This window comes from Lysinibacillus sp. NPDC056220, assembly GCF_049315265.1.
GTDB lineage: Bacteria > Bacillota > Bacilli > Bacillales_A > Planococcaceae > Lysinibacillus > Lysinibacillus pinottii.
In genome coordinates this window covers 1-57,671 of sequence record NZ_JBMOXD010000003.1, presented here as the reverse complement: position 1 = coordinate 57,671, position 57,671 = coordinate 1, and the positions used below count along the sequence as shown (strand labels likewise).

Genomic DNA, 57,671 nt, shown 5'->3' with positions numbered 1-57,671 from the left:
GATAGTTGTGCCACTATAAACAAATAGCCCAGCTCTACTTATAGAGACTGGGCATGATGTTAGCTTGGTTTTTGTTCTTTTTTGGCCGTTAAAACATGTGAGATGGCTCCATCTGTTGCAATGTCCACTTTAAATGAACCATTAGAATGGCGATCAGCGCGCGTCAATGCATGGACATCGATAACCTCTTGTATGCCTTTTTCAGTTTCAATCACAACCTGCTCATCGTCTGTTGCTTGAATAACAGCGACAATTCGATGAGGATTTGCTTTTAATTCTGTAAGGACTTTAAGTCCACGCTTGGCACGACTTGCTATTTCTACCTCTGCGACATTCATTTTCTTTACAGCCCCTCGTTGTGTCACAATAACGACATATTGTGTTTCGTCTGGCTGTAGGACATTGACCCCAACTAAAGCTTCTCCATCTTTTAGCGTAATACCTTTAACACCGCCCGTTTTCACTCCAGTAACTGGTAGTTCTTCAATAGGGAAACGAATGGCATAGGCCGTATCAGTTGTTAAGAGCAGTTCCGCATCATCAGTTATAAACGATGCATAAATCATTGCATCGCCCGCTTTAACATTCATTGTTTTAATTGGCTTCGAATAACGCGTCACAGCATAATCTGCTAATGGCGAACGTTTAATTTGGCCATCTTTCGTAGCAGTTAAAATATACATATTTGGCTGTTCAAATGTTTCAAAGCCATAAACTGCAATAATCGACTCATCTTCACTTGTTGGCACAATACTTGAAATATGCTGTCCAAGGTCCTTCCAGCGAATATCAGGTAATTCATGAACAGGCTGGTAAATATAATTCCCTCTATTTGTAAATAACAATAGATGATGTTGTGTATTTAAGTTTGCTTCATACAATAAGTAATCGGAATCTTTCATCGCAAAATCTTGACCGTTGGAGGCGGCATGGGATCGTGTAGATGTACGTTTAATATAGCCATCTTTCGTGACAGTCACTACAACCTCTTCACTTGGAACAAGGACATCTAATGTAATTTTAATTTCTTCTATTTCTTGTTCAATTTTCGAGCGACGTGGCTCTGTGAAACGTTTTTTAATATCTAGCAATTCTTGTTTAATGACGCGTACAAGCTTGGCCTCGCTTTGTAAAATTCCTTCTAGCTTGGCAATCAATTTGTTTAAGTCATCCTGTTCTTGACGGAGTTCTGTAATATCGGTATTCGTTAAACGATATAATTGCAGGCTCACAATCGCCTCTGCCTGTACCTCAGTAAAATCGAACTTCGCCTGTAAATTGAGCTTGGCGTCCTTCTTATCGTTAGAAGAACGAATCGTAGCAATAACCTCGTCTAGAATAGATAGGGCTTTAATTAAGCCATCCACGATATGGGAGCGATCCTTTGCCTTTTGTAAATCATATATAGAACGATTTGTGACCACTTCTTTTTGGTGAGTAATATAGGAATCCAGCAATAATGGTAATGTCATCATCGTTGGACGACGATTATGAATGGCAATCATATTAAAATTGTAAGCTACTTGTAAATCTGTTGTTTTAAATAGGTACTGTAGAATCCCCTGTCCAGGAACATCCTTTTTCAGCTCGATAACGACACGTAACCCTGTACGATCTGATTCATCACGAATTTCAGCAATCCCTTCAAGGCGTTTATCTACACGTTGCTCATCAATTTTTTTCACAAGATTCGCTTTATTCACATCGTATGGTAATTCGGTAACGACAATTTGCTCTTTTCCGCCCTTGATAGGTTCGACCACAGCTTGTGCACGGACAATAATTTTACCGCGCCCTGTTTCATATGCCTTTTTAATGCCGTCTACACCTTGAATAATTCCGCCTGTAGGGAAATCAGGACCCTTGATAACTGTCATCAATTCATCCACTGTCGCAGTAGGCTTGTCTAAGCGCATCAAAACAGCATCCAGCACTTCATCTAATGCATGCGGTGGAATATCTGTTGCATAACCCGCAGATATCCCTGTAGAGCCGTTTACTAATAAATTAGGGAAACGAGCTGGTAAAACAGTTGGTTCCATATCCTGGTCATCGAAGTTTGGCACGAATTCAACCGTTTTCTTCCCAATATCTCGTAACATTTCACCAGCAATTGCAGAAAGTCTTGCCTCCGTATAACGCATGGCTGCTGGTGGATCTCCATCAACCGAACCGTTATTCCCATGCATTTCTATAAGCATATGGCGAGCTTTCCAATCCTGACTCATACGAACCATCGCCTCATAGACTGAGCTATCTCCGTGCGGATGGTAATTACCGATTACATTTCCGACTGTCTTAGCCGATTTACGAAACGGTTTTTCATGTGTATTACCTTCCGTAAACATTGCATATAAAATACGACGCTGTACTGGTTTAAGACCGTCACGTGCATCTGGCAACGCGCGGTCTTGAATAATATATTTACTATAGCGACCAAAACGGTCACCCATTACTTCTTCTAAAGGTAAATCTTGAAACTTTTCTGTACTACTCATGCTTGGCCCTCCTCTTGTTGGATGAATTCATTTTCTAAAATGTTAGCATCATCCTCCATACCGAAGTCTACATTGGCTTCGATCCATTTACGACGTGGCTCTACTTTATCGCCCATTAACGTCGTGACACGTCTCTCTGCACGTGCACCATCCTCGATAGTGACACGAATTAATGTCCGTGTGTCAGGGTTCATTGTTGTATCCCATAGCTGGTCAGCATTCATCTCTCCAAGACCTTTATAGCGCTGTAATATGTAACCCTTTCCAACTTGTTTGATGGCCTTTTGTAAATCGTTTTCTGTCCAAGCATATTCAATCACTTCTTTTTTGCCAGTTCCTTTCGAAACCTTATAAAGTGGTGGTAACGCAATAAAGACTTTTCCAGCCTCGATGAGCGGACGCATATAACGATAGAAAAACGTTAGTAGCAATACTTGAATATGCGCACCATCCGTATCAGCATCGGTCATAATGACTACCTTATTGTAGGCTGAATCCTCCACAGCAAAATCTGTACCTACACCTGCACCGATCGCATGAATAATCGTTGAAATTTCTTCGTTTTTCATAATATCTTGTAGCTTGGCTTTTTCTGTGTTAATAACTTTCCCACGCAGTGGTAATATCGCCTGGAATGTTCGATCACGACCTTGTTTTGCAGAACCACCCGCTGAATCACCCTCGACTAAATATAATTCATTTTTCGCCGCATTACGTGACTGTGCAGGCGTTAATTTCCCAGACAGAATCGTACTACCCTTTTTGTTTTTCTTACCATTTCGTGCATCCTCACGGGCTTTACGAGCCGCCTCACGCACTTGCTGCGCACGAATCGCTTTACGCACAAGAGACGCTGACAATTCAGCATTTTCCTCTAGCACATATAAAATTTGCTCAGACACCACACTATCTACCGCTGAACGAGCCTCACTCGTACCAAGCTTGCCCTTTGTTTGTCCTTCAAATTGTAATAAGTGCTCTGGAATACGAACAGATACGATAGCCGCTAAGCCCTCTCGAATATCCGTTCCTTCTAAGTTTTTGTCCTTGTCCTTTAATAAGCCAATTTTTCTTGCGTATTCATTAAAGACACGCGTCAAGGCTGCTTTTGCACCTGTTTCATGTGTACCGCCATCTCGTGTACGTACATTATTGACAAACGATAAAATCGTTTCAGAATAACCATCATTATATTGGAAGGCAAACTCTACTTCAATATCGTCTTGAATACCCTCAACATATTTCACAGGATGAAGAACATCCTTCTCTTCATTCAAATACGCAACGAAAGCTTCAATGCCGTTCTCATAAAAGAACACATCATTTTTGCCTTCCTCGCGCTCATCGATTAATTCAATTTTTAAGCCCTTTAATAAAAAAGCCGACTCACGTAAACGTTCTGCTAATGTATCATAATTAAATTTTGTGACAGAGAAGATTGTTTCATCAGGTAGGAAATGAACAAGCGTTCCTGTTTGTTTTGTTTGACCAATTTCTTCAAGTGTTGTCACTGGATGTCCACCATGCTCGAAGCGCTGGCGATATTTTTTCCCATCACGATGGATGGTTACTTCTAAAAAAGTTGATAGCGCATTCACAACAGAAGAACCTACACCGTGCAAACCGCCACTTGTTTTATAACCACCTTGTCCAAACTTACCACCTGCGTGTAGGACGGTAAAAATAATTTCAGGAGTAGGTTTACCCATCTTATGCATACCAGTTGGCATTCCACGGCCGAAATCGCGTACGCTAATACTCTGGTCTTTGTGAATCTTGACAATAATATGAGATCCAAAGCCAGCCAATGCTTCATCCACCGCATTATCTACGATTTCATACACAAGGTGATGAAGTCCACGGCCATCTGTCGAACCGATATACATGCCTGGTCGTTTGCGCACCGCTTCTAATCCTTCTAATACTTGTATAGCGTCATCATTATAGACGCTAGGTGACTGTTTATTCGTCAACAAAATTCCCCTCCAAAAAACAAACACATGTTCTATTTATGTTCTCATCCTAATAATAATAGCATTTCCTGTCAATAGTTAGCGACAGGTCCAATTAAATTTTTAAAAATTGCTCACAGTTTTAATAAACATTTCAATAGTAAACATCTTCAACAGTTGCTTAAAATTGGAATTTAAGCAAGACAGACAACCACTAGTATCCGTAAACACCTGACGCATCGTAGCTTATTTAGTTGCAAAATAGTGTTTCTGCGTCATTCCATGTAAATGAATAAAGTTAGACTTCTATTCTACCAAAGGAATGAACGATTGACAAAATTGCCATTTTGCCTAGATTTTAAGAAAGACTTTTTTCGTGCCTTCATCAATCATGTCTAAAAGCCTATCTCCAACTTACATTTAGTTTCTTTTGTATTGAATTCAAGACTCCTTAGGAATTCTCCTTCATAACATTGTAGATTAGCAAGAAAAAGTGTAAAATACTTGTTACAAACTATTAGTACCAAGTGATGGACTATGAATGAAAGGAGTCCAACTATGATCAATGGACTTATTATTTTATGTGCTTATCTAATCGGCTCTATACCTTCAGGGCTATGGATAGGTAAAATTTTTTATAATACCGATATCCGAGAACACGGAAGCGGTAATCTAGGAGCAACGAATACATTTCGAACATTAGGAAAAAAGGCCGGTATTGTTGTGACTGTGATGGATGTTCTAAAAGGGACTGCCGCTGTCTTACTAGCTGCACTTCCCATATTCTCAGACAGTTCTATTCATCCCTTAATCCTAGGTCTTGTTGCAGTGATTGGTCATATGTTTCCGATTTTCGCCAATTTCCGTGGTGGAAAAGCCGTTGCCACATCTGCAGGTGTTTTATTAGGCTACTCATGGCCATTGTTTGTCTTGCTCCTAATTGCTTTTCTTGTGACATTGAAACTCACAAAAATCGTCAGCCTAACATCTATGATAGCCGCTTTAGTAGCACTTATCTATTCAATCGTTTATTATTTTGTTACAGGTGACTTTGCATTAAGCATCTTGGTAGCCTTTTTATTTACCTTTATTATTTATCGTCACCGTGCCAATATTGCACGTATTAAAAATGGCACTGAGCCAAAGGTAAAATGGCTGTAGGAAGAGAGGAGCATTCGCTATGAAAATTGCACTGACAAATGAAGCCCTACAATGGTTCAAGCAAGAGATGGAAGTAGAACCAGGCGATACTATTCGCTTTTATGCACGCTATGGTGGCTCAAGTCCTTTTCACGAAGGCTTTTCACTAGGTATGACGCGAGAAGAGCCCATTGCTATTGGAGCTGAAGCAGTCATAGATGGCGTAACCTATTACATCGATGAAAAAGATTTATGGTTCTTTAACGATCATAACTTACATGTGGACGTGGATGCTAGTTTAGATGAATTACAATACGAGTATCGTACATAAAACAGTATTTTCCTTTCAATCTTTGAAAGGAAATACTGTTTTTTTATTTGAAAAATAGTAGCTAGAATTTCATTCCTTTTTTCGTTTATCTCCGCATAAAGTTGTCCATTCTATAAATAATGAACATTCATTTGAGGAGGAAAGCGCATGTCCATATCAAATAAGATTGATCCCTCCCCATCCCTTACAACGGACGATTTATTAAATACTTCCCTTGCCAAAAATATAAAGGTCATTCGAAACACTCTTGGTCACAGCAATGACATCATAATACGAGAAATTACAATTGGTGAAACTGAACCCCATCGGCTCGCCATTATTTCCATTGATGGCTTATCTGATAAAACCATGATTTCGGATTCTGTCATTGATAAATTAATGGCGAATATTGAGGAAGAACAAGAAATAGAAATTACTACCATAAATCAATATGTGCGAAGTTCCTACCTAACTGTTGGTGACGTGATGAATATCGAGCATTTTACCACACTTTATCATGCCATACTGAATGGTGAGACCGTTATTCTATTAGATGGCTTTGCGGAAGGCATTGTAACAAGCACTAAAAGTGCAAAAGATAGAGCTGTGACAGAGCCATCAACCGAATCCGTCATTAGGGGTCCTCGGGAGTCCTTTACTGAAACTTTACGCACTAATACTGCGCTCATTCGGCGCAAAATAAAAAGTCCAAACCTTTGGATTAAGTCCCGTGTCATTGGTGAAGTGACACAAACAGACGTCGCTGTGATGTATATACATGGTATCGCCAGTGACAAAATTGTGGCCGAGGTGTTAGCGCGGTTAGACCGCATTAATATCGATGGCATTTTAGAAAGTGGCTATATTGAGGATTTTATTCAGGATTCTAAAAACACCATGTTTCCAACCGTTTACAACTCCGAACGTCCTGATGTGATAGCTGGTGAATTATTAGATGGTAAAGTGGCGATTCTAGTAGATGGTACCCCCTTTGTCTTAGTGGTGCCTGCATTATTTACTTCCTTTTTACAATCAGCAGAAGACTATTATCAACATTGGATGATTAGTTCCCTCATTCGTATCTTACGTTTCTTTGGTATTAGTTTGGCATTGGTAGCACCCTCTCTCTATGTTGCGATTACAACGTTTCATCAGGAAATGCTACCTACGGCCATGCTCATTAGTATTGCCTCTCAACGAGAAGGCGTGCCCTTCCCTGCCGTAGTGGAGGCACTTATTATGGAGCTTGCCTTTGAGATACTACGAGAGGCAGGGCTTCGAATGCCGCGAACAATCGGTCCAGCGGTGTCTATCGTCGGTACTTTGGTAATTGGCCAGGCAGCGGTAGATGCCGGTGTGGTCTCAGCAGTTATGGTTATTATTGTAGCATTAACGGCCATTTGTAGTTTTTTATTCCCTGCTTATGGTTTGTCCAATACGATTCGTGTGCTTCGCTTTCCATTAATGATTTTAGCTGCTATGTTTGGTCTTTTTGGAGTTATGTTTGGCATTATAGTCATTATTCTTCATTTATGCAGCATTCGTTCATTTGGTGTACCATATTTAAGTCCATTTGCCCCACTCATTATACAGGACCAAAAAGATGCTTTTTTATTGCTCCCACGCAGACGTTTATTAACACGTCCACGTTTGGTGAATCAGAAAAATGTTGTCAGAGGGCATAAATATGTCTCAAGAACAGGCAGGAAATAAAACTACTGAACAAATGAGGAATGAATTATGGCAAAAGTAAAAACAATTTGCTTACTATGTATCCTCCCTTTACTGTTAAGTGGCTGCTGGAGTAAGCGTGAATTAAATGAATTAGCCATTGTCGTAGCGCTTGGAATAGATAAAGTAGAGGACGAATTTGAAATTACAGTTCAAATTGTTGATCCTAGTGAGGTTTCAATGCGACAAGCCCCCACTCAGCGCACCCCAGTTATCAGCTATCATTCAAGGGGGGAAACAATTTTTGAGGCCATTCGTAAAATGACAACTACCGCTGCACGAAAACCCTATTTTGCTCATTTACAAGTAGTTGTCTTAGGTGAAGACCTCGCCAAAGAAGGAATTAGTGATTCATTGGATTTGATTGCACGAGACCATGAGTTTAGAAAAGATTTCGATGTCATTATGTCTCATGAGGCTACAGCTAAGGAAGTGTTAAATGTTCTTACACCTATCGAAAAAGTGCCTGCTCATAAAATCTTAAATTCGCTCAAGGTTTCTGAAAAAGTTTGGGGTTCTACAATTGCGATTAATATAGACGAATTGGTCACGAGGCTCAATGAAAAGGATAATGGAGCTTTAATTTCTGCTATTGAAATTCACGGGGACAAACAATTAGGTGCTGATAAAACAAATGTCCAACGTGTTAAAACTCCTGTGATATTAAATTATGCAGGATTGGCCGTCTTTAAAGGAGATCGATACATTGGTTTACTTTCAGAGAGAGAAAGTAAAAGCATTAGTTTCCTCAGTGACAAAATACAAAGTACCATTGAAATCGTCACCTGTCCAAAACAAGGTACGCTGTCGACTGAGATTACGCAATCCTCCACAAAAGTAAAGGGGTCATTTCAAAATGGGAAACCGCAAATTGATGTCCAAATAGATGTGGAGCAAAATGTAGGTGAGGTCGAATGTGATATTAATCTCACAAAAAATAAAACCATGGATTATATCAATAAAAAAACAGCACAAGGCATCGATGAACGTATTGAAAAAACGTTAGAAAAAATTCAGCAGCAATACCAAGTGGATGTTTTAGGCTATGGGGATGCCCTTCATCGTGCAGATGCTAAACAATGGAAAAAAATCAAAAATGATTGGCCAACTATCTTTCCTGATCTTCCTGTCCATGTTCGTGTAAAAGTAACGACACAAGGCTTAGGGACAATGCAAAATTCATTATTAAAAAAGCCAAAGGAGGAATAGTAGCATGGTATTAGCGGTAGCCGTCTTCATCATTTCGATCATTATTGCATTACTATTCATCCCAAAGCTCAAAAAGCAAAAGGAAACTAAAACCATTCTTGTTTTTTCTATTCTTTTACTAATTGGGACAGCACTTAATATGGGTATTGCCCTCAAAATAAATATCCCGAGCCCTCTAGATTTCGTAACTTTTATTTTTACACCTATTAAGGATTTTATCGTTTCACTCACAAAATAGTAGACACATCGACATGTATGGGAGGACAGTTAAATGGAAAAAGAAGTCATTAGTTCAAGACAATTTACAATTATTACGTCCCTCCTTTCTATCGGTACAGCCATTTTGATTATCCCTTCAACTATTGCAAGCTCCAGTAAGCAGGATGCCTGGATTGCTGCCAGCATTGGAGTTGTCCTTAGTTTACTAGTGGTGAAATTATTTTTGACGCTAGGCAACCAAACACCCACACTGAATTTTATTGAGGCAAATGAAAAAATTTTCGGTCGCTTTTTTGGAAAAATTACAGTGATTGGTTTTCTGTCCCTTACCCTATTTTCGGGAGGAGAACTATTATACTTTATTGGCATTTTTATGAAAACAGAGGTAATGCCAGAAACACCCACACTGGCATTCGCCTTGTTGTTTAGCATTATTATTATGTATGCTGCCTATTTAGGGTTAGAGACCTTTGCTCGCTCAGCAGAAATACTTTTCCCTATGTTTATCTTAATTTTTATTTTCTTTATTGTTTGTATTACTCCACAAATTAAGTTTGAAAATATACAACCAATTATGGAAGTATCCAAAACATCCATGTTCTATAGTATTATTCGCTTTATGAGCGTCTTTTCTTTTTCCCTAGTTATGTTATTAATGATTTACCCTGCCAGTGTGAATGTCCAGCAATCCTCAAAGAAAGGATTTTACATAGGCACGATTCTCGGTGGATTTGTTTTAGTAACATTGATTACCCTTTGCATACTAGTATTAGGGGCAGCCAATACGGCTTCCCGAACTTTTCCTAGCTATGCTTTAGCACAGAGAATCTCGATCGGCAACTTTTTACAGCGTATTGAAATTATCATGGCTTTTATGTGGATTACATCTATTTTTATTCGGACCTTTATGTACTTCTATACAACGGTTGTGGGAATTGCACAAATTATGAAACTGAAGGATCACCGCCCACTTATCTTACCAATGGGTATCATTATGATTGGTCTTTCACAAATTATTCATCCTGATATTGTCCATTCCGACAATTATAATAATGAAATTTGGCCTATCTATTCATTTATTTTTACCATTTTATTACCTATCCTGCTACTTATTGTAGCCGTCATACGTAATCGAAAATCACAAGGGAATGCGGCTGCGAATGCTAATCAGGGGCAAGTAACTGATGTGGGTGGTATTACGGATGTTAATCAAGGAAATCAACCTAACCCCGCTAATACGGATTCCCAACAGGATAATCAGATGAAACCTAATAATATGGCTGCCAATCAAAATAATCCAACTAACAATGGTACTACTGATTCCAACCAAGATAACCACACTAAACCTGACAAAATGGATGCCAATCAAGATAATCCAACTAACAATGGTACTACTGATTCCAACCAGGATAATCAGATGAAACCTAATAATAGGGATGCCAATCAAGATAATCCAACTAACGATGCTACTACTGATTCCAACCAGGATAATCAGATAAAACCTAATAATAGGGATGCCAATCAAGATAATCAGACTCACCATGCTACTACTGATTCCAACCAGGATAATCAGATGAAACCTAATAATATGAATGCCAATCAAGATAATCCAACTAACGATGTTACTACTGATTCCAACCAAGATAATCACACTAAGCCTGATAAAATGGATGCCAATCAAGATAATTCAACTAACGATGCTGCTACAGATTCCAACCAGAATAATCAGATGAAACCTAATAATATGGATGCCAATCAAAATAATCCAACTAACGATGTTGCTACAGATTCCAATCAGAACCATCAGGCTAAACCAGATATTACGGTTTCTGACAAGAAGAATTTAGAATAACAAAGTCTAATTCCTTCAGCTACTTAGCGAAGAAATTAGACTTTTTCATTGTTATTTAAATATGATATTCAATTTCGTCCACAAAGTCCCATTCATATGGTGTCTCTTGGTATACATAGTAGTTCAACCAGTTGGAGAACAATAAATGTGTATGGGCACGCCATGTATTCATCGGTTCCTTTTCTGGATCATCATTTGGGAAGTAGTTTACTGGAACGTTGATATCAATGCCCTTGGCAACATCGCGACTGTATTCATCAGCCAGTGTTGTCGCATCATATTCTAAATGACCTGTAATCATAATGTTTTTATTATCTTTAGATTGCACGATAAACACACCTGCATCCTCTGAATAGGATAATAAGCGTAAGTCTGGATGATTGCGAACCTCGTCAATCGAGACAGATGTATAGCGAGAATGAGGGGCTGTAAATAAATCACTAAAGCCTCGTACTAAATCCACTGTTAAATCAGTAATCACATGAGAATAAACGCCGGAGCATTTAGCAGAAAGCTCTATTTTTCCTATTCCATAATGATGATATAACGCAGCCTGTGCCCCCCAACATATATGTAGCACGGATGTCACATTCTTTTTAGACCAATCCATAATTTCAGCAATTTCCTGCCAATAGTTAACCTCTTCAAATGGCATTTTTTCTACAGGTGCCCCAGTAATAATCATACCATCATAACGTCGGTGACGAATTTGGTTAAACGTTGTGTAAAATAATTGTAAGTGTGATTTACTGACATTTTTAGATTCATGAGTAGCCGTGTTTAAAAAAGTAATATTGACCTGTAATGGTGTATTTCCTAGTAAACGTAATAATTGTAGCTCCGTTTTTTCTTTTTCGGGCATCAAATTTAAAATTAATATGTTTAATGGACGTATTTGCTGTGTTCTCGCACGATCCTCTTCCATCACGAAGATTTTCTCCTCACGTAAATGCTCCCCAGCAGGTAAATTTTTCGGAATATTAATTGGCATCTAGCATTCCCCTCTCTTTTTTGCTCCTTTTTCTAAAAAAATTAAAAATCCTCCACATTCCATATGAGATAGAATGAGAAGGATTTTTTTCACGTTCACTCTTATCTCTCAAAGGAAAAACCTTTGCTGGAATTAGCACCTTTCTAACATTTGTTAGAGGTTGCTGAAGCGTCATCGGGCCAAATCCCTCTGCTTCTCTTGATAAGATTATTTAATTATTTTGAATTGTAACATGGACTAGTTAGAATATCAATAATTCATAGAATATTTTGTTATTCCTATGCATGTTCTACATTCATTTGATAAACACTAAGCTTGCTGTATATGGTTATTCTACATGAAATTTTATGGTAAACATGCCGCTATTATGTTACCATATATCTTTAGTAATAGAGAGGAACGTGAATACTTTGATTAATATTGAATTTCCAAAACCAGATGTAGTTATTCGCCAACGCGAACAAGATGTAAAACCAGGTGATGTCCCAATTACACCATACTTTGGTTTCATCGACTTCCACAAAATCACACGTGATAAAGGCGGCATTTTCTTATTTTATAATGAAAAGAATGAGTTATTATTTGTCGGCAAAGCACGTAAAATTCGCCAACGCATAAAAAAACATTTTGAAGACAATGTATCTCCGATGAAAAACTATCGTGACGAGGTCTTCAAAATTGAAGTCTATGAAGTAGAAGATCCTATGGAACGTGAAATTTATGAAACGTATGCGATTAATACGTTCCGCTCCAAATACAATGTAGATAAAGTATTTTATTAATATCAATAAAAACCGAAATCTCTTTTTAGGGATTTCGGTTTTTTATTACAGCATGGTAATACGATCTATCGGCATGCTTTTGCCGTTAATATACAGTTCGATAATAGTCAGCTCCGCGCTTTTGTTGATGGCATAGACATAGGGTAGAGCTTCTTTCTTTTGCTCGCTTCCTTCCTTGAAATGAATGACTAACCTATTTTCATTAGCTGCTACACTTGCTAGCACATTTCCTTTTGAAAACATGACAAGATAGTACGTCACGTCATCTTCATACAATAACTGAATTCTGTCTGTAGCTATAATATGTTGTTGGATATGGTCAGGAACGATTGTTAGCTCTTGAATCTTAGGAAAAACCGGCAGCGGTGCAGAATCACATCCACCCATCAATAATAAATAAAGTAATACTGGCAACATCCATTTTTTCAAGATGCTCCCCTTCCCTTATAACTACTCTAAGAAAAATGCTTTACGTTCTTTAGCAATCCAGTCCTCCAGTTCATTATCATCGCGTTTTACTAGTCTATTGATAAGAACATCATGCCAAATATAATCCTCTAGTAAATAAATATGCACAGGGTCATTCGTTATAAATGCGGTTTCTTGGTTGGATGGCGAGTGACCATAAATCATTTCTTGACCATCAACCGATAAAATAAACCAATGAGGTGTAGAAGTCTTTCTCGTATAGTGTGTGGCTCTGTGCATGTCTATAGATGCTAGATGTTCCTCGACATATAAAGTGATGCCATGCACCTCCACATGCTGAGATACCTCTTCAATATCCTCACGTAAGGTATCGTACATATCTTCCCACATCGATAGGATGACTTTTGTCTCTGCTTTTTTTAATAAGGTTTGACAATAATTAACGATCGTCTGCTTCCCTTTTAGCATTAATACTTTAGATTCCGCTTCCTGTTCTTTCATTTCTAGTTTTTCTAACTGATCACTAATCGATGTAAAATTCGATTGCCAGCGCTGTTGAATTTGCTGCAAAAACATCTCGACAGGAATAGAAGAATAAGTCGTTTGATCCGCCGTTTCCTCTTTCAGTACGAATCCCTTTTCAACAAGACCATTTAATATGTCATAGATTCTAGCTCTTGGAATCCCAGAGTTTTTGCTAACTTGATAGGCACTGACATGACTATTTTGTACGAGTGCTGTATAGGCCTTTGCCTCATATTCTGTCAATCCCAGTTCTTTTAATTGGGCGATTAATTCATCCATATCATCCCTCCATACTTTTATTATAGGCTACTGTTGTGAACATTTGCCAATGAAAAAGTTAGGCTTTACAGCTTCAAATAAATTAGTTACTATTTCAGTAGTAACTAATTAAAATGAGGTGTAAGACATGGTTTTTGATGTGGATGTACATATTCTAATACTTTTAATTTCGTTTGGATTTCTGGCGGCATTTATCGATTCAGTCGTTGGAGGTGGCGGTTTAATTTCCTTACCAGCTCTATTGTTTGTTGGCCTAAATCCAGCCGCCGCTGTGGCAACCAATAAGTTAGCAGGCGCAATGGGCTCACTTACTTCGTCCATTTCCTTTTACCGTTCTGGTCAGCTTGAAATTCGATCTGTGCTGAAATATTTCCCTCTCGCCTTCATTGGATCATTATGTGGTGCATGGACTGTTCATTTAATTAACCCAGCTCTACTAAAACCATTAATGCTTATCATGCTGGCAGCTGTTGGGATTTATACGATCTTTAAAAAAGATTGGGGCGCTGTCTCAACGGTAAAAAATCTGTCGAAAACCCACTTATTTTTATTTATGATGCTATTATTTGCTATTGGATTTTATGATGGGTTTCTTGGTCCAGGAACGGGCTCATTTTTAATCTTTAGCTTCTTGCTTGTTGGCTTTGATTTTTTAAAGGCGGCAGGAAATGCGAAATTTTTAAATCTAGCAAGTAATGTGGCAGGTGTTTGTATGTTTGCTTACCTAGGTCAAATCCATTATGTCTATGGTTTAGTCATGGGGGTTGCTCAAATTGGAGGGGCTATGCTTGGCTCTCGTATGGCCATTCAAAAAGGAAGCGGCTTTGTCCGGACGCTTTTTATTATTGTGACAATGACACTCCTTGCAAAAAATGCCTACGATTATATGATTCATTAATAAAAAAACAACGCCACAGTCCAAAATTTGCGGCGTTGTTTTACATTATATGACGAAGTGCTCGTCCTTAAATTTATGACTAGTAGCAAGACTTACGATTACAAAAATAATAAGGGAAGCTACAATTGGAATCGTAACGGTATGCATACCGAAGGCCGTCGGATAGAACCGGTCGATGAAAATATATAAAGCCATACCTGAAATCATGGACGCAATGGCGCCATATTTGTTTGCTTTCCTCCAGTATAATCCGAGAACTACCGTCCAAATAAAGACTGCCTCAAGCCCACCAAATGCAAATAAATTTAACCACACTAATAAATCAGGTGGATGGAGTGCAAAGACGATCACTGCTAAGCCAATCACAGTCGTTACAATAAAGCTTGCGCGTTTAATTTCGGCATCACTTGCCTGTGGCTTCATGTAATTTAGATAGATGTCTTTGACAACCGTAGAGCTTACTAGCATAAGTAATGCATTGACAGTGGACATGGTAGCGGCCATTGGCGCTGCTAAGACAATCCCTGCTAAAAATGGCGGCAGCACCTTCAATGTTAAGAGTGGCATGACTTTATCACCAATGTCGATGCCAGGTAGGACAGGTCGTGCTAACACACCAATTAGATGCATCCCAAACATAATGGTCCCAATAGCAATCGTACCAATAATAATCGCTAAGTGCATACTTTTAGAATCTTTATAACTCATCGCACGCACGGCAATTTGGGGAAGTCCCACCACACCTACACCAATTAATATCCAAAAAGTTGAAACATACAGAGGCGTTAAATCCCCTTCTGCTCCAAATGGAGATACGAAATGGGGATTTTCTGCGACCAGCGAGGACATAATTTTATCGATGCCTCCACCTGCAATAATAGTTCCGATTAATAAAATAACAGTTCCAATGACCATTATCGTACCTTGAACAGTATCTGTTAAAGCAACTGCTCGGAAGCCACCAATGATAACATACACTAATACTGATATCGCAAATATAAACAATGCTGCCGTGTAATGTAAGCCTGTTAAAGACTCGATTAAACGGGCTCCCCCTACCCACTGTGCCATCATCGCTGAAAATAAAAAGACAATGATACTAATAGCAGACAGAATGACAATGACATGGCTTTTATAGCGCTCACGTAAAAAGTCGATGAGCGTAATAGCTTGGTAACGACGAGCAATAATAGCAAATTTCTTCCCTAAAATCATCAGGACAAAATAGCCCGCAGGTAGCTGTGCCATGGCAAGTAGTACCCAGCCAAGTCCTTTCGTATAAGCTACTCCTGGCCCTCCGATAAAGCTGCTCGCACTACCATAGGTAGCTATCATGGTCATCGCTAGAATAAATCCACCCATTTCTCGACCACCAAGGAAATACTCCTGTAGAAACGAGTTAGAGGAGCGAACATGTTTATTGGCCCAGAGTCCAATTCCAAAAATAATAATTAGAAATAATAGCAATGGAAATACAACTTGCCAGTGCATTAGCGCTCCTCCTCCCCATCATCAAATGGAACCTCTTTAAAGAAGAGCTTCATAACGATCCAGACGAGCAGGATCATAAAGCCTGTCCCTGCGATACAGCTATAGAAAAACCAAGCAGGAAAACCCAAAACATACGAATAATTTGCGGGATCCCCTGCACCTAGTCCATATGCAAAGCCAAACCAAATCGCAAAGTTCACAAGGACTAGTCCAATTCCAATAAGTGCCTCTCGATGCGCAATTTTAAAGCGTTGATCTTTCACAAGACAATCCCCCTAACCTACTCTATTTTACTGATATGTTGGTCTGATGGGAAGAGATGTGGACAAATAAGCGTCCTTGACTTTACTACGCTTTAATTGACGATTTATTTACACAAGACCATTCACACGATATGTTAGTAGTAATTGTAAAAGGAGAAAAAAATGAATGAGATGGATACATGTAGTAGGAATCGTTGTTGTAACGGCGTTGTTAAGCATAGGGGGAACCTATTTAGTAATGGACAAGAATTATAAACAAGCAACCTCTAATAAAAGTACTAACAGCGAATTAGATAACCGTTCCAAAAAGGAGGTCCAGGAAGAATTTGTATCGACAGTAGATACGAACTTCGGTTGGGAAAACCCAGTATTCTCCAAAAGGATGGATGAATGGAAAAGTGGAGATGAACCATTTGTTGACAATTTAGTAGAAGAAGTACTTCAACAAATGTCGCATCAAAAAATAATGGCTGATGAGAAAGAATCATCTATTATGATTACGCCTGAAAGAATTGACACATTGCTGCAAATGGTAGAGGAAAATATGGATGATTACGAACATAGTGAACAATATTTGGATGTATTGAATCGTTGGAAAAACGGTGATTTTTCATCTGTAGACCAAGACCATAATCATATGTGGTATCTTCAAGGGTCAAAGCAAGGTGGGATCGCTTATGGAATTGCCACAAAAGAACAGGAAGTCGATTATATCTTTCGGGTTTTCGCTAAAGAGGTAGTAGATGTGTTTGGTAGTTCCACTAATAAGCGATAAGCAGCTATCTTGGCTTTTTTAACTTCTACTAATGGAGAATTTTTAAAGATATAGTCTTAAAAATACAGTAACCCCCGTCTTTACTTGATACTGAAAGACAATTTCTTGTGAGGCATATTGATGAACATCTGCCCAGTCATGTTCATTGAATTCTCGTAAAATTACTGTGTCACCTACTAGTCCTATTTCATTATTTTTATCATTGTATGTGACGCCTCCCTTTTCCACCCTTCACACAATCCAACCATTCACTTATTAGATTGGTAAACAATTTAGGTTGTTCAATTTGCAAATTATGACCAGCCATATCTAATGATGCGAAGGTTGCTTTTGGGAATTTTCCTATGATTGGAAAGGCATCCTCATAGCCAACAACGGAGCAATTAGGAGTGGCTTATCTATGTTACATAAGCAGTTGATAAACAGCTTGTACCAGCGATTGAGCTCCTCCATTTTGGAAAGCGAGATAATTGGTCCCATGTATCAAATGTCTGACCAAAATTAGGTACAATTTGCTGTATACTGAGAAAAAGATGCCTTAAAAAGGGTAAAACCGTATCAACTTCATCGGAAATACTATACCAAGAAAAACGTCGAGATTCGGGTATAGAAATTGAGTGAGGATGGTTGTCTTGCCATATCCTGCTCCACTATGAATAAGTGTGCATGTATGCTGATGACATTTTATTAATGTTCTCATAAGAGTTGCTCGATTAGTACAATAATTGGATGGATTTGGAGCTATACATTTAGATTCAATGATAATATCTGTCATGTAAACGATAACCTCCGTTTGTGTAAGGTTACAAAAATTCAGGTTATTAAATGATTGACAGTTTACCATATTTTAATAGTTTTGATGGAGATAAATAAAAAACCCGATTATCATCAAATCAATGATAATCGGGTTTTAGTTCTGTAATTATAATAATTCTTTACGTAATTCAGCCGCTGATTTTGGTGAAAGCAGACTGAATGGGATATCAAATACTGTTTTCGCCCCTTTATCACCAGCTTGGTTCAGGCGGTGTGCTGCGCGTGCATAAGCAACTAAAACACTTGATGTGAAGTTTGGATTACTTTCGAGTTTTAATGAGAATTCAAGAATTTGTTTATCGTTTGCACCACTATCACCACTTCGAATAACAAAACCACCATGTGGCATACCTGTGTGGTTTGCTTTAAACTCTTCTTCAGAGATGAAGTTGACAGTTGTATTATATTCATCGAAGTAGTTAGGCATTGTCACAATTTCTTGTTCAACTTTTGCTGCATCTGCGCCATCTTCCAGCACAACCCAGCATTCACGAGCATGTTTCTCCCGTGTTGTTAGCTCTGGATTTTCACCGTTACGTACACGATCTACTGCTTCTTTAATTGGTAAAGTGTATTGTACAGCATTTTTAACGCCCTCAATACGACGAACTGCATCAGAGTGACCTTGACTTAGACCATCTCCCCAGAACGTATACGTTGTACCAACTGGTAATACAGATTCTCCTAATAGACGATTTAATGAGAATAAACCTGGATCCCAACCAACTGAGATGACAGATACTTTACCAGATTTTTGAGCTGCTCCATCAACCGCATCGAAAAATTCAGGAATTCTCGCATGTGTATCAAAGCTATCAATTGTATTAAACCATTGAGCAAAATGTGGACCTTGCTCTGGTAAATCTGTTGCTGAGCCCCCACATAGAATCATAACATCAATGTCATTTTGGAATTTTTCAGCGTCCTCTACTACATATACGCTAGCATTGCTTGCTACGTTTACTGTTGAAGGGTCTCGACGTGTGAATACTGCTACTAGTTCCATATCTGGATTTTGTGATATAGCATATTCCACACCACGACCTAAATTTCCATAACCTACAATACCTACTCGAATTGCACTCATTAAAATTCCTCCTCACGATTACGTGACTTTGTGAAAACCTTCACGTTAAATCTAACTACAATAATACTTCGTGTTAGAAAAATTCACAATAGTTTGAGTATGAGTTTTTTTGAAAGAATATATATCAGTTTTCTATGATTTTCATCCAATGATGGTATGAATACGGTTACAAATTACTAAATATTCCATGGACCTTTAAGTTTTCGTAAAAGACTTGTAAATGACGGCTATTTTTCGTACCAGTCTTGTACAATAAATGTAACGACAAAAGGGGGCATGTTGAATGAAAAGTACTGGTTACTCATTAAGCACAACAACGGCACAAGGAGAACTACCTACATTTTCTGTAAACCAAAGCAGTGAAACGATACAAACTGTAAGGAAGCCGCTTGAAAGTTTATTACCAAACAAGCATGTAAGTATCGGTGTTCTACCTTTTGACGTTATGGAAAGCACCTTAGACAAGTCCATCCAAAAAAACAGGGTTAATGAAGTAGACTTTTATTATAGCGGCAAGGAAATTGCTCGCTGGCTCATTAAAAAAAGTGAATATAACAAATCTATCCATGACTTCTTTATTTGAAGTCTGAACGACGGTTTATATACTCCACCTATTTTTAATTCCCCAACTACTGAATCTCCTGAGCCAAATGTGCGAGACGTTTTTCATCAATAATATGGTAGCCTGTCTTGCGCTTTTCTAAAATTTTCTCCTCACAAAACTGTGCCAATACATATAATAAATGGCGATAGGAAACCCCTAAATACTCACAGATCTCTGTATGCTTTTCCTTATAAACACCTTGATCAGCCGATAATTGAATAAAGGCTGCTAAACGACTTTCAAAAGGATATGCCTGATTTTGTGTATATTTGGAGGTTATTTTTGTGGCCTTTTCCCCTAAAAACACACAAAGTCGTCGTAAAAATAAAGCGTCAGCAAGTAGCTTTTCCTTACATGATTGGGTAATGGAGTAACAAATTGTCTTAGATACCGTTTGAATGCCCTTTGTATATCTTGCCTCATTCAGCAATTCAATCTCCCCCATAAAACGTGGTGCCTCTAAATATTCGATGAGTGAAACCTTGCCATTTTTATGCGTCATATAGAGCTTCGCCTTACCCTCAATCATGTAATACAATGTCTCTGGAAAAGAGCCTTCCTGGAAAATCCATTCTCCTTTGTCAAATTCACAAACTTCTAAATAGGGATTAATGTCAAAGGAGAAGAAATCATGAATAGGGTATTTTTCGAGATAATGGGTGCGTGTTTCAGCTGTTAGAATATGCATTTTTTACTCTCTCCTCTGAAAAATATGAGATATCTCACATTATTGTAGCGATGAACGTGCTATTATTCAACATAGTTAAATGGAGGTACGGTAAATTTATGAATAATCAACGATGGCTTTCTCAAAATTTCTTTACATTTTTTATTACTTGGGGCATATTCTTACCCTACTGGACAGGCTGGCTTGTGGATGCTAAACATTTGACAGTATCACAAGCAAGCGTTGTAATGGGCTGTGGGTTACTCGCTAGAGCCACGTCTAATCTATTCTTCTTCCCCACGCTCGCTAAATATGTTAACAATAAACGTCTCATTACCATTTTAGCAGTCGGTGCACTTCTGACAGCACTGCTGTACATACCAAGTTCGGGCTTTAGTGCATTATTAGTGGTCACAATTTTGTTTAGTATTTTTTACCCAGCACTGTTACCAGCTGTTGAAAGTAGTGCTGCAACGCTTGTCCAATCTGGCAACATTCATTATGGTAAAAGCCGCTCCTATGGTTCCTTTGGCTTTGTGATTGCCGTATTAATTATAAGTATGCTAACAGGGGTATTCGGTAAAAATATTATCTTTTGGAGCATGATCCTTGGCTTAATCGGCATGCTGCTTATGCAGCTATTCGCTACACCAAAGGAATTGCTTATTGTGCCAACAAAGGAGCAACGTGCTAAATCATTGTCCATGAAAACACTATGGACTATTAAAGGTTTCCCAATTGTTTTATTCATTGTTATTTTATTGCAAGGTGCACATGCCTCCTATTATAGCTATGGTTATATTTATTTAGAAGATTTACAAGTAGATCCATTTTATATGGGCATGATTATTAATATCGCCGTTATTTGCGAAATCCTATACTTTATGAAGGCTGATACTTTATTTACGAAATGGCGTTCTTCTTCATTATTACTGTTAGCAGCTAGCGGGTCTTCTCTACGTTGGTTACTCATATTTATGTTCCCAAATGTTTGGGTATTTATTGCCTCTCAAACATTGCATGCATTCTCCTTTGCTCTGGCACATTTTGCTTTTATTCGTTATCTCACACAAACCCTACCGAAGGAGCAAATTCCAAACGCACAGGGTATATATTCAGCATTAGCGATGGGGTTAAGTACAGCCATCCTGACATTTTTGGGAGGCTATTTATACGAGCTATCGCCTGGTTTATCCTTTGCAGCCATGTTAATTTGTACCGTTCCAGCCATCGCTATAGTGCTCATGACACGACGCAAATATCAATATTAATATGAAACGCAGGTGAGAATTACTTCACCTGCGTTTTTCATTTCGGATAATAGGAAAATCCAGGATATTTCACCACTGGCCACTTTTCCTTTCTTAATGCTTGTATTAGCTCCGGACCAACCTGTAGATTGCTTTGTATCAGCTCAGTTGGTGTTAGTGCCATCCATTGATTTAACGATACATCTTGGAATCGGTCACTTTTAAACATTTCCAAAAACCATAATGGCTCCGTACCTGTATTTTCAATATAGTGACCGGTCGCAAACGGCACATAGCCGACATCTCCTGCGCGATAATCGAATGTTCGAGCAGTTCCATCCCCAGTGAATACCGTCATACGCCCTTTTCCTTGTAAATAATATTGCCATTCATCATTATTCGGATGCCAATGCAGCTCCCGCATTGCACCTGGCTCAATTTCCACTAATGCTGCCGCAATATTTTTAGAGATTGGGAAATTGGTCGAATCAACAATGCGTACACTGCCACCCGGTGTTTTCAATGGTGGCTGAGCCAACAAACGGTGTTTAAAAGTTTGTGGCACCTTACCATAGGGAGATTGAATTTTTTGCGAGTCAATCGATCCTGGTACATTGCCTTGGTAAATATACACCTGTTCACTCGGAATATCATCAAAGGCACGAATTGGAACACCAAAATTCGCTGATAGCACTTCCTTTGGCGTATGAGCAAACCAATCAGAAATGGAAAGCGTATTGAGATCAGAGAAATTCCCATCATCAAATACTAATAAAAATTCACAGCCGTCCGCTAAGCCTTGTATGGAATGCGGTATTCCTGGTGGAAAATACCACAAATCGCCAGGGCCTACATCCGCAATAAAATTACAGCCATTTTGATCGACCGCCGTAATACGTGCATGCCCCAATAACATGTAGGACCACTCTGCCTGTTGATGCCAGTGTAGCTCACGTACGCCGCCCGGTGTCAAACTCATATTAACACCAGCCAATGTGGTCGCTATTGGTAATTCACGTACCGTAATTTCGCGAGACCAGCCCCCTTGATTTAAGGTCATATGTGTGTCTGAAAATGAAAATCGTAGGTTCGGAATCAAACCTGCATCTGTTGTTGGGGGCACCAGCATATCGGGATTTTCTAAATCTCTCATTATATCGCGTGGTCCTTTATCTATGCCTCCTGCCCCATCACTACGTATGGGTTGGGGCACCTGAAAATAACCTGACGACAAATTTTCCAATCATTCACCTCTTTATGTTAGAAATCGAACTGAAATGCTATGATTCTCTAAAATGTATGGGTATACAGCTCGGATTATGCCCTTTACATTCACAAGTAATTATGCAATCAATCGTTTCTGTTCAACAATTTCAGAGTGTCCCCTTCTTACTTCTTACTCACTTTGCTACCGTTACCAATATCCGTAGCTTCCACTACATAATCATATAAAATTTGTAAACCCTCCTGCATTTCCTCATAGGTTGCATAGGCGTAGGATAAACGAATATGATGCTGATCTTGAGGATCATAAATATAGCCTGGGTTAATTAAGACACGATGCTGTAATAGCTTGACAAAGAAGTCCTTATCGACAACAGGATAATGGAACTTGAGCCAAATGTAAAAGCCTCCCTTTGGCTTATTCCAATCAGCTAACTCTCTAAACTTTTCCTGTAATATTTGTTCTGTAAAATCAGCACGATCCTGTAATTGCTGTCGTAAACGTATAAGATGTTTTTCATATTTCCCTGATTGTAGCCAATGTAGCACAAGTTCTTGTGAAATAGCACTTGAGCCGTAGTCCGTTTGCATTTTAATATCTGCCAATCGTTCGATAACAGTCGTTGGACCGATTAGCCAGCCAATGCGTAACCCAGGACTTAAGGTTTTGGAGACACTCCCAATATATAGAACTTGTCCACTACTATCCATTGCCTTAATGGGTGGTGACGGGTCATCAAAAAGCAATTCATGATAAACATCATCTTCAATTATAGGAATGCGTGCTGCTTGGCAGACCTCATATAGCTGTTTTTTTTCCAAAGATGCCCATACATGGTTAGTTGGATTATGCAATGTAGGAATGGCATAAAACACGGCTTGTTTTTTTCGTTTCCTTTGAGATAGTGTTTGAGCAAGCTGTTCATCTCGCTGTATCCCAATCATTTGCATACCAACCGATTGAAATGGATGAACAGAATTCAAATAGGAGGTTGATTCCTGAAAAACGATGGACCCTTGCTCTAGTAAACCAACGGCAATTAGCTGTAAAGCTTGTAATGCACCAGAGACAATACAAACGTTCTGAGGCTCCGCTTCGATGCCTCGTTTTTGTACATAATCGCAGATAGCTGCCCGGAGTTGATCATTGCCCTGTGGTGATGAGTAGCCTAATGTTTTGGGCTGCAAGGATAGCTCCCTTAGTGAAGCTTCAATTTCCTCTGTTGGTAACAGACTTGGTGCTAGTTCTCCTGTCCCTAATCGAATCACATCATCACGCTGCTCATATTCGTTAATTAATTGGATTGTATGGTAATTTGGTTTATGCAGGCTCGTTTCGATATATTTTTGCCAATTTGGCTGTGTTTGTTGAAGTAATGCATGCCAGGAATTGCGAGTGACATAAACTCCTGATCCTACCTTTGCTTCAAGAATACCGATCGCTTTTAATTCATCTAAAGCCTGTTGAACTGTACTGCGATTTACACCGAATTGCATAGCCAGTTGTCTTTGAGTAGGCAGTTTAGTCCCTGCTGCCCAATCTCCTCGTTCGACTTGGGCAGTTACCCACTGAACAATTTGTTGCTGTAATGTATGGCCACTTTTTCTACTTGGTTGCCAGCCCATGGTTATCGCCTCCATTTAAAATTGGGTGGATAAAAAACCATCCAATTGGTCGTTTTCTTTTAGTTATACCATAGCTAAAATGATGAAGGAAAGGAGGGATTAATCATTGGAAGCATTTCTTCACGGCATCATTTTAGCATTTGGTCTCATTTTGCCATTAGGCGTACAAAATGTTTTTGTTTTCTCTCAAGGTGCTACACAACCAACTATATGGCGAGCGCTGCCAGCTAGTTTGACAGCTGCCATTTGCGATACATTGCTAATATTACTGGCGGTATTTGGTCTGTCAATAATCGTCTTACAATTTGAATGGTTACGCATTACTTTAATGTCGGTTGGTATATTGTTCTTACTTTATATGGGCTATACGATTTGGCGTTCAAGTCCAGCAACTGCCAATAAGAGTGAGGCACTTCCCGTAAAAAAACAAATTCTCTTTGCACTTTCTGTATCACTTCTAAATCCACATGCCATTTTAGATACTATTGGGGTGATTGGTACGAGTGCCTTAAAATATAGTGGTACAGAGCAATTCATCTTCACTACAGCATGTGTCCTTATTTCTTGGCTATGGTTTTTTGGCCTTACTGTAACTGGATCCTCTTTCCAAAAGCTTGATAGCTCCGGAAATGTGATGAGAATTTTTAATAGATGCTCAGCGATTTTCATTTGGGCGACAGCTTGTTATCTAGCATTTGGCTTACTGTAACCTACAGAGAAAATGCTCAGGATGAATCCTGAGCATTTCTTTTATAAGGAGATACAAACAGTGAGCTTTTCATCAAATAGCTCTGTTTCTGCCGATCTCACTTCTGTCCATTCTTCGCCATAATGTATGGATTTGACTAGTACATTGGCTTGTAATAACGCTTCATGCTGTTGAATGACGGAAAGTACCTCTTCACTACCGCAAAAGGCGATGGATATATATTGTTCAACAGGCAGCTGCCACTTTTTACGAGAATCTTGGATGAACCGAATTAATTCTCGTATTTGTCCCTCTTGTAGCAAACTCTCGGTTAATTGAACATTCATCAATACACGGCATTTGCTATCTTCAGCTAAAATATAGTCGTCTTTCACAATCGCTTCAGCTATGACATGACTTGATAATAATGTTAGCTGTTGCTCTTCCACTACGATAGGCACTTCCCCATTTTGCTGTAGCTGTTCTTTCTCTTCATCCGTTAACGTCATCATATACGATTTTACTTGATTGACCTGTGAACCAAAAGCAGTACCAGCTGTGTTAAAATTAAGCCTATATTGGACACTTTCATAAGCTGAAAAATCATGCGTCCATATGCAAGCCTTAATGTTTAATTCCTCTTGTATTAACTGGCTATAAGCTTGATAGCCAGTCAGCTCTCCAGACACCTCAACAATAAGCTCACTTAAAGGCTGTTTGACCTTCATTCCTTGACTATTACGTATACTCCTACCCAGCTCTACAACCGTTAAAACCGTAGACATTTCTTGTTCCAACTGAGGATTCACAAGCTTTTCTTCGTAGATTGGGTAGTCTTCTACATGAACACTCTTGCCTATTAATTGTCGGTAAATATCTTCGGTGATAAAGGGCGTAAATGGTGCAAGTAATCGGCAAATGTTCGTTAAAACCTCATAAAGGGTACTAAATGCACCTCGTTTATCCGCTGTCAGCCCATGTGCCCAAAATCTTGCACGTGATCGACGAATGTACCAATTGCTTAGTTCTTCCATTAATTGTGCGATTTCTCTTGTAGCATGCGTAAATTGAAATTCATCCATAGCTGCCGTCACAAGCTGAATTGTGTGATGCAATCGTGACAATATCCACTGATCTAAAGGTGTTCGTGTACCAGTATTTGTAGCATCATACGTAAATCCATCAATGTTGGCATAGAGCTGATAAAATTTAAATGTATTATCCAATGTATCCACTAGCTTTGATTTGGCATCCACCACAATCTTTTTGGAAAAACGCTTTGGATTCCAAGGAGAGCTATCAACTAAAAATGCCCAACGTAATGCATCTGCCCCATATTGGTCCATTAACTCTACAGGCTCTAATGCATTGCCTTTACTTTTTGACATCTTTTGTCCATGTTCATCCAACACATGCCCTAACGATAACACCTGTTTATAAGCAGGCTTTCCAGTAAATAACGTCGAAACCGCTAATAAGCTATAGAAAAAACCACGTGTTTGGTCGATTCCCTCAATCACAACATCTGCTGGAAACTGATTGTGAAAAGCCTTGACATCTTCAAATGGATAATGTTGCTGTGCAAATGGCATTGAGCCGCTGTCAAACCATACATCCATTACCTCTGGTGTCCGCGTCATATCTCCTTGACATGTAGGACAAGTACATACAATTTCATCAATAAACGGTTTATGAAGCTCTATTTGCTGATCGACAGCTCCCTTGGCTAATTTTTCTAACGCTGTGATACTATGAGGAGCCTCCTCATGACCGCAATTCTGACAAATCCAGACATTCAACGGCGTACCCCAATAGCGGTTGCGGCTTATATTCCAATCCACTATATTTTCGAGGAAGTTGCCAAATCGCCCATCCTTAATATGACTAGGATACCAAGTCACTTGCTGATTGTTTTGTAATAATTGCTCTTTTAAAGCGGTCATTTTGATAAACCAGCTATCCGTTGCATAGTACAATAATGGAGAATCACAGCGCCAGCAATGCGGGTAGCTATGCTCATATTTTTCTTTACTAAATAAGAGCTCCTTTTTCGCAAGCATTTTTATAATGTCCACATCACAATCTTTTACAAATCGTCCGACAAGCTCCGGCACCTCTTCTGTGTAACAGCCTTTCAGATCCACTACATTGACAAAGGACAAGCCATGCTGTTGAACCGTTTTATAATCGTCCTCCCCATACGCTGGAGCAATATGCACAATCCCTGTACCGCTATTCTCCGTGACATAATCAGCCATCACGACAACATGACCTTGATGAACCGTTACATATGAAAATGGTGGCTGATAAGACACACCAGCAAATTCCTGCCCAGTATGCTCACTTAAAATTTCCACAGCTTCAGTGAAAACCTTAGAAACCAAAGATTTGGCTAAAATAAATACCTGATCCCCTTGCTTTACCCGTACATATTGTAAAGATGGGTTCATCGCCAACGCTACATTGGCGGGTAATGTCCATGGTGTTGTGGTCCAGCCTAAGAAATATTCATCACAATCAGCAAGCTTAAACATAGCTGTGACAGATAAATCTTTCACATCCTTATAGCCCTGAGCTACCTCATGTGAGCTTAAGGATGTTTGACAACTCGGGCAATATGGTGAAACACGATGCCCTTTATATAAAAGCTGTTCCTTATGAACATGACTTAAAATATGCCACACCGATTCTATATAATCATTGCTTAATGTGAGATAGGGATCATCCATATCAAGCCAATAGCCAAGCTGTTCTGTAAAGGAACGCCATTTCTGTTCATAGGTAAAAACACTATTTTTACACGCTTGAATAAAGCGCTCCACTCCATACTTCTCAATCTCCTGCTTCCCTGAGATACCTAAGGCTTTTTCTACTCCTAGTTCTACAGGTAAACCATGTGTATCCCAGCCTGCTTTTCGTTCAACAAAAAAACCTTGCATTGTTTTATAGCGGGCCACTACATCTTTAATCGTTCTTCCAAAGGCATGCCCAACATGTGGTAAACCATTTGCTGTCGGTGGTCCCTCATAAAATACAAAGGGCTGCTGTCCAGCTCGATTTGTGACAGAGGCTAAAAATGTTCCCTCTTGCTCCCACAATGTCCGTATCCGTGTTTCTCGTTCAAGCGTCGTTTCTTTCTTTTGTTCTGTTTGCATTTAATTCCTCCTATACAATTCTATTTTGTATAAAAGGCATACAAAAAACCCCGTCCCAAGAAAGGGACGGGGTTAACCGCGAATACCACCCTAATTCTATTGACGCCAGTCAATAGCACTCAGCAACGTACTATCATACGTGTTCTTTTTAACGGTAGACACCCGGGTTAGCTTACTGTTTTCAGCCAACCTTCTCAGAGAGGATTTTCATGTAACACCTGCACACCGACTTCCACCAAATGTCGGCTCTCTGTAGAACAAAATGAAACATTACTTTTTCTCATCAACGAATTTGTATGCTTTTATTGTCACTCATCTTATCAGATTTACCAATTGTCTGTCAACGGTGGACAATCTTAATTAATCTCATTTAGACAAGTGATAATGCTTTGATGCAAGGTTGCATACTGAGCTTGGTGATTCGTTTGAATAAAAAAGCTCTTTAGCAATGTTTTACTATTAAACCTTACATGATAAAAATACTCTTCGTCCACTTAATCTTTTAATGTGGATAGGATTGATGGAATTTACTGGAATGATCAGACTACCTCATTTTGTGCTAAGCCTCGCTCCAACATCGCAAAAATGGGTACTAACAGCCTTTCATCCTCATCATGAATAAAGATATATTGAGGCTGTAAATAAATGGACCCTAATGCATGTAACATATCAACATATGCAGTTTTCTTTATTTTAGGATTTTTCACAAGTTCATCGATCGCACCTGATACATGTGCTACACTATGCGCCCATCCCTTGCCAGGTACAAAGCCCTTCCATCCATTTCTTCTTTTACAAAAGCCAGTAATTTTGTTTGACCTTCGTCTATCCTGTCCTGCGTTAAAAAATCATCCTCTAAATCTCTTGCTAAAATAAATGCAACCAATAAAGTTGTAAAGGAACGAGTAAAGACCCCATCTGATGCCACTTCCTCAATATCTTTCCATAATAAATGGTTCAAGCAGTAATGCCAGAGGTCTGTCCTATAACGATATCTAACAAATTTTTTTCGAGTATCCATTCATAGAAGCCACTATAAATATAGGTATCTCTTAGCTCACTATCGGTCGAGCCGATATGGGCTAGCATGGACTGTAATAGCTGTTCTTGATTCACTTGTTCCCATGTTGTTTGACGCTGTTTTATTGTGCTTAGCTTATCTTTTAAATCACCTGCCATCAATATATCCTGTATCAATTGTCAAACTCCCCTTTATTCCTTATGGTTATGTTCTCCCGGTAGAGCCCCTCTAACTTCCAACCATTATTAAAACGGACATATGTAAATTCCTTTTGCCAATCATCCGTGTGCACAATTACCCTGCTACGCCAGGGTAAGGTGGAAGCATATATTTGCCCTCTACGAACCTCAGCTATATCATCGGTTACACCAAGAAGTGTAGAAGGTGCAATTGTATGATACATTAAATATTCTTGACGATCCGGATTAGACTCAATTTCTTCCATTACCTGCCGGTGAAAAACAATTACCTGCTCATTTGCCTGAAATAGTGAATAAACTAGAGTACCACCGAATAGAACCATGAAGGACGCTACAAGAAGTACATGCTTCTTCTTCAAACCTATGTAAAATGCCAAATTCTTTTCTTTGTTGAATAAATGGATATACATAGCAATACTTATAGGCCACAAAAATAGTAACTGCCAACATAGGACTACCCAAAACACATCTCCAAACGAGACAAAATATCGAATGCCTAAGTAATTAACAATCCATAATGACATCGACCAGCGCCAAGTGGACTCATCCCGGGACCTACTTTTTAAATAAATGAGTAGGAGTGGCAGGCTTAGGAAAAAAGCAGTCCCATTATCCAATAGAGCGAATATCAACTGACCACCTCTTTAATTAGAAAAATATTACAACTATTGTAACTGAAACCAGAAAAGATTAAAAGGTTGGATACAAACAAAAAAAGCCTGCCATTTGAAACAGACTTAGTTATTGAACATGTTGGTCGATGTGCACATTCATACTGATTTGCCATTCGTCTCGTAATATGGCACTTCCACTCCATCACCATTTTTAAGACATTACTAAAGGGAAGCTTTGCAGAAGTCGCCTGAGCCTACATATTATCGTTAAGATCCGTAAAAGGTGTAATCACCATTTTTTCGTTTGCAGATAACACGATATTAGTAGAGGGTGTACCATAGGGCATGGTCGCATCAATAAATTGCTCTAATGTTTCTACAGAATAGGTTGCTAGTTTGACAATATAGCTAATCTCCCCTGCTACGCGATAACATTCGAGTACATCCGGGTGGCTATTACAAAAAGCAGATAGACTTTTACAATCGATGGATTTAAATAAAATAATCGCTTGAATCGTACGGTCCATTTTTTTGATGTTTACTTTAGTGTGATACCCTTCAATCACACCTTGTTCCTCGAGCTTTTTGACGCGTTCTATTACAGCGGGAGAAGATAAATGAACAGTAGCGGCTAATTCTTTCATCGAAATTTTAGCATTCTGCTGTAACTGCTGTAAAATGTGAATATCAATTTGATCCACCATTAATCACCTTTCTTAATTAACTTTTATTTATATAATTCCTGTTTTAATAAGGAGATTTATCTAAATTACATTATATAGCTTCTGTTAACGATTAGCTTCTTTAATTACAATAAAAGCATAAAGGAGGCAGAACAAATGAAAAAAATAATGTTACTTTTAGCAAATGGCTTCGAGGCTGTGGAAGCAAGTGTTTTTACAGATGTACTAGGTTGGAATAAATGGGAGGGTGATGGAACAACAGAGGTTGTCACGGTAGGATTACATACACAGCTTCAATGCACATGGAATTTTAAGGTCACTCCTGAAAAATTGCTGCATGAAATTGATTTAGCCGACTTTGATGCCTTGGCTATTCCAGGTGGCTTTGAGGAAGCGGGATTTTATGAGGATGCCTTTAGCGAGGAATTTCAAAGGGTTGTTCGACATTTTGACGATCAGCAAAAACCAATAGCAACGATTTGTGTGGCTTCCTTAATATTAGGACATAGCGGTATTCTCCACAATCGTCAGGCGACAACCTACAATCATCCAACTAGTAAACGATTAGCGCAGCTAGCAAGCTTTGGGGCGACAGTTGTCAACGAGCGAATTGTACAAACAGACCATATTATTACTTCCTCCAATCCAGGAACAGCCTTTGATGTAGCCTTTCGTTTACTGGAAACACTGACATCTACCTCAAATACAGCAAGAGTAAAAGACTTAATGGGCTTTCGTTAATTGATAAAAAAGTAGGCTACACCATATATTTGGCGTAACCTACTTTTTGATTCACGTTTATTTGCTTACTGGTGGTACTGTTTCAGTTGTGCTTAAATCTATTTCCTTCGCATTGTCTAACACATCTTTTGGAATGGTAATAGTCGTCACAGCATTGAAATCATGATATTTGATCGTCATTTGCTGTTTTGTTTTAATGGAATTGCCTTCTACTTTCATACCTAATGTCATATCCATAGCAATTTCTTCTACATCAAATGTTTTTTTATTAATCACCAATTTGTATGTGAGGCTATCAAAAGACATATTGCCTAATTGGCTATCTAAATCAGCATCCATACCTAAATCCATGGCACCAATTTGCTGCTTCACCAACTCTGTAAATTTATCACCAGCACCTTTCAAGGTTAATTCATAACGATTCGCTGTTTCCTTTAAAGTGAAATCCTCAGCAAAGGATTGAAGCATCTCTAATTGCTCCGCTGCATCTGGCTGCATGCCTGTTTGACTTAGAACGTCGTCAAATAATTGTTTCGGGAATTTTACCCAAGCCTTCTGGTCTGCCTCATACATATACATACCATCTTTAGCTGTCATATACATTTTAATGGGTAAATTAATCGCTTCACCACTAGTTGGATCTGTTAGTGACATGGTACCATCTGCAAAGAATTGCATCGGCTCTGTAACAATCTCCATCTTCATATTGCCTTTAGAATCCATTTTCATGGTTTCCTTACCATCGTTTGCTTCTACAGACTGTGAAATCGTCATAGAAGCCTTCATGCTTTTTACCTCTTTTTGCTTAGCTAAAGCCTTAGTAAACACTTCTTCTAGCAATGCTTGATCGTTTACTTCAGGCTTTTCTTCCGTTACCGGCTCCTTATCTTCCCCAGTTGAAGGCTGTTCTAAGCCTAAGGCGTTAACAATAAATGTTGCTAACTGACCACGCGTTACATTTTTATCCACCCCGAATTCTGTTGCCGTCACGCCCTTCGCAATTCCTGCTTCATGCAATGCCGTTACAGCATCTGCAAATGGACTAGTTTGAGGTACATCCGTAAATGGACTTTTTCCTTCTGCTGTTAAGCCTGTTGCCTGTGCCACCATAACCGCCATCTGTCCACGCGTAATCGTCTCATCAGGTCTGAAAGTTTCATCCTCATAGCCATTTACAATACCTAAATTAACCAATGTAACAATCGCCTTATAGTATGGACTAGTTGAATCGACATCCTTGAAATTCGGATTTTCAACATCCGTTGTTGTAAGATCGAAAGCCCCTGCAATCATCTTCACTGCTTGTCCGCGTGTTACGTCCAATGTTGGCTTAAAGGTTCCATCAGGAAATCCATTAATTATATCTGCTGCATGTAATGTAGATATACTTTTAAAATGTGCATAATCTTCGCTCACATCTGAAAATGGACTAGCTGCCGATGCAGGTACAACTGCTACAGCCGTCAAGGCCACTGCCGTAGTTGCCGCCGTAAAAAACTTTTTATTTTTCTTTGTCATGATAAATCTTCCCCCATTTATGTAAAAATTTAAAGGCTTACCCTTTAATTTTATATAAACATTTGGGAAAATGCTATGTATTTGGAAATATTCGAGCTTCTTGATTTTTCCTCTTTGTCACATTAGGGCTTTATCCGTCACTTCTGCCTCGCTATCCGTCACTTTCTCGTTTTATCCATCACTTTGGCTGTTCTCTCATTTTCTCTCCATGACTTCATAAGGATTTCATGAGCAAACAAAAAAGCCGACCTCCTAAGAGATCGGCTTTCTAATGTCATGATTACTCAGCAGCTTTTGCGCGTAGAACCATTTGTAGGATACCACCATGACGGTAGTAGTCTACTTCTACTTCTGAGTCGAAACGAGCTAAAGCTTGGAAAGTTTTAACTGTGCCGTCTTCAGATTTAGCAGTTACTGTTAAGATTTCACGTGGTTTCACGTTATCAGTAATGTTTACAGAGATTTCTTCCTTACCAGTTAAGCCTAATGTTTCAGCAGATTCACCTGGCATGAATTGAAGTGGAAGAACACCCATCATTACTAAGTTAGAACGGTGGATACGCTCGTAAGATTGTGCGATAACAGTTTTCACGCCAAGTAGGAATGTACCTTTCGCAGCCCAGTCACGAGAAGAACCCATACCGTAGTCGTTACCAGCAAGTACGACTAAGCCAGTACCTTGCTCTTGGTATTTCATACATGCGTCATAGATGTACTCTACTTCACCTGTTGGCCAGTAAGTAGTGAAACCACCTTCTGTACCTGGAGCAACTTGGTTACGGATACGGATGTTTGCAAATGTACCACGCATCATTACTTCGTGGTTACCACGACGAGAACCATAAGAGTTGAAGTCACGGATAGCAACACCGTTTTCAATTAAATATTTACCTGCAGGTGTATCTTTACCGATTGCACCAGCTGGAGAAATATGGTCAGTTGTGATTGAGTCACCGAACTTCGCCATAATGCGTAAACCGTCTAAGCCTTTAATAGCTTCTGGTTCTTTCGCAAGACCTTGGAAGAATGGTGGGTTTTGAATGTAAGTTGATTTATCATCAAATGTGTATAGAGACTCAGTTGATGTTTCAATTGCATTCCATTTTTCGTTTGCTGTGAATACAGTTTCGTATTCTTTTTGGAATAGCTCACGGTTAACAACAGTACCTAATACTGCGTTTACTTCTTCAGTTGAAGGCCAGATATCAGCGAAGAATACTTCGTTACCATCTTTGTCTTTACCAAATGAATCTTTTTGTAGATCGATATCCACTGTACCAGCAAGTGCATAAGCAACAACAAGTGGTGGAGAAGCTAAGTAGTTAGCTTTTACAAGTGGGTGTACACGACCTTCGAAGTTACGGTTACCAGAAAGAACAGATGTTACGAATAAGTCTTTTGCTTTAATAGCATCTTCGATTTCTGGTAATAATGGACCTGAGTTACCGATACATGTTGTACAGCCGTAACCTACAGTGTTGAAGCCGATTTGGTCAAGGTATGTTTGTAAACCTGAATCTTCAAGGTAACCAGTTACAACTTTAGAACCTGGTGCTAAAGAAGTTTTTACCCATTTAGGTACTGTAAGACCTTTTTCTACAGCTTTTTTCGCAACTAATCCAGCAGCAATTAATACGTATGGGTTAGATGTATTTGTACAAGAAGTGATCGCAGCAATTGCAACAGCACCTGTTGGAATTTCTACATCGCCTTCAGCAAATTTAGCTACAGAAGTTTTTGCGAATTCGTCTTCAGTTAAACCGAAACCTTGTGTACCTTGTGGTGCCACTACTGCTTCTTTGTAACGAGAACGCATTTGAGATAGTGGAATTAAGTCTTGTGGACGTTTAGGACCAGAAAGGTTTGGTTCGATATCAGCTAAGTTTACTTCTAACACGTCAGTGTAAACTGGCTCTAAAGATGGATCGAAGAACATGTGGTTTGCTTTTAAGTAAGCTTCAACAACCGCGATGTGCTCTTCGTCACGACCTGTTAAACGCATGTAGTTTAATGATTCTTCGTCAATTGCGAAGTAACCACATGTAGCACCATATTCAGGAGCCATGTTTGAGATTGTCGCACGGTCAGCTAGTGGTAATTTAGATACGCCAGGTCCGAAGAACTCAACGAATTTACCAACTACGCCACGTTGACGTAATACTTGTGTTACTTTTAATGCTAAGTCAGTAGCAGTAGTTCCGTTAGGAAGATCGCCCACTAATTTAACACCGATAACTTCTGGGATTGGGAAGTATGAAGGCTGACCAAGCATACCTGCTTCAGCTTCGATACCGCCTACGCCCCATCCAAGAACGCCGATACCGTTAATCATTGTTGTATGAGAGTCAGTACCTACTACTGAATCTGGGAATGTTTCGAATGTGCCATCAGCATTTTCGTTTACGTGTACAACTGGAGCTAAGTACTCTAAGTTTACTTGGTGAACGATACCTGTTGCTGGTGGTACAGCACGGAAGTTATTGTAAGCAGTTTGAGCCCATTTTAAGAAGTTATAACGCTCAGCATTACGTTCAAATTCTAGGTCCATATTTGCTTGTAATGCAGATGCATTACCATATTTGTCAACTTGTACTGAGTGGTCAATTACAAGGTCAACTGGAATAGCAGGGTTGATTTTGCTTGGGTCGCCGCCCATTTCCTTCATTGCTGAACGAAGAGATGCAAGGTCAACAACTACTGGTACACCAGTAAAGTCTTGTAATACAACGCGAGAAGGTTTGAATGGTACTTCTGCTTCTGGATCAGCACCATTGCCCCATTTTGCTAATTCGTTTACGTGCTCTTCTTTAATTACATATGCATCATATTGACGTAAAACAGATTCTAATAATACTTTAATTGAGTAAGGAAGGTTTGAAACTTTTGCAACGCCAGCTTTTTCAATCGCAGCTAAGTCATAGTAATTGTAAGTTTTACCATTCACTTCGAATGATGCACGGCTGTTGTGTAAATTACCTTGTGCCATTTGCGGATCCCCCTAAATATATCTTTTTGAAAAGGCTTTATAAAAGTGTAGCATCTTTTCTCCAATACCCATGATAACGTATTTATATTCATAAGTAAATTACATTAATATTATCTTTTTTGATAAGCATTACTTATGACCTTGGTTTCTACCCTGATGCTTTTATTTTTGATGTACATAATAAAAAGGGTTTGTATTTATGAGGGATTCTATACTATCTAAATAAGTGTATTTAAATGTATTTAATTGGGTACTTTGTGGGGCACTTGCTGGGTTTTTTTAAAAAAAGGTACCCCCATTAGTAAAATGAAAATGTAAAAAAGTTTAGACTGTACTATTTTATATAATATAGAAGAAAAAATTTAAAGTGCTTAAAGTTAATATTATTTCTTTGCCACATCCTGTGGCACTTTTTATGTACTGATAACATCCCACAATATCGATACAATTTTATTATCTTCACCTGCTATAGCAACCTATTTGACTGAACCAAATGGAAGTGGACGATTTTCACGTGATAACCACTTTTATGTTGATTATAACGAAGCTGTCAATTGATACATTGATATCTATACCGCAAATAAAAATAACCCAATCAGTAACCAACCATAAACTGCAGGCGCTCTTGAATCTTTAACACATGAAACTCGTTTTCAAACAGGACAATGGCGTTCAAGACCTCTAGGTTTTGCTGACTATTAGTTTCAATTAGCTCATTATTAGAAGTAAGACGGCTACCTCTTTATTAACTTCTATTAGTTCTCTATTCACTTTAAAAGTTTTTATTGGCATCAACATCACTTCAATTTTTTTGAATACTCCGGCCTAATTTTTTAAAAAGCCTGGTTTTTAACTTTATTGATAGCTTGTTTTTAAATACCTAGTTTTTTTGCAATTTCTTCTGTTAGATTATTTAAAAAAAACTGCTGATTAAATAAGCAGGTTTTTTTGTACATATTATTTGTTATATGAAGTAGCCGTTGCAGAATCAATGACTGTCAAAACAGTACGTCCTGTTGCATGATTGTATACTTCTGTGTAAATAACCTTAACTGTAACAGATTTATAACCACCAGCTCGATCAGCTGTTGCAAAGTTTTGTCGTACACTTGTCTCTGGCCAAATATGCACTGCGATACGATTTGCAACAGTTGTATTACTTGAAGAGCCAAAAACAACTTCTAAAGCTCCTGCCATTTCAATACGAGACAAACCATTTGCCATAGTGGACTCTGCTGTTTTGGTTTCTAAATACTGTACAGCTAGAGCCATTACATAATCCAATTGCAATATACCTGCATGTGGATTCATGAAGTACCTTTTCGAGTACCAAGAATAAATGAAGCTATAATGTAATTCCTCCTAAATAGATATTTTTTATTTGTTATGATTGTCTAACCATCTAACTCTCTATAAAGGTAATTTCATTTCAGTTTAACAGCCTTTTTTTCAAAAAAAGTTTAAAAAAATTATTCACGTTCATGCATTTCCACTTTACATAACATTAGAAAAAAGCAGTAACGACAAGATAAACTCTTATCATTACTACCTTTTTAGTTAAATCATAAGTTATTGTATATGCAGCATTTTATACAACGTTGGTTTAACAGCTTTTCGGGGCTTTTTTGTGACGCTACAACACATGTATAAAAATTTGCGTTTAAAACTCTAAATTTTCTATATAACTATTGGATTTTACCAATTTAATGTAGAAGCAAAATCGGCTGTATCTATTGTTTTTCCAACAGAAACACCGAATACTCCTTTAGAAACACTAAATGAAGGATTGAAAATTGTTCTTGCGTGTGCATATTCAAATTTAAGATTTGTTGAACCAGTACTATTTGTCATATAAACATTTTGACTAATATATCCTGAATGACCAGATCCACCTTGTACAATATCATATAGAGCAGCAACGCCATTACCTGGAGCCCAATCATCTGGATAAACACTATGTTCTCTAAGATTTTTTATTCCTCTTTCATATGTAGCGTATTCATGAGAATGCTCAGATATTTTACCTCCACTTGTAGGCAGAAGTATACCAAGTCCAGATTCAAAACCAATTGACATACCATCAACATAGGTATTAATAGGAGCAGTTATCCATTTCCAAGTCCCATATAAATTATATCTTTTTTGACCACTGCTATTATTAGATAATTTCACTGCTTTACCAGTGATTTTAAGTTTACTTTCACTAATACTTCCAAATGTAATAATTCTCCCTTCTTCAAAAGTAGGGATTTCATTAAAAGTTACTATTTCAGACTCTTCTAATACAACTTCTGCACCTTCTGCTATAAACATTCTAAGTTGTTCCAAAGGTAATATTTCTAAATCTTCATTTTCTAACCCTACTTCATTTAATAGAATTTCTTCTTCTTGTGTTAAACCTTCTGACGCAAAAGCATTACTTGTACCGAGAGTAACAAATAAAAATAATCCGAAAAGTTAAATGCAAATTTTTTAATTTATGCCATTATTCTTCCATATTTAGAATTAATATCAAATTACGGTATAATGAAAACGTAAAGTATATAGACAAAAATACCTAAATGAGGTGGTTAAATTGAAAAAAATAATTTTGTTTTTAGTATTAATTGTCGTAGTATTGATTTCATATTTATTAATTAATAATGATGACCAAGAAAAAAAATTACATTTAATTGGAGAACTCAAACTTGAATCTGAAAATACTCCAATAAATAAATTTAATTTTTCAGTTACATCTGCTGAAACAGAACCAATTACAATTATATTTAGTAAAATAAATGATATAAGTCTCTCGTTACAAAGAACAGAAGGAAGCATGGAATATATCCTGCCTGAATCATTGATATATGATATTCCTAAACGAAAAATAGGCGATAAAATAATATTAAAGCCTAATGAAGCACTAGAGTATCCTATAGCAGTAGATACAAAAAAACTAACTCCAGGAAAATATGAATTAGTTGTCAAATTCTCTGCTGAAAATGTTGAAATAATTAAACAAACTATTGATATAGTCATTGAGTAAGAGTTTTTTCATTGGGAAGAAGTGAATAAGTATTTACATCAAAAGAGGGACGGTTAACTGTCCCTTTTTTTGATGTAAATACTCCCTAACTTCAAAAATCGGAATTTTATGTCTATTAAGCAGGGCAATAGTATGGCTACCCATGTAACAGGATTTTTATCTTTTTTTAGCGATATCCCTATTATTTCGTTCTCCATATAGTTCTACTTTGTCATATATACCATGTATACCGTTCCAACCCAAGTGCGAAGTGCTTTTCGAGTGTATGGAAGTACACTCTTAATCCTCGTTGTAATTGGCTCTTTTCACGCAGCTAAGATGACCCTTAGTAATTCTGATTCAAAAAAGTAAACTAGTTTAAACTAATTTACTTTTCCTAATAAATTGCATGGATTTATCATATCTCCCGCAAACATGGGGTTCCATCAGATTTATATGGATTTACAACGTTAAGAAATATACACAATTTTATGCAAAGTGAAGAACAAACCAAACAAGTAAAAATACTGTTACACCCATTTTTACGTTACCTGTATAAAAAGGTGCAAGTGCTTGCCTATTCGCCGTTTGCCACTACTTTCTATGTTGAAATATTCAGTATTTATATTATGCACTACATGAATAAATCTACATTTTCAAACATTACCCAATTATGTTATCCTTTATAAGTTAATGACCCAAATATTAGGAGTATATATGCAATGAAAACACAGTATTCTATAATTAAACATATCATATTTATTTTAGCTGCCCTCTTAATTTCAAGTGGAATGGGAAGATTAACAGGTTCCCTCGATTACAATTCACTTATTCCAAATAAATATGTTGCGATACTATTCTTTTTTATAGGACTTTCTGTTATGTCCTTTTCGTACCTTAGAAAACCCCGAAAGGAAAAATAATCAACGTTTCCCTTTGCCTGCTCAATCAGGCAGAAGGACCTTGTGGGATACAATGGTTCAATCATTATTTTCTCTTAAGCAAGACATCTATAACATCATATGTCCTCTGAAACTTCTGCATGTATCATTTCATCAGCCTCAACAACCCTCTGCAGCTCAACCAACTTAGAGCATATTTTAGAATTTCTTTTAGAATAGTTTTTTAGCCATACTGATTTTCTAAGGGATTGTCCAAAAAACTTATGTTTTAGTAAGGATAAAACATCCAATATAAAAGGTAGGCATGTCTTTGATTAATCTTTTCATTAAATTCTGGCTATAAAAGAGAAAAAATGCCAAAAGTCATCGAGAATGGACGTCTCAACGACTTTTGGCAACAGCGTTCCTATATACCTATGTAGGTTTTCTTTTTATTACTTCTTCTTATTTATATCATCTGGATAAACAATGGTATTAAATACTTCTCCGCTAGATGCATCTTTATAAATTACTGTGACTTTATAATCTTCAACGTCTGCACCATTAAATAATTGATAGTACATACCTGTTAAAGCAAGTCCAACTGAGGCCATTGTATCAAGACTACCGTCGAACTCTTTCTTGTTTACAGAAAGTGTGAATTCTGAAAAGGATTTATTATAAGTAATATCTTTAACAGATTTGTAATCTTGACTAGCTTTAATTTCATCTACACTTGCTAAAATACCTTCTTTTAAGCCTTTCATCATTTCTTCGTGCTCAGGTTTAGACATTTTATACGTTAAAGAACCATCATCATTCTTAATGACTTCCTTAATTCCACTATTTTTCGCCTTTGAAATAACAGAATCAATATCCTGTCCCTCGAAAAATAAAGCTGGAATGGTTACTTCTACTTCCCCACCCTTATTGCTCTCTTTTTCTTGATCCTGACTACACGCAACCATCAGAACACTTACTAATAAAAGTAATGGTAACATCCATTTTCTTGCCATTAAATCTCCTCCTCCTACACAAATATACAGAATGTGAAGGGATTTCACTATAACTATTTTAAAAAAAATATTTATTAATATAGTAAATACTTTTTATCAATTGCTAGTAAGTGTGTATGGAAGTGAATAAATCATTCTACTTTTCGTTCTATAGAATTATATTGTCACGATTGAAAATAACAATGTATATGGTTCAACGTATGCTTCTGTAGTAAAAGCAACTCTTAGTAATATTTCTATTTATAATTTTTCACTCTACCTTCCTTATAGTCCAAAGAATCTTATTCCATACGAATAACCTATTTATAGGAATGGAGGTGAAAATAAAATGGCATCATTTGAAATTGGAGCAAGAAGTCTTTTCAACTTTCGGAACGAGCGCTTTTTTCTAATAGTTGAAGATGAAATTACAGTTCCAGATAAAGGTGTGGAGATTGACCCAGTAAATATCTATGAGATTGACCGACAAACTTTCAGATTTATTAGAGAAGAAGGAGATACACCTGTAGTTGTACCCGTTTTAAAGCTTCCACCTGTACCACCTGGGTTTGACTTAGAACGAAAATGTATTTTTTCGGTGGATAATTCCTACTTCGTCATCTATGATTTAGAAAATGGCACTGATAACCATGTTCTATTAAGAATCAGTGCAGCCCTATTTAACTCGTTAAGAAATTCTGGTGTTCGTGAATGTATTCCTCAAAATTTCATTCATTAAGCAAAAGGAATCAGTTAATGATTACAAGTCCAAGTTAAAACTGATGCTTTTTAAATAGAAAAACTTAGTAAATTTCACACATCAAATGTATATACATTAAAAGGATAGAAGAGCTTAAATAAAATTCGCTCTATCTATCCTCTTTTTACTACAAATGACCCTATTTATTACAACAATAAAATGAATCTAATGTTTTCTTACTCCACAATCGGTCGTTGGAGTAAATATTGTATAGCATTATGCAATTTAAACATTACTATTAGTAAATGAATTTATTTAAAGCTCTTTCTAGATTTATTACTTTTTATTTTACTAGTGCGCAAATAAAAGTAATTATGCAATTGGCCCTAAAGCCGAAGCAACCTCTGAAAAAATAATTTCACTTCCCAAAATTGGAGATTCCTGTTCCGTGTTATTTGACCCTGCATGGGTTTCTTTAAAAGCAGCGCCATTTTTGCAGCAAAACCTAATTTCGTTTTAATTCTGTTTGTTACAATGATCATTGATTAGTCCTCCTAAATTTTCTATAAACATTTCTATCCTTTAGTAGAGGTAATTTTCAAGTTTTTAAAAGATTCATCATGTTTAAGTTTGCCATCTTCCATTCGATACACTTTATCGCAGTATTCAAGCATTCGTTCGTCATGGGTAACCATAATTGCTGCTTTGTTTCTTGTTTTTGCTTGTATAGCTATGAGTTGAACCACTTCATGAGCTCTTTTTGAATCCAGACTAGCTGTTGGCTCATCTGCCAGAATAATAGACGGGCTGTTTATAAATGCGCGGGCAATTGCCGTACGTTGGCGTTCTCCTCCAGATAACTGTTCTGGCAACTTATTCAGTTGTTCTGTTAAACCCAGACTTTGCAATAACTCCTTTGCATACTCCTTATCCTGTTTTAAAAGTTTCCCTGACATTCTTTTTACTACAAGTAATTGTTCAAGAACAGTTAAATAAGGCACAAGATTGCTAGTTTGTAGGATAAATCCTATTTCATCCAGCCGCAATTGAGCTAAGTTCTTTTGGTTTAACTGATTAAGGCTTTTGCCGTTAAGAATAACTTCACCTTCAGATGATTGGAGTAAGGCGCCTGCAATGGCAAGAAAGGTACTTTTACCCGAACCTGATGGACCAATAACAGCTATAAACTCACCTTGTTCCACAGTTAGGGATATATTATCAAGGGCAAGAACTTGATTTCCCCCCTGTTGATACAGTTTGGAGACATTTTTTAATTGTATACCTGACATTTATTCCATCCTCCCAATCGCTTGAAGTGGGTCTATTTTTGTAATTTTCCTAACTGAAACTAATGAACTTAAAATAGAAATGACAAGTAAGAACAGGGCATAAAGGACAACTAACTTAAGGTCAAGTGAAAATGGCATTTCATCAGGAAGAATAAGGGCTGTCCCATAGGTTAACAAGATTCCTGCTGCAATACTAATGAATGATAATAGAAATACTTGGGATACAATAGCTTTCCCGAGGAAACGATTGCTGGCGCCGATGGCCTTCAATATGCCAAACTGATTTGATTTTTGCAAGGTAAGTACGTAGAAGAATACCCCCAGTACAAATGCCGAAATGGCCAAAAGGAAAGCAAGCATCATCATAATTGTGCCATTCTCTTCTTTATAACCGGGCATTCCCTGTATGGCTTTGGCCTTAGTTACTGTTTCAGTATTTTTGAAGACCTGATTTAGTTTCTCGGAGTCAATTTCCTCCCCTTGCAGCATAATTGCGTTTACAGGTTTTTCAATCCCTTTATCAGAACCAGGTGCTGCAAATTGAATGGAGCGCCATTTATCTAAGGTAGTAAAAATTGCAGGTAAATGATTGTATGTTTCATTTTTTACAAACCCGACAATTTTCAACTCTTCTAATGATCCTTCTATTTTCAACGTATCACCAATTTTAAATCCCTTTTTCTTTAAAGTATCATTCGCGATTACTTCCAAAGACTGATTTGCATCGAGGGGCTTTCCTTCTTCTACAGTAGGTTCCAGAAAACTACCTGGATTGATTCCTAGAATGGCAATATCTACTTTTTCATTTTTATTCGAACTCGAATTATTTGTTACTGTTCCCATAGTGGCACCCATTGCTGATACCGCTGAAACATGAGGTTGGATTTCTAGTTTCCCTGTTAATGTTTCACTTAATAACGATCGGCTCATAGAGGCTCTTGATCCCTCTTCAAAGGTTACATAATCGGTATCCATATTTTTAAAGGTTGCTGCACTAAGAGTAGACAGGCCGTTACCTAATCCTGATAGTATGAATACTAGCCAAGCAATTAGAATAGTTATAACGCCAATCATCAGAAAGCGTAATTTACCATACTTTAATTCTTTCATAGCAAGAAACAATGTACGACACTCCTTTATCATTAATATATAGTCACGTTTGACTAATTGAATTCTAATAGTTTCTTGTTGATTAGTCAAGCGTGACTATATAATTTTATTTTTGACTCAAATAAAAAAAGGAACCCTCTTTGGTTCCTTTTTTTGTGGATATACTATTTAATCCGAATGATTAAAATTTTGAATAGTTTTTTCAAGAAAGACTATTTCTGCTTCTAGCATAATAATTTTATGTTCGACCGCTAGATTAACACCGGTACGTATCCCATGTGCCGGCGTTTCCTTAAATACATCTATGCGTTTTTTGTTTTTCTTTAATCGTTCTTGCAAGGCCGGGATTGCTTGATCCATAGGAAGGAAATCAATAAACATTAACCCAATATCTCCTTGATAATTAACACTTTCTGCAGAGGATAGATTATCCAATAATAATTGATAAAAATACGTTCGGCCGCTTTCATTTATAGAGTACACTTTTCGGGTAGGTCTATTTCCTTCTTGCACTAATTGAATATCTATATAACCCTTTTGATTTAGTCTATCCAGAGTAGCATAAGCGGTTGGCTTTTTCATATCTGTAACTGTACTTAAGTTTCTTTCGATAAATTCATTAATTTGATATCCATGTTGACTTTGTCCCATTAATAACCCAAGCAGAATTAGTGAGCGATGTTCCACAGAAATCCTCCTTTCTTTCAGCATTCTTTATATATTCTCTCTTAAATTCTATCTGTAGTCAATTGAGTGTTAATTTCGTGCTTGATCCGTTAATGGTGCTATAAAGAAAGGGAACTTTTATTATCTAGAAAAATAACATCTATATTTGGTGCCATTCGTAGATAGCAAACTATAAAAAATGAGATGTTAAAATGAAATTGTTACTTTGGATATCAGTTGGTTTAATCGTAGCTGGACTTTTTGTCCTTATGTCAATGAAAAAAAGCATAGAGGAAAGAAGGAAAAGAGACATCCACTAAATCCGTTGTTTGGTGGATAATAGGGGCCGAGGTGTGGGATTAATAAGTATGTTATTAACTTGTGGTGTTTTTCTGTTTATGTAAAAATGGATGCATTGTAGATAGGTCGAGAATAAATAATTCATTTTGGTGACAGTCCCTAATTAAGACAACGAGCCCGATTGTTTAATAAACGTCGCTGTTCTTCTTCAATTAGCGAGGTGCTTTCGTAGAGGAAGAGACAGTAAACGTTGTCTCCTTTTACTACTTAAATGCTATTTTGATATACTTGCTAGTGCATGAAAAAATATGTATACTATCAACCGCTGATTTTCTACAAATGCAGCTCCTAAATCTTTAGGATGCCTTTTACACCTGTTACAATGGCAATGGTATATCCCTTTTCTTGCTACAAAGGCTAGGCATTTGAATATGAGCGCTCGAAGCACACATCTCCTTATTCATTTATGGTACGCAAACATTTTATTTTGTATTTCAATATAGAATTGCTGTATATCAAATTGATGCTGCTTTATAACATCCTCGGCTACTTGTCGAACTTCCTTTTGAATTACATCATCCTTCTCTTCTGTTAAATTGATGATGATGTGGACATGTTCTGATGTCATCGTGTGGTCGATACTGAAGACACCAACATGTTGTGCAGTCATCGTTTCAAATAAATGAGCCATAACATCATTATAGCTAAGCCTGGTCGAGTCAGTGGCTACAGGATCATAAAGATTTTTAATTGTTATTTGAAACGATATCGGGTTTAAATCATTTTTTTGAATACAATCAAGTATCGTTTCCTCTATTTTTTGTTTGGACAGCTGATTGATTGTTTCAGGTATAGACACAAGGAGCTCCATTTTCCCATTTGGCAGGACAGCATAGTCTAATTGAAAGCTATAAGATTCTTTTTGCAGGGCTATGACAATATCACTAATAAGAAATAGATAATGTTGCATATAACCTAATAGTTCATCGTTGCTAGGTTGCGATAGAGACGCATTTGATTTCTCAGCATTTTGAATAGGCGTATGGGAAAAAAAGAAAAAGACGACACTAACAATGATGGAAATAAGAAACCATAAGGTAAATAGTTTTTGGATAAACATCTATAGCCCCCTTATTGGGGACTATATGCAAGGTCATTCAAGGAAATTACGATAGAATTTTATAAAATAACACACGGTCTTGATTTTCGCCGCTATAATCACTATGGATAGACATATTATCCATCACCTTGTCACCCTTCTCCATTCTAAATCCCAAATTTTTGTGAAAGGCAATGGATACTTCATTTATAGGGGATGTAACACACTTAACGATATTACGGTGATACTGTTTCACCACATGAAAGAATACATCATATAACCTTTTTGCAATATTCTGTTTTCTATAATCAGGGTGAACCCCTACAAAATGAATGAACGCTTCATTTGTGTTGGATTGTGATAAAAAACCGACAAGAAAACCAATGATCTCGCCATCCTTTTCCATGATGAGGCTTGTGTTCGTAAAGTGATCGAAAAATAATTTAGGCAGTTTATCTGACATATTCCTTCCGCCCCACCACTCATTAATTACTGGCAATAAAGTATAATAATCTGCACTCTGTAAGCTACGAATGTTCATGGTATCCTTCCTCCCTTTCAACTTCACCTTTTAACTGGACATCGTTATGTAGGTCAAGCTACCGATGCATATGACTTTAATTTGTCCTTCGGATATCTCAGATGACTAACAACACTATACCCTCCATCTAAGATGTTTAATCATACTGTTATTTTAACCTACCAGTTATTTCAATTTCAATCTCTCCTTCAAATCTTTGCCATAACCAATGATTTTAATGTATCGCTTAAAGTCTGAATACGATTTGTCGTATCCGTCATCTTCACTAAGAGCTTATTTTCGTCCTCCACTGAATGCACTATATCACCTGTTGATGATGCATTTTGCTCTGTCATTTTATTCAGCTTTTCAATTTGAGATTGGATTGCCTCAAATTGTAAGATGGCACTGCTTAATTCGTGCATCCCCCTTGTCAAGTCTGTATTCGTTTGCGTAAATGATTCCTTTAAACTATTAAAGAAATAACTGACATCCTGTAAAAGCTGTTCCCCGTGCTGTAATGCTTTTTCACCATCATCAGAACGTTGATGAGCCTCCGTCGCTTTCTCAAACAACGTTTTCGTCACATTCGTAATACTGACCGTAATGGCAGCACTTTCCTCCGCTAGCTTTCGTACCTCTTCCGCTACAATAGCAAATCCCTTACCATGTTCCCCCGCCCTAGCAGCTTCAATGGCTGCATTTAGTGCTAATAAATTTGTCTGCTGCGCAATATGTGTGATCCCCTGTAGCAAGCTATCCACCGTTTGCAAACTGAATTGAAGCTCGTTGACGGTTTCTCCGGTTGAGCTCATGGCATGACTCATCACGCTCATTTGAGCCATCGCGTCCTGCATTTTAGCCCATCCTGCCAAAACCTCTTGCTGAAGTTCAGTAGATTTCTCCACTGTGTCCTTTGAAATCGTCAACGTTTCATTTACAAAATGAACAGAATCACTCATAGTGACATGAATCATTTGCAAACTAGAAGCCTCTTGCTGAATACTGGCAGAAATATCCTCAGTGGCTAATAATATTTGTTTACTAGAGCCAGAAATACTTTGCATGGTTTGCTGGAATTGCGTCACATGTTCGTCCAAAGCCTGACTGCTTTTCTCGATTTCCTGAAATGTATTTTGTAATTGATTGAAAGAAGCTTGGACTTCATTTTGCTGAATTTCAGCATGTTTAATAAGCTCATTCCCCCATTTAGCAAGTAAATAAAAAGCAATAATGACACCGTTCATAATCGCTAGAAGCGTGATGAAAACAATGATGTCATCAAAGGGCCCTAATAAAGATGAAGAATTGACCAAATATAAAATGATAAAGCTAATGTTAGTTAGCAACCCAAAAAACACAATTAATTCCTTTTTAAAATAAAGCGCGATAATGGCAATGGTGCACAGCAAAATATAATGTTTATTCAATGAAAAACTATCTAGCAAAAATAATGTAAACACTATACTTGATGGAATAAGACCAAAGATAAACCCTTTTACATAAGCTTTTATCGGCAAAAAATAATTGCATATAGCTAAGGCGATAACGGCTAGTCCGACAAATAAAAATAGTATTCCTTTTGATATAATCATAGGTCCACAAATTAGAATGGCTAAAATCGATATTATTGCCAAATTAACTCGGTGCACTTTCCTTGTATCATAACGAATTTTGTTCTCCATAATGATCCCCCTAAAAAATGAATGGACATTCAGTTTGATTTTCTATTATTATATAGTATAACTACTACTTTTTGTAGCTAAAAATTGACTTTTAGAGCATATACTTCACATTATTGAAATTAAAGGGGGAATTCTTTTGAGCAGAGTCCAACAAATCGCCGCAAATTTTTATTGTATTGATACGCATGATCTAAATAGAGAGCAACGAACAAGCTCCTATCTATTAATTGATGAAAAAATAACCTTAATTGAAACGTCTGCTAGTCCATCCGTTCCATACATTATGGAAGGATTAAAGGAATTAAATATCGCTTTAGAGGATATTCACTACGTCATTGTGACACATATTCATTTAGACCATGCCGGTGGTGCAGGCTTATTTTTACAGAGCTGCCCTCATGCTAAATTAGTTGTTCATCCTAGAGGGTCGGCCCATATGATCGATCCGGGCAGACTCATTTCCAGCGCTAAAGGCGTTTATGGGACCGAATTTGACCGCCTTTTTCATCCGATTGTGCCGATCGATGCAGCCCGAATTATAGAAGTAAGTCATGAACAACAACTCCATTTAGGACAACATCATTTAACGTTTTATCATACAGAGGGCCATGCAAAACATCATGTTTCTATGCTTTATTCCGCTACTAACGGTCTTTTTGTTGGGGATACAACAGGTGTACGTTACCCAGAAATGGACGGTGAAGCAATTGATCTAATCATACCTTCCACTTCCCCAAATCAATACAATCCTGAAACGATGGAGCATTCCATTCAATTGTACGAAAAGCTACAGGCAAGCGAATTATATTTTGGCCATTATGGAGCTTATAAAAACCCAGCAGAGGCCTATCGTCAAGTACGTTATTGGACACCTCTTTTTTTAGAAGAAGGCCGTAAAGCACAAGGAGCATCCAGCCAGCTCCAGGAACAAATTCGCGATTTAGATGCTCGATTAAAGGAGCTGTTATTTAGCTACTTACAAGCAAATGGTCTATCACCCGACCACCCTGTCTATCAAACCATTCCATTCGATACGATTGTGTCAGCGATGGGAATATTGGATTATTTAGAAAAAGTGAAAGCACAGGTTACACTTTAATCATAAAAAGGGTCAAGAAGTAGCTTACAATACTTCTTGACCTGATGAGCATTATTCATTTATACGATCTAAAACTGCTTGAAAGTCCTGTTGTTCCCCTACTTCTCGAAAGTATTTAAAGGGATTGCTTATTTTCTTCATTCGCTCCATAACAGCAGGAATCGAAAAATAATAGGGCTTTAAATCGTCATTAACCTCTTCCCAATGGAGTGGCGTTGCGACTAAGCCTAATTCATTTCCACGAGTGGAATAAGGGGCAATTATCGTCTTACCTTCAGCATGCTGCACATAATCTAAATATAATTTATTATGGCGATTTTTTTTTAATCGCTCGATTGTATATAAATGTGGCTTTTGTTGGCATAAAAAACGACAAGCAAATTCAGTAAAAACGCGAACCTCCTCATAGGTAAATTTATTTGCTGGTAACGGGATATAGAGCTGTAACCCTTTCCCGCCTGAAGTTTTGACAAATGATTGTAGCTGAAAATAATCAATAATTCCTTTTAAATCTAGTGCCCCTGCAATCGCCAAAGAAAAATGGTCCGTTGAAGGGGGATCTAAATCGAAGACAATCTCTGTCGGATTCATAGTTTGTCGTGTTTGAAATGGAATATGCCACTCTAATGCTAATTGATTGCCCAGCCATAACAATGTTTCAAGATTATTACAGACCATATAATCAATCTCATCCATCATCGCTGTGCCTACAAAATCAGGTAATTTATCTGGTCTACTTTTTTGATAAAAGCTTTCCCCAGGAACACCATGTGGATAGCGTATTAAAGTTAATGGGCGATCTTGAAGAAATGGCAATAAATAGGACGAAACACTTTGTAAGTACGATAAATAATGATCCTTTGTTACACCTATTTCTGGCCATACAGGTTTATCAGGATGTGTTATAGGAACTGTTTCAGGAATAGGAAACAGCTGTCGCTGCATATGCTGCCATTGGCAAATATCTGGTGTTAATTCCAATCGAAAGGCATGAAATTTTGGTTCTCGGAGCTTACTACCATCAAAATCTATGCAGGCAATATCAACACAAATAGAAGGCTCTAACTCCCACAATTCTTTCTTACGTTGCCCCTGAGCCTGAAAAAAGGCAACGAGTGTTTGATGCTCTTCCTCCTTCATGCCATGTTTAAATGTAACAACCTCTCGTAAATTTCCTCCGTCATAAATGGAACCTTGGAAATAGCCATTACTATGATCATATTGCGTCACAATGACTGTCACATAACGCCAGTTTTTAATTTTCAACCAATGGCTTGAGCGTGTGTTATCCAGCCATTTACTAGTTTTCTTCTTGGCAACCATGCCCTCCCCATTGTAGACCTTAATCGCCTGCCATAAAATATTACTTTCCTCCTTAGCCTGCACAATTTGTATGGCCTTTCCATCTTGATCATCTACATTGGGAAGCTTTACCTTTGCTGCTAGCTTTGCCAATTGCTCTTTACGAGTTTTTAAATAACGGTTGCTAAACGATTCCCCTTTGATCATTAACATATCAAACACGAGAAGCCTCATGGGGAAGGCTTGAGCATGCTTTGCAATGACATCTTGATTTTGCATTCTCCCTCTTTGCTGGACAACAGAAAATTCACTTTTATATGGATTGCTTAAATACACAAGCTCCCCATCAAAAATGAGTGGTAAAAATGCTTTCACTGAAGCATGTATTTGGTGACAATAATCTATAATTTCAGGAAACGAATGATTTAAATTGCGCCCGTTCCTACTAATAAGTATCGGTTGCTCATCCCATATTAAGAGGCATCGAAAGCCATCATATTTCGTTTCATAAAGCCAGTCATCCCCTATTGGAATTTCATTTGCTTCCGTTAAAAGCATTGGTTTCATGTCACAATACCTACCTTGCTTTTTATCTACAGTGTTTGATGATTTCGATTTACAATACATAAAATACTGCAAAAAATATCATAGTAAGAAAAAGAGGTGACATTTGTATGCATACAGTATGGAAAGGAAGCATTTCCTTTGGACTTGTCAATATCCCAGTAAAGCTTCATGCCGCTACGGAAAATAAAGATATTAAACTGCGACAGCTTCATAAGGAATGCCATACACCGATTAGCTATAAAAAGGTTTGCGAGGGGTGCAATCAAGAAGTAAAAGATGAGGAAATTGTAAAAGCTTATGAATATACAAAAAATAAATTTGTCGTACTGGATCAAGCGGATTTAGAAAACTTACGGAAAGAAAATGAAGATAAAGCCGTAGAAATTATTGATTTTGTACAATTGACGGAAATCGATCCGATTTATTTTGAACGCACCTATTTCCTATCCCCTGATTCTACTGGTGCTAAAGCCTATTCATTATTGCGTAAAACATTAGAGCAATCTGGCAAAATTGGCATTGCTAAAATCATTATTCGTTCAAAAGAACAGCTTGCTGTTGTGCGAGTGTATCAAAATGCACTCGTGATGGAGACCATTCATTATCCTGATGAGGTGAGGAGTGTCGGGGATGTCCCGAATATTCCAAGTGAGCAGGACGTTGTACCAAAGGAGTTAGAGACAGCTCTGATGCTGGTCGACCAATTAACGACCACATTTAACCCAGAGAAATATACAGACGATTATCGGAATGCATTGCTGGACTTAATCGAAGAGAAAAAAGCAACCAATACGGTAGCTACGAACGATCAACAACGACCAGTTCCCGATAATGTCACAGATTTAATGACTGCGCTACAGGCATCCTTAGATAAAACGAAAAAGCCTACTACAAGAAAGCGTACAACACGCACAAAGAAAAATGCCTAAAAATGAAGCGTATCCACTCATCGGGATACGCTTTTTATTGATTGAAACTGACGAAAATAATTGTCTACATCCTTTTGGTGCTGAACTAATAATACTTTATCTAATAGATCTTCCCTTTTTGTAAAAAATTGTGGCTTCCCCACCTCTTCAAAACGTTTATTCCATCGAAACATTTTAAAAAAAATCGAAAAAGTTGGCTGATAATGGGCTTTTTCGATTCCTATTTTTTGTTTGACGAACCTCTTTATAATCCGAGCAGTACGAATTTTATAAGGCGTATCTAGAAAGATAATACAATCCGCTTGCTGAAAGCTTTGTGCCACCCATTCCTCCTGATGGATTCCTTCAATAATCCACCCGTCTGTTTGGATAATACATTGTAGATATTCCTGTCTCTCTTGCTCCGTCCTTCTAATATCCCCCGATTGGTTACGAATCCAAACTACATTGTCTAATTCATGAAAAGAAAGCTGGAGCATTTTGGATAATGAACGTGCTAATGTTGTTTTCCCACTACCAACAGAGCCAATAATATGTATTTTTCGCGGAAGTTCCAATGACATTGTAGTATCCCCTTCTGTATCCTTGTAGAAATGTCCATTTATTATACAATAAAATAGGAGGACCATACATGAACCCACCCAATATCCAAAACCATTTACAAACCTATTATAATCCATCTGATTATGAATCTCAGGTATGAAACAACACAAATGAACGCTAAGTTTAATCTGTAATATCTCTTATCATTCACTTCAAATTGTCTCCTTTTATCCAAATGGAAAGAACATTCCTTACTGAATATACTAAATTTTTAAAATAATAACTTTTATAACCAACACTTGTTTAAAAATGTTAATCTATTATAAAAAAGGGTGATCATTTGTCAAAAAACTCCTATAAATATTTAAAATATATAGCGTTATTTATTCTCATAATTCAAGCCCTATATTTAGGAATTCCAGATTCTGTTGAGCCTGTGTTGGTTTATGAGTACATTCTATTTTTCGGATTCGCTTATTTATTTGCTATTCTTCAAGATTTTTTTAATCCAAGTGAAAAAACTGCTATATTATTACGTGTAGCCCTTATCATCAGTTCAATTATCATGGCTATTACATCCATCTATTATAAAGAAATGTTCACGATTATTTTTTCTATAATAATGACCATTGGGATAAGTTTCTCATTACATTTAGCAATCAAACATAAGCAAAAGGATTAAATACTCTTTGCTTGTTTTTCTAAACCAATGGTACGAATATGTTGTTTTTGTTAAGTAATTAATATTGTTGCCAATTCAAAACGGATTGTACTGTTTGCTGTTCAGGTCTTTTAAAAAGGATTTGCAACCAAACTAACACCTAAATTTTAATAAAAGGTGAGACAATGAGAGAAAATTTAATTTCTAATCTATTACTTTTATTTGGCACGTTTGTTTTACTAGGGGCCTTCGCTTATCGGTTATTGATTACTTCTGATATACCCGTTTCATATGCAATTGATGAAGCCCTGATTCTACATGTACTCCTATTTAGTTCCACATTGTTATTTGTGTATGGCTCAATTATTGGCTCTCAAAATGCCATTCGCTACACTCTAATAGCTGTATTAACGCTATTTACGATGCTGAACATCTTTCTTTTCGATACCGATGCTGAATATTTTGGCGCTTCTTATGCTCAAATAGCCATAGCATTTATCATGCACCCATTATTAGTTATATTAGTGAATATTTTTATGCAATTAAAAACAAGATGAACCGATTGAGGCTGGTCTTGTTAACATAACAGATACAGAGTCAAGCAAGTTCTTTTTCATAATAAGCAACTTATTATTCCATGAAAAAAAGGATAGATTTTCTTCATCTATCCTTTCCTTTTAATCCGTACTACCTTACTCTTCTTTTCTCACCTGATAATGCATTTGGACCATTTGACCGTATCGCTTTGTCTCGAGTAGCTTTAAATCTTCAAATGGACGCGGTTGTTTAAATAATGGAATACCTGCCCCTAATAAATGCGGGGTAATGGTGATAATCCATTCATCAACCAACTGCTCCTGTAAAAAAGCATCCAATATATGAGCTCCACCGACCATCCAAATTTTTGCGCCTGGTTGTTGTTTTAATTTCTTAGTGAACGCCACCACATCCCCTTGGACAAATTCCACATGCTCATCTTTCCCTGTTTGAGATTGGGTGAACACATAACATTTCTTATCAGGATAAGGGAATGTATCGAGATGCTCTTTGACATAATCATATGTTCGTTTCCCCATAATAATCGTATCGATGGTTTGATACATATCAGCATAGCCATTATCCCCTTCCCCCTCTGTTTCTTCCAGCCATTGTAAGTCATCATTTTCTTTAGCTATAAACCCATCTAAACTTATTCCGATAAATACCACTATTTCTCGTGACATCATGTCAGCTCCTCTTCTTTTGAAAATCTTTCGTACAATGTATATACTAAACATAAAACATGACAACTATTGACATGATTAATTAAAAAAGGTGAAAGAATATGTCCAAGGCTAAACGATTAATTGATATTTTGTTATTTGTCAGCGCTAAAAAGCAATTTACAGCCCAGGAAATTGCCGATGCCTTCAACATTTCTGTAAGAACAGTGCATCGTTACCTGTTAGATTTAAGTGATATGGGGCTGCCAATTTACGCAGAGCAAGGAAGAAATGGTGGATATACAGTGCTTTCAAGTGCCATTCTTCCCCCTATTTTATTTACAGAGGAAGAAGCGGTTGCTATTTTCTTTGCGTTCCAATCTCTGCAATATTATCGTGATTTACCATTTAATACGGAAATGAAGTCTGTTTCACAAAAACTATATGAATCGTTACAGAAAGAGGCGCAAAAAAAGGTAGATAGTCTGCAATCCTATATTGCCTTTTGGAATCCTAAACGCGCTATTTCTACACCTCTTTTATCAGACGTATTAGAAGCGGTTATTAACCATTTACAATTAGACATTCAATATGAATCAAAATCAGGCATCACCACTAAGCATGTCCATCCTATTGGCGTGTATGCGCATGATGGCTTGTGGTATATGCCTGCTATTCATTTACAAACAGAGAAAATCCTTCTATTTCGAGTTGATCGCATTCATTCAATGAATAAAAGCGATAAAGGCTATGAGACATCTGTTCATTTACAGCAATGGCTAGAGAGTCCCCATGAACCTCAGCAGCCAATACGCTTGTATGTCGAATTAACAAGAGAAGGTGTACGACAATGCGGAAGTGAGCCAAATTTCGAGAAGGTGGTGGTTGGTCATAGTGATGGAACTGGCTATATCAATACAATGATTGACCAAGGAGAGATTCACTTTATTAGCTCCTTTTTTTATCGCTTAGGTCCGGATGCGATTGTCAAAGAACCACCTGAATTAATTCAGCTTTTGCGTCAACATGCTCATGCTATATTAGCGACATACCCTATAGAAAGCTAATTCCAAATATGACGATTTTGTAAGATTCACGTAACATTCTTCGTTACTAATTTTTAGGAAACGACCTTATACTTGGTTGTAAGGAGGAGATGACGTTGCAACCAACCGACAACAACAAACGTATTGATACTTTAGATTATTTAAGAGGGTTTGCCTTACTTGGCATTATTTTAGTGAATATCCCTGCATTGATGTGGATTGCACCACCACAAATAGCTAGTGATATTGCCTATAGTCGATTTCTCACGCTTTTTATAGAGGGTAAATTTTTTATTATTTTTTCTTTTTTATTTGGCATAGGATTTTATCTTTTTCTTTCGCGTGCAATGGCTAGAAATGATAGAGCCTATGTATTATTTAGTCGCAGACTTTTAATATTATTATTAATGGGGCTTATCCATTTCTATTTTCAACCAGGAGAAGCATTAACTGTCTATGCCATTTTTGGTTTTTTAGCCTTACCTTTTTATAAAGTACGGAAAGAAATCAATTTAATAGTTGGGATCATTCTATTAGCCCTGTCAGCTTATTTTGGGATAAAGATCCTCATGCCTTTCCCACTAATTTTGCTAGGTTTAACTGCTGGACAATACCGTCTATTTGAAAACATCTCCGTACATCGAAAAAAAATCATGCTAGTGACGATTGTAATGTTCTGTGTTAGCATAGTTAGCTGGCTTTATCAGTGGCACTATGTCCCTACAGCCAATGTTAATATCAATCATTTATCCAAAATTCAACTGGAAGAGCATATTACTAATATGGAGCAATTTGCGTTAATTGGACTACAGTTTAGCCCATTTGTTTCCGCTTTTTACATGGGGGTTATTATCCTATGTTTACAAAGTGTATTATTCCAACGACTATTATCACCATTAAAGGCGTATGGACGCATGGCCCTAACAAATTATTTAGGGCAAACTGCACTCATTTTAATAATCGGTCATACATTTCAACTAATTGGGCAAATTCGATTCCTCGAGTCACTATGGATTTGTCTAGGTATTTACGTTTTACAATTAATCTTCAGTAAGCTATGGTTACACTATTTCCGCTTCGGACCACTGGAGTGGCTGTGGCGAATGGGGACCTATTGGACAGTCCCTCCCCTTAGAAAAAGAAAAGATTTTTAGCCAAGGATATATACCTATCAGCATAAAGCAAAACGTCATATATTGGTAATGTACCCTACTCGCTTTCCATCTTTGCTCATATCTTCAGGAAGATACACATCCCCATTTTTTTTGGTCACTTATTGAAAAATAAGTGACCTTTTTTGGCTGCTAGTCACCATGGTTCTGCACCTGTCTCTTACAGCATGCATACTATACATATAATACCCTTTTTTGCAGGGAGGATTTTATGAAAAATAACAAAGGCTATCGGAATAGTGAAGGCGCTGAGTCAGTGAGTCAAGCTGCTAAGCTGGCTGTTATTGCGGGAGCCATCACAACACTTGGTGACGCACTAGCGACCATTGCAGCAGGTCTTGCCTTGGAAGATGAGTTACAAGAGAACCAAGGTAAAAATAATGATATTGATAAACTGCAAAAGCAAATTGACGATTTAAATTATGAAATGAAGCAATTAAAAAGAATGCTTCGGTAAAAAACGACAATATTCAAAGGATATTGTCATCTCAGACTGTAGACAAACTCAAAAAATTTGAGAGTTTGCTTACAGTCTTTTTTCTTTTACAATGAAATAAAGTAAAGCTGTTGATTTCCACTACGGGCGGACGCTTTCCGCGGGCGGGGTCGAGCTGCTTCCCTCGCTTCGCTCAGTCCAGGATCTCGACTTTCCCGCTTTTCCCGCAGGAGTCGCCGCC

52 protein-coding genes, 1 pseudogene, 1 riboswitch and 1 other annotated feature are annotated in these 57,671 nt (G+C 37.6%); of the genes and pseudogenes, 22 read left to right on the top strand and 31 right to left on the bottom strand.

Annotation, left to right across the window (positions count from 1 at the left end):
* Positions 1–59: 59 nt before the first annotated feature.
* Both parC and parE read right to left on the bottom strand, forming a co-directional pair.
* Entirely contained in the window at positions 60–2,498 is a 2,439-nt protein-coding gene (gene parC, locus ACOZBY_RS10355) for a DNA topoisomerase IV subunit A (protein WP_036163749.1), read from the bottom strand.
* On the bottom strand, positions 2,495–4,471 hold the full coding sequence (parE, locus tag ACOZBY_RS10350) for a DNA topoisomerase IV subunit B (protein WP_031416030.1): 1,977 nt from the start codon (positions 4,469–4,471) through the stop codon (positions 2,495–2,497). Before parE ends, parC begins: the two co-directional genes overlap by 4 nt.
* Before the next feature lie 537 nt (positions 4,472–5,008).
* Between parE and plsY the strand changes: the two genes are divergently transcribed.
* The 6 genes from plsY to ACOZBY_RS10320 all read left to right on the top strand — a co-directional run bounded on the left by plsY (position 5,009) and on the right by ACOZBY_RS10320 (position 10,911).
* Positions 5,009–5,611: a glycerol-3-phosphate 1-O-acyltransferase PlsY gene (gene plsY, locus ACOZBY_RS10345; protein WP_031416032.1), complete on the top strand. Its 603-nt coding sequence runs from the start codon at positions 5,009–5,011 to the stop codon at positions 5,609–5,611.
* A gap of 19 nt (positions 5,612–5,630) precedes the next feature.
* Positions 5,631–5,921 carry a HesB/YadR/YfhF family protein gene (locus ACOZBY_RS10340; RefSeq protein ID WP_031416033.1) on the top strand — a complete coding sequence of 97 codons (291 nt, stop codon included), beginning with the start codon at positions 5,631–5,633 and terminating at the stop codon, positions 5,919–5,921.
* A 147-nt stretch (positions 5,922–6,068) separates the two neighbouring features.
* Positions 6,069–7,613 (top strand): spore germination protein, encoded by a 1,545-nt coding sequence (locus tag ACOZBY_RS10335; protein WP_203582484.1) that lies wholly within the window; start codon positions 6,069–6,071, stop codon positions 7,611–7,613.
* Positions 7,614–7,640: 27 nt separating this feature from the next.
* Complete coding sequence (locus ACOZBY_RS10330; protein WP_031416037.1) at positions 7,641–8,840, top strand: Ger(x)C family spore germination protein; 1,200 nt, start codon at positions 7,641–7,643, stop codon at positions 8,838–8,840.
* Positions 8,841–8,844: 4 nt separating this feature from the next.
* The gene (locus ACOZBY_RS10325) at positions 8,845–9,078 is read left to right on the top strand and encodes a hypothetical protein (RefSeq protein WP_031416038.1); all 234 of its coding nucleotides are present in this window, start codon (positions 8,845–8,847) and stop codon (positions 9,076–9,078) included.
* A 33-nt stretch (positions 9,079–9,111) separates the two neighbouring features.
* Positions 9,112–10,911, top strand: coding sequence for an endospore germination permease (locus ACOZBY_RS10320; protein WP_422762228.1), 1,800 nt, complete (start codon positions 9,112–9,114; stop codon positions 10,909–10,911).
* 55 nt (positions 10,912–10,966) lie between these two features.
* Here ACOZBY_RS10320 and metA read toward each other — a convergent pair whose 3' ends face one another.
* Positions 10,967–11,902 (bottom strand): homoserine O-acetyltransferase MetA, encoded by a 936-nt coding sequence (gene metA, locus ACOZBY_RS10315; protein WP_012294631.1) that lies wholly within the window; start codon positions 11,900–11,902, stop codon positions 10,967–10,969.
* 98 nt (positions 11,903–12,000) lie between these two features.
* A riboswitch (SAM riboswitch) is annotated at positions 12,001–12,110 on the bottom strand.
* A 202-nt stretch (positions 12,111–12,312) separates the two neighbouring features.
* Between metA and ACOZBY_RS10310 the strand changes: the two genes are divergently transcribed.
* Positions 12,313–12,684: a nucleotide excision repair endonuclease gene (locus ACOZBY_RS10310; protein WP_025116318.1), complete on the top strand. Its 372-nt coding sequence runs from the start codon at positions 12,313–12,315 to the stop codon at positions 12,682–12,684.
* A gap of 45 nt (positions 12,685–12,729) precedes the next feature.
* On the opposite strand, the gene ACOZBY_RS10305 is transcribed toward ACOZBY_RS10310, so the two are convergent.
* Positions 12,730–13,113: a hypothetical protein gene (locus tag ACOZBY_RS10305; protein ID WP_332291910.1), complete on the bottom strand. Its 384-nt coding sequence runs from the start codon at positions 13,111–13,113 to the stop codon at positions 12,730–12,732.
* A 21-nt stretch (positions 13,114–13,134) separates the two neighbouring features.
* A complete protein-coding gene (locus ACOZBY_RS10300) occupies positions 13,135–13,917 on the bottom strand; it encodes a TrmB family transcriptional regulator (RefSeq protein WP_012294634.1) in 783 nt (260 codons plus the stop codon).
* Positions 13,918–14,044: 127 nt separating this feature from the next.
* Here ACOZBY_RS10300 and ACOZBY_RS10295 point away from each other — a divergent pair, with 127 nt between their 5' ends.
* Complete coding sequence (locus ACOZBY_RS10295) at positions 14,045–14,815, top strand: TSUP family transporter (protein WP_008178734.1); 771 nt, start codon at positions 14,045–14,047, stop codon at positions 14,813–14,815.
* A gap of 45 nt (positions 14,816–14,860) precedes the next feature.
* Here the strand turns inward: ACOZBY_RS10295 and panF are convergent, their stop codons facing one another.
* Positions 14,861–16,306, bottom strand: coding sequence for a sodium/pantothenate symporter (gene panF / locus ACOZBY_RS10290; RefSeq protein WP_197223905.1), 1,446 nt, complete (start codon positions 16,304–16,306; stop codon positions 14,861–14,863).
* Positions 16,306–16,569, bottom strand: a complete 264-nt coding sequence (locus tag ACOZBY_RS10285; RefSeq protein ID WP_012294636.1) for a YhdT family protein — start codon at positions 16,567–16,569, stop codon at positions 16,306–16,308. Before ACOZBY_RS10285 ends, panF begins: the two co-directional genes overlap by 1 nt.
* A 166-nt stretch (positions 16,570–16,735) precedes the next feature.
* Between ACOZBY_RS10285 and ACOZBY_RS10280 the strand changes: the two genes are divergently transcribed.
* Positions 16,736–17,344 (top strand): DUF6241 domain-containing protein, encoded by a 609-nt coding sequence (locus ACOZBY_RS10280; protein WP_422762224.1) that lies wholly within the window; start codon positions 16,736–16,738, stop codon positions 17,342–17,344.
* Between the two features lie 42 nt (positions 17,345–17,386).
* Here the strand turns inward: ACOZBY_RS10280 and ACOZBY_RS10275 are convergent, their stop codons facing one another.
* Together ACOZBY_RS10275 and ACOZBY_RS10270 are read right to left on the bottom strand one after the other, a co-directional pair.
* Entirely contained in the window at positions 17,387–17,572 is a 186-nt protein-coding gene (locus tag ACOZBY_RS10275; protein ID WP_207889117.1) for a hypothetical protein, read from the bottom strand.
* 694 nt (positions 17,573–18,266) lie between these two features.
* Positions 18,267–19,247 carry a diaminopimelate dehydrogenase gene (locus ACOZBY_RS10270; protein ID WP_422762223.1) on the bottom strand — a complete coding sequence of 327 codons (981 nt, stop codon included), beginning with the start codon at positions 19,245–19,247 and terminating at the stop codon, positions 18,267–18,269.
* Between the two features lie 283 nt (positions 19,248–19,530).
* Between ACOZBY_RS10270 and ACOZBY_RS10265 the strand changes: the two genes are divergently transcribed.
* Complete coding sequence (locus ACOZBY_RS10265; RefSeq protein ID WP_036216355.1) at positions 19,531–19,830, top strand: hypothetical protein; 300 nt, start codon at positions 19,531–19,533, stop codon at positions 19,828–19,830.
* A 46-nt stretch (positions 19,831–19,876) separates the two neighbouring features.
* On the opposite strand, the gene yeiL is transcribed toward ACOZBY_RS10265, so the two are convergent.
* Positions 19,877–20,539: a transcriptional regulator YeiL gene (gene yeiL / locus ACOZBY_RS10260; protein WP_422762221.1), complete on the bottom strand. Its 663-nt coding sequence runs from the start codon at positions 20,537–20,539 to the stop codon at positions 19,877–19,879.
* Positions 20,540–20,637: 98 nt separating this feature from the next.
* On the opposite strand from yeiL, the gene ACOZBY_RS10255 reads away from it, so the two are divergent.
* Positions 20,638–21,789 carry an MFS transporter gene (locus tag ACOZBY_RS10255; protein ID WP_036161791.1) on the top strand — a complete coding sequence of 384 codons (1,152 nt, stop codon included), beginning with the start codon at positions 20,638–20,640 and terminating at the stop codon, positions 21,787–21,789.
* 37 nt (positions 21,790–21,826) lie between these two features.
* Here ACOZBY_RS10255 and ACOZBY_RS10250 read toward each other — a convergent pair whose 3' ends face one another.
* Both ACOZBY_RS10250 and ACOZBY_RS10245 read right to left on the bottom strand, forming a co-directional pair.
* Positions 21,827–23,011, bottom strand: a complete 1,185-nt coding sequence (locus tag ACOZBY_RS10250) for an oxalate decarboxylase family bicupin (RefSeq protein WP_036161794.1) — start codon at positions 23,009–23,011, stop codon at positions 21,827–21,829.
* Positions 23,012–23,157: 146 nt separating this feature from the next.
* Positions 23,158–24,618 carry a PLP-dependent aminotransferase family protein gene (locus ACOZBY_RS10245; protein ID WP_207889118.1) on the bottom strand — a complete coding sequence of 487 codons (1,461 nt, stop codon included), beginning with the start codon at positions 24,616–24,618 and terminating at the stop codon, positions 23,158–23,160.
* A gap of 106 nt (positions 24,619–24,724) precedes the next feature.
* Between ACOZBY_RS10245 and ACOZBY_RS10240 the strand changes: the two genes are divergently transcribed.
* Positions 24,725–25,327: a LysE/ArgO family amino acid transporter gene (locus tag ACOZBY_RS10240; protein ID WP_031416062.1), complete on the top strand. Its 603-nt coding sequence runs from the start codon at positions 24,725–24,727 to the stop codon at positions 25,325–25,327.
* Between the two features lie 41 nt (positions 25,328–25,368).
* Here ACOZBY_RS10240 and ileS read toward each other — a convergent pair whose 3' ends face one another.
* The 5 genes and pseudogenes from ileS to ACOZBY_RS10215 all read right to left on the bottom strand — a co-directional run bounded on the left by ileS (position 25,369) and on the right by ACOZBY_RS10215 (position 30,997).
* Positions 25,369–28,461 carry an isoleucine--tRNA ligase gene (gene ileS, locus ACOZBY_RS10235; RefSeq protein ID WP_422762218.1) on the bottom strand — a complete coding sequence of 1,031 codons (3,093 nt, stop codon included), beginning with the start codon at positions 28,459–28,461 and terminating at the stop codon, positions 25,369–25,371.
* Positions 28,462–28,520: 59 nt separating this feature from the next.
* Positions 28,521–28,757: a binding site (T-box leader), on the bottom strand.
* Between the two features lie 243 nt (positions 28,758–29,000).
* Positions 29,001–29,482, bottom strand: a pseudogene (locus ACOZBY_RS10230) (DUF2785 domain-containing protein).
* Positions 29,419–29,658 carry a hypothetical protein gene (locus ACOZBY_RS10225; protein ID WP_227256849.1) on the bottom strand — a complete coding sequence of 80 codons (240 nt, stop codon included), beginning with the start codon at positions 29,656–29,658 and terminating at the stop codon, positions 29,419–29,421. Before ACOZBY_RS10225 ends, ACOZBY_RS10230 begins: the two are co-directional and overlap by 64 nt.
* A complete protein-coding gene (locus ACOZBY_RS10220) occupies positions 29,655–30,206 on the bottom strand; it encodes a hypothetical protein (protein ID WP_422762217.1) in 552 nt (183 codons plus the stop codon). The genes ACOZBY_RS10225 and ACOZBY_RS10220 overlap by 4 nt, the downstream gene beginning before the upstream one ends.
* A 344-nt stretch (positions 30,207–30,550) precedes the next feature.
* Positions 30,551–30,997: an Lrp/AsnC family transcriptional regulator gene (locus ACOZBY_RS10215; protein WP_031416066.1), complete on the bottom strand. Its 447-nt coding sequence runs from the start codon at positions 30,995–30,997 to the stop codon at positions 30,551–30,553.
* 138 nt (positions 30,998–31,135) lie between these two features.
* On the opposite strand from ACOZBY_RS10215, the gene ACOZBY_RS10210 reads away from it, so the two are divergent.
* Positions 31,136–31,720, top strand: a complete 585-nt coding sequence (locus ACOZBY_RS10210) for a DJ-1/PfpI family protein (RefSeq protein ID WP_031416068.1) — start codon at positions 31,136–31,138, stop codon at positions 31,718–31,720.
* 57 nt (positions 31,721–31,777) lie between these two features.
* On the opposite strand, the gene ACOZBY_RS10205 is transcribed toward ACOZBY_RS10210, so the two are convergent.
* The 4 genes from ACOZBY_RS10205 to ACOZBY_RS10190 all read right to left on the bottom strand — a co-directional run bounded on the left by ACOZBY_RS10205 (position 31,778) and on the right by ACOZBY_RS10190 (position 38,537).
* Positions 31,778–33,238, bottom strand: a complete 1,461-nt coding sequence (locus ACOZBY_RS10205) for a DUF6612 family protein (protein WP_422762215.1) — start codon at positions 33,236–33,238, stop codon at positions 31,778–31,780.
* Positions 33,239–33,518: 280 nt separating this feature from the next.
* Positions 33,519–36,224, bottom strand: a complete 2,706-nt coding sequence (acnA, locus tag ACOZBY_RS10200) for an aconitate hydratase AcnA (protein ID WP_099805897.1) — start codon at positions 36,222–36,224, stop codon at positions 33,519–33,521.
* A gap of 957 nt (positions 36,225–37,181) precedes the next feature.
* Entirely contained in the window at positions 37,182–37,535 is a 354-nt protein-coding gene (locus tag ACOZBY_RS10195; RefSeq protein WP_422762213.1) for a hypothetical protein, read from the bottom strand.
* A 384-nt stretch (positions 37,536–37,919) separates the two neighbouring features.
* Positions 37,920–38,537 (bottom strand): hypothetical protein, encoded by a 618-nt coding sequence (locus tag ACOZBY_RS10190; RefSeq protein WP_422762212.1) that lies wholly within the window; start codon positions 38,535–38,537, stop codon positions 37,920–37,922.
* Between the two features lie 262 nt (positions 38,538–38,799).
* Between ACOZBY_RS10190 and ACOZBY_RS10185 the strand changes: the two genes are divergently transcribed.
* A complete protein-coding gene (locus tag ACOZBY_RS10185) occupies positions 38,800–39,249 on the top strand; it encodes a hypothetical protein (RefSeq protein ID WP_099805899.1) in 450 nt (149 codons plus the stop codon).
* 1,315 nt (positions 39,250–40,564) lie between these two features.
* Here ACOZBY_RS10185 and ACOZBY_RS10180 read toward each other — a convergent pair.
* Positions 40,565–41,125, bottom strand: a complete 561-nt coding sequence (locus ACOZBY_RS10180; protein WP_422762210.1) for a hypothetical protein — start codon at positions 41,123–41,125, stop codon at positions 40,565–40,567.
* Positions 41,126–41,453: 328 nt separating this feature from the next.
* Between ACOZBY_RS10180 and ACOZBY_RS10175 the strand changes: the two genes are divergently transcribed.
* Positions 41,454–41,843, top strand: a complete 390-nt coding sequence (locus ACOZBY_RS10175; RefSeq protein ID WP_012294664.1) for a hypothetical protein — start codon at positions 41,454–41,456, stop codon at positions 41,841–41,843.
* A gap of 536 nt (positions 41,844–42,379) precedes the next feature.
* On the opposite strand, the gene ACOZBY_RS10170 is transcribed toward ACOZBY_RS10175, so the two are convergent.
* The 6 genes from ACOZBY_RS10170 to ACOZBY_RS10145 form a co-directional block, all read right to left on the bottom strand.
* A complete protein-coding gene (locus tag ACOZBY_RS10170) occupies positions 42,380–43,093 on the bottom strand; it encodes an ABC transporter ATP-binding protein (protein ID WP_422762208.1) in 714 nt (237 codons plus the stop codon).
* Positions 43,094–44,215, bottom strand: coding sequence for an ABC transporter permease (locus ACOZBY_RS10165; protein ID WP_422762206.1), 1,122 nt, complete (start codon positions 44,213–44,215; stop codon positions 43,094–43,096).
* A gap of 156 nt (positions 44,216–44,371) precedes the next feature.
* Complete coding sequence (locus tag ACOZBY_RS10160; RefSeq protein ID WP_036161815.1) at positions 44,372–44,890, bottom strand: PadR family transcriptional regulator; 519 nt, start codon at positions 44,888–44,890, stop codon at positions 44,372–44,374.
* A 739-nt stretch (positions 44,891–45,629) separates the two neighbouring features.
* Positions 45,630–46,289, bottom strand: a complete 660-nt coding sequence (locus tag ACOZBY_RS10155) for a hypothetical protein (RefSeq protein ID WP_422762204.1) — start codon at positions 46,287–46,289, stop codon at positions 45,630–45,632.
* A 46-nt stretch (positions 46,290–46,335) separates the two neighbouring features.
* Entirely contained in the window at positions 46,336–46,809 is a 474-nt protein-coding gene (locus tag ACOZBY_RS10150; protein ID WP_012294669.1) for a GNAT family N-acetyltransferase, read from the bottom strand.
* Positions 46,810–46,997: 188 nt separating this feature from the next.
* Entirely contained in the window at positions 46,998–48,473 is a 1,476-nt protein-coding gene (locus tag ACOZBY_RS10145) for a methyl-accepting chemotaxis protein (RefSeq protein WP_036161818.1), read from the bottom strand.
* A gap of 136 nt (positions 48,474–48,609) precedes the next feature.
* Here ACOZBY_RS10145 and ACOZBY_RS10140 point away from each other — a divergent pair, with 136 nt between their 5' ends.
* Positions 48,610–49,572 (top strand): MBL fold metallo-hydrolase, encoded by a 963-nt coding sequence (locus ACOZBY_RS10140; protein WP_012294671.1) that lies wholly within the window; start codon positions 48,610–48,612, stop codon positions 49,570–49,572.
* A gap of 51 nt (positions 49,573–49,623) precedes the next feature.
* Here the strand turns inward: ACOZBY_RS10140 and ACOZBY_RS10135 are convergent, their stop codons facing one another.
* Positions 49,624–51,441 carry a DNA ligase D gene (locus ACOZBY_RS10135; RefSeq protein WP_325881512.1) on the bottom strand — a complete coding sequence of 606 codons (1,818 nt, stop codon included), beginning with the start codon at positions 51,439–51,441 and terminating at the stop codon, positions 49,624–49,626.
* 107 nt (positions 51,442–51,548) lie between these two features.
* Here ACOZBY_RS10135 and ACOZBY_RS10130 point away from each other — a divergent pair, with 107 nt between their 5' ends.
* Positions 51,549–52,370: a Ku protein gene (locus ACOZBY_RS10130; RefSeq protein ID WP_422762202.1), complete on the top strand. Its 822-nt coding sequence runs from the start codon at positions 51,549–51,551 to the stop codon at positions 52,368–52,370.
* A 17-nt stretch (positions 52,371–52,387) separates the two neighbouring features.
* Here ACOZBY_RS10130 and ACOZBY_RS10125 read toward each other — a convergent pair whose 3' ends face one another.
* Positions 52,388–52,933 (bottom strand): AAA family ATPase, encoded by a 546-nt coding sequence (locus ACOZBY_RS10125; protein WP_031417217.1) that lies wholly within the window; start codon positions 52,931–52,933, stop codon positions 52,388–52,390.
* Between the two features lie 320 nt (positions 52,934–53,253).
* On the opposite strand from ACOZBY_RS10125, the gene ACOZBY_RS10120 reads away from it, so the two are divergent.
* Together ACOZBY_RS10120 and ACOZBY_RS10115 are read left to right on the top strand one after the other, a co-directional pair.
* A complete protein-coding gene (locus tag ACOZBY_RS10120; RefSeq protein ID WP_036161823.1) occupies positions 53,254–53,595 on the top strand; it encodes a hypothetical protein in 342 nt (113 codons plus the stop codon).
* Between the two features lie 164 nt (positions 53,596–53,759).
* Entirely contained in the window at positions 53,760–54,131 is a 372-nt protein-coding gene (locus tag ACOZBY_RS10115; RefSeq protein ID WP_036166393.1) for a hypothetical protein, read from the top strand.
* Positions 54,132–54,266: 135 nt separating this feature from the next.
* Here ACOZBY_RS10115 and ACOZBY_RS10110 read toward each other — a convergent pair whose 3' ends face one another.
* Entirely contained in the window at positions 54,267–54,797 is a 531-nt protein-coding gene (locus ACOZBY_RS10110; protein WP_422762510.1) for a dihydrofolate reductase family protein, read from the bottom strand.
* A gap of 101 nt (positions 54,798–54,898) precedes the next feature.
* Here ACOZBY_RS10110 and ACOZBY_RS10105 point away from each other — a divergent pair, with 101 nt between their 5' ends.
* The 3 genes from ACOZBY_RS10105 to ACOZBY_RS10095 all read left to right on the top strand — a co-directional run bounded on the left by ACOZBY_RS10105 (position 54,899) and on the right by ACOZBY_RS10095 (position 57,451).
* Complete coding sequence (locus ACOZBY_RS10105; protein ID WP_197149563.1) at positions 54,899–55,843, top strand: helix-turn-helix transcriptional regulator; 945 nt, start codon at positions 54,899–54,901, stop codon at positions 55,841–55,843.
* 89 nt (positions 55,844–55,932) lie between these two features.
* Complete coding sequence (locus ACOZBY_RS10100; protein WP_200990375.1) at positions 55,933–56,976, top strand: DUF418 domain-containing protein; 1,044 nt, start codon at positions 55,933–55,935, stop codon at positions 56,974–56,976.
* Between the two features lie 229 nt (positions 56,977–57,205).
* Complete coding sequence (locus ACOZBY_RS10095) at positions 57,206–57,451, top strand: hypothetical protein (RefSeq protein ID WP_012294680.1); 246 nt, start codon at positions 57,206–57,208, stop codon at positions 57,449–57,451.
* The last annotated feature ends 220 nt before the right edge of the window (positions 57,452–57,671 follow it).

Excerpts from the sequence above, each read along its gene's own strand:
- parC (WP_036163749.1), bottom strand. The coding sequence starts at position 2,498 with ATGAGTAGTACAGAAAAGTTTCAAGATTTACCTTTAGAAGAAGTAATG.
- plsY (WP_031416032.1), top strand. The coding sequence starts at position 5,009 with ATGATCAATGGACTTATTATTTTATGTGCTTATCTAATCGGCTCTATA.
- ACOZBY_RS10340 (WP_031416033.1), top strand. The coding sequence starts at position 5,631 with ATGAAAATTGCACTGACAAATGAAGCCCTACAATGGTTCAAGCAAGAG.
- ACOZBY_RS10335 (WP_203582484.1), top strand. The coding sequence starts at position 6,069 with ATGTCCATATCAAATAAGATTGATCCCTCCCCATCCCTTACAACGGAC.
- ACOZBY_RS10330 (WP_031416037.1), top strand. The coding sequence starts at position 7,641 with ATGGCAAAAGTAAAAACAATTTGCTTACTATGTATCCTCCCTTTACTG.
- ACOZBY_RS10325 (WP_031416038.1), top strand. The coding sequence starts at position 8,845 with ATGGTATTAGCGGTAGCCGTCTTCATCATTTCGATCATTATTGCATTA.
- ACOZBY_RS10320 (WP_422762228.1), top strand. The coding sequence starts at position 9,112 with ATGGAAAAAGAAGTCATTAGTTCAAGACAATTTACAATTATTACGTCC.
- metA (WP_012294631.1), bottom strand. The coding sequence starts at position 11,902 with ATGCCAATTAATATTCCGAAAAATTTACCTGCTGGGGAGCATTTACGT.
- ACOZBY_RS10300 (WP_012294634.1), bottom strand. The coding sequence starts at position 13,917 with ATGGATGAATTAATCGCCCAATTAAAAGAACTGGGATTGACAGAATAT.
- ACOZBY_RS10295 (WP_008178734.1), top strand. The coding sequence starts at position 14,045 with ATGGTTTTTGATGTGGATGTACATATTCTAATACTTTTAATTTCGTTT.
- panF (WP_197223905.1), bottom strand. The coding sequence starts at position 16,306 with ATGCACTGGCAAGTTGTATTTCCATTGCTATTATTTCTAATTATTATT.
- ACOZBY_RS10280 (WP_422762224.1), top strand. The coding sequence starts at position 16,736 with ATGAGATGGATACATGTAGTAGGAATCGTTGTTGTAACGGCGTTGTTA.
- ACOZBY_RS10270 (WP_422762223.1), bottom strand. The coding sequence starts at position 19,247 with ATGAGTGCAATTCGAGTAGGTATTGTAGGTTATGGAAATTTAGGTCGT.
- ACOZBY_RS10265 (WP_036216355.1), top strand. The coding sequence starts at position 19,531 with ATGAAAAGTACTGGTTACTCATTAAGCACAACAACGGCACAAGGAGAA.
- yeiL (WP_422762221.1), bottom strand. The coding sequence starts at position 20,539 with ATGCATATTCTAACAGCTGAAACACGCACCCATTATCTCGAAAAATAC.
- ACOZBY_RS10255 (WP_036161791.1), top strand. The coding sequence starts at position 20,638 with ATGAATAATCAACGATGGCTTTCTCAAAATTTCTTTACATTTTTTATT.
- ACOZBY_RS10245 (WP_207889118.1), bottom strand. The coding sequence starts at position 24,618 with ATGGGCTGGCAACCAAGTAGAAAAAGTGGCCATACATTACAGCAACAA.
- ileS (WP_422762218.1), bottom strand. The coding sequence starts at position 28,461 with ATGCAAACAGAACAAAAGAAAGAAACGACGCTTGAACGAGAAACACGG.
- ACOZBY_RS10220 (WP_422762217.1), bottom strand. The coding sequence starts at position 30,206 with ATGTCATTATGGATTGTTAATTACTTAGGCATTCGATATTTTGTCTCG.
- ACOZBY_RS10210 (WP_031416068.1), top strand. The coding sequence starts at position 31,136 with ATGAAAAAAATAATGTTACTTTTAGCAAATGGCTTCGAGGCTGTGGAA.
- ACOZBY_RS10205 (WP_422762215.1), bottom strand. The coding sequence starts at position 33,238 with ATGACAAAGAAAAATAAAAAGTTTTTTACGGCGGCAACTACGGCAGTG.
- acnA (WP_099805897.1), bottom strand. The coding sequence starts at position 36,224 with ATGGCACAAGGTAATTTACACAACAGCCGTGCATCATTCGAAGTGAAT.
- ACOZBY_RS10195 (WP_422762213.1), bottom strand. The coding sequence starts at position 37,535 with ATGAATCCACATGCAGGTATATTGCAATTGGATTATGTAATGGCTCTA.
- ACOZBY_RS10190 (WP_422762212.1), bottom strand. The coding sequence starts at position 38,537 with ATGTTTATAGCAGAAGGTGCAGAAGTTGTATTAGAAGAGTCTGAAATA.
- ACOZBY_RS10180 (WP_422762210.1), bottom strand. The coding sequence starts at position 41,125 with ATGGCAAGAAAATGGATGTTACCATTACTTTTATTAGTAAGTGTTCTG.
- ACOZBY_RS10175 (WP_012294664.1), top strand. The coding sequence starts at position 41,454 with ATGGCATCATTTGAAATTGGAGCAAGAAGTCTTTTCAACTTTCGGAAC.
- ACOZBY_RS10170 (WP_422762208.1), bottom strand. The coding sequence starts at position 43,093 with ATGTCAGGTATACAATTAAAAAATGTCTCCAAACTGTATCAACAGGGG.
- ACOZBY_RS10155 (WP_422762204.1), bottom strand. The coding sequence starts at position 46,289 with ATGTTTATCCAAAAACTATTTACCTTATGGTTTCTTATTTCCATCATT.
- ACOZBY_RS10150 (WP_012294669.1), bottom strand. The coding sequence starts at position 46,809 with ATGAACATTCGTAGCTTACAGAGTGCAGATTATTATACTTTATTGCCA.
- ACOZBY_RS10145 (WP_036161818.1), bottom strand. The coding sequence starts at position 48,473 with ATGGAGAACAAAATTCGTTATGATACAAGGAAAGTGCACCGAGTTAAT.
- ACOZBY_RS10135 (WP_325881512.1), bottom strand. The coding sequence starts at position 51,441 with ATGAAACCAATGCTTTTAACGGAAGCAAATGAAATTCCAATAGGGGAT.
- ACOZBY_RS10130 (WP_422762202.1), top strand. The coding sequence starts at position 51,549 with ATGCATACAGTATGGAAAGGAAGCATTTCCTTTGGACTTGTCAATATC.
- ACOZBY_RS10125 (WP_031417217.1), bottom strand. The coding sequence starts at position 52,933 with ATGTCATTGGAACTTCCGCGAAAAATACATATTATTGGCTCTGTTGGT.
- ACOZBY_RS10115 (WP_036166393.1), top strand. The coding sequence starts at position 53,760 with ATGAGAGAAAATTTAATTTCTAATCTATTACTTTTATTTGGCACGTTT.
- ACOZBY_RS10110 (WP_422762510.1), bottom strand. The coding sequence starts at position 54,797 with ATGTCACGAGAAATAGTGGTATTTATCGGAATAAGTTTAGATGGGTTT.
- ACOZBY_RS10105 (WP_197149563.1), top strand. The coding sequence starts at position 54,899 with ATGTCCAAGGCTAAACGATTAATTGATATTTTGTTATTTGTCAGCGCT.
- ACOZBY_RS10100 (WP_200990375.1), top strand. The coding sequence starts at position 55,933 with ATGACGTTGCAACCAACCGACAACAACAAACGTATTGATACTTTAGAT.
- ACOZBY_RS10095 (WP_012294680.1), top strand. The coding sequence starts at position 57,206 with ATGAAAAATAACAAAGGCTATCGGAATAGTGAAGGCGCTGAGTCAGTG.